This is a genomic window from Candidatus Enterococcus murrayae, from assembly GCF_017315985.1.
Taxonomy (GTDB): domain Bacteria; phylum Bacillota; class Bacilli; order Lactobacillales; family Enterococcaceae; genus Enterococcus_A; species Enterococcus_A murrayae.
The window spans coordinates 1-47203 of sequence record NZ_JAFLVR010000042.1; the positions used below are offsets into that span (position 1 = coordinate 1).

Here is a 47203-nt window from a genome sequence, read left to right on the forward strand (position 1 = left end):
TGCCAGATCATATCCACATGTTAGTAAGAGTTCCACCGAAAATAAGCATTTCTCAGTTCATGGGATTTTTAAAAGGCAGAAGTGCGACTCTGATCCATGAGCAGCATGGAAACTTAGTCTATAAATATGGGAATAAAAGTTTCTGGTCCAAAGGATATTACGTAAGTACAGTGGGGTTGAATCAAAAGACAATCGCAAAATATATAAGAGAGCAGGAATCAGATGATCGTATTCGAGATAGTATAAGTAAACGAGAATACGTTGATCCATTCAAGAGTAAGAAAAAGAAATAAAGTAGCGAGCGCCGAGCGGTTGGCGGTCTTTTGGGAAGCTCCATTTATGGAGTACGTGAGTGGGGACCTCTTCTAGAGGTGTTAAAAAGCCACCCGTTTTCACGGGTGGATGGGTTACTTATAGTTGAGCTATACAATGCTTTTTTTCATCAAAATTACAACTAATCTGCTTGTGATATGTAGGGAAATTAAAAAAACACGTTGAAGGAGTGGTTTATCGAAAAATTAGAATAAAAATCTCTCAGCAATGTTTAATAATTCACATTTTTAAGGTATGATAATACAAAGGTGACAAATACCTAAAGCGATGTGCCAGAAGGGATTTAGTGAGAATTAATCTCAATTAGCAGGTCGGAATTTATGAGAGCCATTTAGTCATTAATTGTTCAAAATTTTATTCCAAAACGATAATAGTCAGCTTGTTCTGGCTTTATATATGCACCACAAATGTATAAACCTATAAAAGAAAGGATGAAAGAAATGACATTAGCAAAAATCGTTTATGCAACTAACACAGGAAACACAGAAGGAATCTCTGAAATTCTGGAGGATGCTTTTGAAGAAATCGGCGTTGACGTAGAACGCGTTGAAGCAGATGATGCAGAGGCAGATTTTTATGAAGATGCAGATATCTGTGTTCTAGCTACTTATACTGATGGAGATGGTGAACTACCGTTTGATTTGGAAGATTTGCACGAAGAGCTGCCAGATGTAGATTTATCAGGAAAAATTTATGGTGTAGTTGGAAGCGGAGATAGCGAATTATATCCTGATTATTTCTGTCAAGCTGCGATTGCTTTTGATGAAGCCTTTGCAAAAACAGGTGCAAAAAAAGCAGCGGAAACAGTGAAAATTGAAAATGAAGCTGATGATGAGGATGAAGAAGTATTGAAAGCATTTGTGAAAGCTTTAGTAGAAGCAGCGGAATAAGAGTCACATTGGAAGAATGGAGTGAGATTTTGTTTAAAGTATTAGAACGTAAGGAACTGGCGCCAACGGAATATGAGATTTTGGTTGAGGCGCCACGAATTGCCAAAAAAGCACAACCAGGGCAGTTTGTGATCTTGCGAATCGACGAACAGGGTGAGCGGATTCCGCTGACAGTCGTGGATACAGACAAAGAAGCGGGTTGGGTACGCTTAATCTTTCAAGTGATCGGCAAATCGACTGCCCAGCTCGCTACTGTTATGGCCGGCGAAGCCCTGATGGATATTGTTGGTCCTCTTGGTAAAGCAACTGACATTGAAAATTATGGTACCGTTCTCTTGGTAGGTGGCGGCGTGGGTATCGCCGCGCTGTTCCCGATCGTCAAAGGACTGAAAGAAGCGGGCAATCATGTAATCACTATTCTTGGAGCAAAAAATAAAGATTTATTGATTCTTCAGGAAGAATGTGCCAAATATTCTGACGAACTGATTTTAATGACTGATGACGGTTCGGTTGGACAAAAAGGGCTGGTTACTCAAGCAATGGAGGATGTTTTTAAACGCGAGGAAATCTCGATGGCTTGGGCAATTGGACCGAGCATTATGATGAAGTTTTGTACAATCACTGCGCAAAAATATGATGTGTCGATTTATGTTTCCTTAAATCCAATTATGATTGATGGAACAGGAATGTGCGGTGGCTGTCGTGTGACGGTGGCTGATTCTATTAAATTTGCCTGTGTTGACGGCCCAGAATTTTTAGGTGAGGAAGTCGACTGGGATGAGTTTGTTAATCGAATGCAGCAGTATCGTCCAGAAGAATTGACGGCTAATGAAAGATATGAAAAGCAGGTGAGTTCAAATGGCTAAACGCAGTTATACAAAAACACCCATGAGAGAACAATCGCCTGAGATTCGAAATCAAAACTTTGATGAAGTTGCTTTAGGTTATAGCTTGGAAGAGGGACAGTTAGAAGCAAGCCGCTGTTTACAGTGTAAAAATGCTCCTTGTATTACAAATTGTCCTGTAATGATCGATATTCCGGGGTTCATCAAGGCAATTGAGGAGGGGGATATGCCCCTAGCCTATGAAATTTTAAGCCGATATACTAATTTACCGGCAATTTGTGGTCGAGTATGCCCTCAGGAAAAACAATGTGAGATGGTTTGCCGTTTAGGCCGCTCGAAAAAATTTGAACCTGTGGCAATCGGAAAACTAGAACGACTTGTTGCGGACTGGGCTCTAGAACAGCCGATTGATTACAAAGAGGTAACTGGTGACAAAGGTCGAGTAGCGGTAATTGGTTCAGGACCTTCTGGCTTAACGGCAGCTGGTGACCTTGTGAAGTTAGGTTATGATGTGACAGTCTATGAAGCGCTGCATGCGCCAGGCGGAGTATTAACTTACGGTATTCCTGAATTCCGCTTACCAAAGCGCATTGTCAAAAAAGAGATTGACCGCATCGTCGCTCAAGGTGTGAAAATCGAAACGAATGTAGTTGTCGGAAAGACAATCACAATGGATGAAATTATCACTGATTTTGATGCTTGCTACTTGTCAGTTGGAGCAGGAGCGCCAAGATTTCAAGGAATCAAAGGAACGTCATTAAATGGTGTTTATTCATCTAGTGAGTATTTAACTCGGGTCAACCTAATGCACGGTTATCAATTTCCGGAATATGATACACCAGTTCAAAAATCTAAAAATGTAGTTGTTATCGGAGGCGGAAACGTCGCGATGGATGCGGCACGTTCGGCTAAACGTTTAGGAGCGGACAAGGTGTCGATTGTCTATCGTCGCTCGTTAGAGGAGTTGCCAGCTCGTGAGGAAGAGTATCACCATTCTGTAGAAGAGGGGATCGAATACCATTGGTTGAGCAATCCGATTGAATACATAGATGATGGCGAGGGACGTTTGAAAGCTGTTAAATGTGTTCAGATGGAGTTAGGCGAACCAGATGAGTCAGGGCGTCGTCGACCGATCGTGATTCCCGGCAGTGAATTCATCATCGAAGCTGACACGGCAATCGAGGCAATTGGTCAAGGGGCTAATAAAGTATTATTAGATACGTTCCCAGAGTTAGCACTGAATAAATGGGGCTATATTGATGCAGATGAAGAGACAAGCGCGACTTCGATTCCTGGTGTGTTTGCCGGTGGCGATATCGTAACAGGTGCCGCGACGGTCATTTTGGCAATGGGCGCCGGAAAAATTGCAGCAAATGAAATTGATCAATACATTCAAAAGACAAGGCAGGAGCAATTGGTCTAAGCGAGGTGCAAATGATGAAAACAATGAAAACAATGGATGGAAACACCGCAGCGGCGCATATCTCTTATGCATTTACTGAAGTTGCCGGAATCTATCCGATCACGCCTAGTTCAACAATGGCAGAGGTCGTTGACGAGTGGGCAGAGCAGGGTCGCAAAAACATTTTTAATGAGACAGTTAAAGTAGTCGAAATGCAATCAGAAGCAGGTGCTGCAGGAACGGTTCACGGTTCTTTGAAAACAGGCGTTTTAACTACGACTTATACAGCTTCACAAGGATTATTGTTAATGATTCCTAATATGTTTAAAATTGCTGGTGAACTACTGCCGACTGTGTTTCATGTAGCTGCTCGAGCAGTGTCTACTAATGCCTTGAGTATTTTCGGGGATCATAGTGATGTAATGGCTGCTCGCCAAACAGGTTTTTGTATGTTGGCAGAAGGTGGCGTTCAGGAAGTTATGGATTTGTCAGCTGTTGCTCATTTAGCGAGTATCGAAGGCAAATTGCCATTCATGAATTTCTTTGATGGATTTAGAACAAGTCATGAACTGCAAAAAATTGAAGTCATTGATTATGAAGACTTGAAAGCAATGATGAACTGGGAGGCATTAGCTGAATTTAGAAGATTGGGTATGAATCCGAATCGACCTAACGTATCGGGTACAGCGCAAAACCCAGACATTCATTTTCAACAAAGAGAAACAGTCAACCGCTATTATGACGAAATGCCTGCAATCGTTCAGAAGTACATGGGGAAAATCAATGAGCTGCGTGGTACAGATTATGATTTGACCAATTATTACGGTGATCCAGAGGCGACAGAAGTGATAATTGCGATGGGCTCTGCTTCACCAACAATTCAGCAAACAGTGGACTATCTAAATGCCAATGGCCGTAAAGTCGGTTTTATCGACATTCATTTATACCGTCCATTCCCAGCTGAAAATCTATTGGCGAAATTACCGACAACAGTGGAAAAAGTAGCAGTACTTGACCGAACAAAAGAACCTGGATCAGATGGTGAGCCTCTATTATTAGATGTTCAAAGTGTTCTTTATCGACATACAAACCGTCCAATCGTTATTGGCGGCCGTTATGGAATTGCATCAAAAGACGTGACACCAGATCAGATCGTTGCTGTTTTCGATCAGATGCTCTTACCCGCAACTGAAATGAAGCAACGTTTCACTGTCGGAATCAAAGATGATGTAACGAACCTATCTTTACCTATGAACGATGTTTTGGACCTAACACCAAAATCCACCTTCCAAGCAAAATTCTGGGGGTTGGGTTCAGATGGTACTGTAGGAGCAAACAAACAGGCGATTAAGATTATTGGGAATAATACAGATTATTATGCTCAAGCTTATTTCTCCTATGATTCCAAGAAATCGGGCGGCTTGACGAATTCTCACTTACGTTTTGGTAAAGAGCCGATACTTTCTACCTATAATGTTGAAGCTGCAGATTTTGTCGGCTGTCATAATAGTGCATACATTCATCAATATGATTTGGTGAAGGGCTTGAAAGACGGCGGAACCTTCCTGCTGAATACTGTTTGGGATGAAGAGAGAGTCAAAACATTACTGCCGAATCGGATTAAGCGTTATTTAGCTGAACATAATATCAATTTCTATATTATCAATGCGATGGAGATTGCACAAAAAACAGGTCTAGGTGGTCGGATTAACCAAGTGATGTCAACAGCTTTCTTTGAGCTAACGGATATTATGGATCACGAAACCTATTTGCCATTGTTAAAAGCAGAGGTCGATGCGGCCTATGGTAAGAAATCTAGAACAATAGTTGAACGCAACTGGCAAGCGATCGATGCGACTGTAGCTGAGTTGAAGAAAATTGAGATACCAGCTGAGTGGGCAGAGATAGAAGTGAAGCCGCTTGTAAATGCGGATGATTCAAATAAACCAGCGTACATTCGCAATATTCTTGACCCAATCAATCGTCAAGAAGGAAATCAGCTTTCAGTCAATGATTTGATTGAAAACGGCATGTTAGGTGGAGTAATGCCTTCTGGCACTGCAGCCTATGAGAAGCGTGGAATTGCTTTGGAGGTTCCTGAATGGATTCCTGAAGCATGTACGATGTGTAATGAGTGTGCCTTTGTTTGTCCTCATGCGGCAATTCGACCATTTCTGGCGGATGAAGAAGAGATGGAGGCAGCACCTGAAGGCTTTATCACTCGTGATATGCGCGGAAAAGATGGCTTTAACTATCGCATTCAAGTTTCATTGGAAGATTGCACGGGTTGCGGACTCTGTGTAGAAGCATGTCCGGCGAAAGAAAAGGCGCTAGTTATGAAGTCTTACGAAGATCAAAAAGAACAAGCTGTAAACTGGGCGTTTGCAATGACTCTGCGTCAAAAAGAGAATCCAGCGAAGAAATTCTCGGTGAAGGGTTCACAATTTGAGCAACCATTGCTTGAGTTCTCTGGCGCTTGTGCAGGTTGTGGAGAAACTCCTTATGTGAAGCTATTAACTCAGCTGTTTGGTGATCGAATGATGATTGCCAACACTACCGGTTGTTCTTCTATCTGGGGCGGATCAGCACCAGCAACGCCATATACTGTCAACAAAGATGGCAGAGGACCTGCCTGGAGTAATTCTCTGTTTGAAGATAATGCAGAATATGGTTTAGGAATGCATATGGCAAATCTGACAAAACGAAACCGTCTGGCCAATAAAGTACTGACGGCTCTGGAAAAGGGAATTGGTTCTGAAGATACAAAAGCTCAATTGCAGGATTGGTTGGACCATATGTCTGAAGGCGAAGGCAGCCAGCAACGTGCGGCTAAATTGCGCGCTACTTTAACTGAAGAAGCTAATGAAGAATTGCAGGCAATCTTAGCCGACAATGAAATGTTTGCGAAACCAAGCCAATGGATCATCGGCGGGGACGGCTGGGCCTACGATATCGGCTTTAGTGGTATCGATCATGTGCTGGCTTCTGGTGAAGATGTGAATATCCTCGTTATGGATAACGAAGTGTATGCCAATACGGGTGGTCAAATGTCGAAAGCAACACCATCAGCTGCTATTGCGAAATTTGCAGCCGGCGGTAAGAAGACGAAGAAAAAAGATCTTGGCATGATCGCGATGACTTATCGTGATGTTTATGTAGCACAAGTGGCGATTGAAGCCAATCCTACTCAAGCGTTGAAAGCTATCCAAGAGGCAGAAGCTTACCCAGGGCCTTCATTGATTATCGGTTATACTCCTTGTATCAACCACGGGATTCGTGGCGGTATGAGCCAATCAATTGAAGAGTCGAAGAAAGCGGTAGAATCTGGTTACTGGCCGCTTTATCGCTATGATCCTGTTCGTGCACAAAAAGGAAAAGATCCAATGCGTATCGACTTTAAGAAAACTGATTTCAGCAAGATGAATGCCTTCCTTGAAGGACAGACTCGTTTCTCTGCTTTGCATAATATTAAAAAAGATGATGAGTTAGTAGAAGAAATGCTGAATCAAACAGTTGAAGATATGGAAGAGCGTGTGAAAAGTTATACAGAACTAACAAATAAGTAAGAACGACAAATAGCGTTGATACAAAATTGTATCGACGCTATTTTTATTGTCTTAACTCCTTGCTCGAAAAGGCAGCTATCAATTTGAGCAAATAAAAAAACCGATCAAAAGATCGGTTTTTATTATTTAGCTAATTTTTTTGCAAGACGCGCTTTATCACGGTTTGCTTTGTTTTTGTGAATCAAACCTTTTGATTCAGCCATATCGATTGCTTTAGCAGCTTCTTTGTAAAGGTCGTTCATATTTTCAGCGCCAGCAGCAGCAGCCTCTTCAAATTTTTTAACAGTAGTACGCATTGCGCTCATTTGTGATGAGTTTTTAGCGTTAGCAGCTTCGCTAGTGCGAACACGTTTGATTGCAGATTCAATGTTTGGCATGGATTTCACCTCCGAATTCAGTCTTATACGGTTTTTGCCGTACAATTCAACATTACTCATTATACATAAAGCCGCTTTTCAATGCAATAAAATCGTGACAAGTTTTTTTCCTTAACAGAAAATAAGTTGAAAAACAAGTGATTAAAGAGTAAATCGAATCAAAAGAAATCACCACAATAATTATTCAGACTTTGTGGTGACCAGAGTTTTTACTGGGCTGCTTTATAGAGCGGGCAGGTCGTGCATTTTGTTTCATCAAGCTTTATGAGCTCTTTTAACGGAAACAGCATTCGCAAGCCATTCAAAATTACGAGAATAGTGCTGCCTTCATGGCCGACTACACCCAGAGGAAGTGTCAGAAACTGCAAGAAGTTGCTTGCAATCAGCAAAACGATCACACTTAAAGAAAATACAATGTTTTGCCGAACGATCCGTTTCATTTTCTTTGCTAAGCGATGACTGTACATCAACTTAGTTAGATCGTTTTTCATTAAAACCATATCAGAGACTTCCATCGCGACATCCGTTCCTTCACCCATGGCGATCCCTATGCTGGCAGTTGCTAAAGCGGGAGCATCGTTGATACCATCTCCAACCATCGCATTGATACTGTAGCCTTTTTGCTGTTGCTTCACTAAGTCTGTTTTATCCGCAGGAAGACAGCCTCCGTGAAAGTCATTCAGTCCTAATTGCTGAGCGACATATTTGGCAGCACCAGGATTATCACCCGTAAGCATGACTGTTTCCACATTTTGAGCTTGGAAATAACCGATAACTTCTTTGGTATGAGGTTTTGGCAGGTCCATCAAAGCTAGTAATGCAATAATTTGTTCATTTTTACTAAGGACAACAACCGTTTTTCCCTCCTCATGCCATTGTTCGATTAAGGGATGACATTGCGCTTTCGTCGGTTTACCAAGCTGCCAAACCTGGTGCTGATAAGTTGTTTCTAAACCAAATCCGGCACGTTCCTCTACTTGAAGCTCTAAGGCTTCTTCGTCTTTGAAAAAGTTAGTAATTGCTACAGCCAATGGATGTGTGGACTGACGTTCCATCGAGTAGAACAATTGCGGGATCAATGGATCATTAGAAAAAGTTTTATATTCAGTTACTCGTGGTTTTCCTTGGGTCAACGTTCCAGTCTTATCAAAAGAGATTGCCCGCAGATCAGCAAGTTTTTCTAACGTTTTCCCGGATTTGAATAAAATACCTTTCTTGGCACCATTGGAGATCGCCGCTAAAGTAGCAGGTGTAGCAGAAGCTACTAAGGCACAAGGGGAGGCAACGACTAGCAAGACCATTCCGCGGTAAAAACTCTCAGTAAAGCTCCAGCCTAATAAAAAGTGTGTTAATAAAATCATCAAAGGGACTGCTAGTAAAACAATTTTGACATAGACATTCTCAATTTTTTCAATGAACGTTGCAGTGGCACTTTGTTCATTTTGCGCGTTCTCAACTAGTCGTAAAATTTGCGCGAATAAAGTATCGCTGCTGTTTTTAGTTACTTCCAGAGTAAAAGCTTGTCCTAAGTTGATTGTTCCTCCGAAAGCTTCGTCATTGACTGCTTTTTCCACTGGTACAGATTCACCGGAGATTGCCGACTCATCAATCGAGGAAGCACTAAGCATCCGACCATCAATCGGGACCGCTTTTCCTTTGGGTACAAAAACAAAATCTCCCAATTTCAACTCTTCAACAGGAACAGTGACATGTTCACCATCAATAATTTTTAAGGCTTCATTTGGCGCCACATTCATCAAAGCAGTAATTTCTTTGGTACTTTTATTAGTAGCGTATTCCTCTAAAGCACCGCTTAAACAAAAGATAAATGTCAGCATTGCACCTTCAAACCAATTTCCAATTAAACATGCGCCAATCGCCGCTAAAGCCATCAGCAAGTCGACATTCAACGTATGGTCATGGACTAATTCATTGATACCTTCATAAGTCTGTTTCCAACCGCCGCTAATGATCGCTAAAACGAAAAATACGGGATAGATGGGCTGGGAAAGCCCGATTAGAATTTTACCAATAACTAAAAACAATAAACAGAAAAGGGTAGAGAGAAAAGCATTACGTTCTTTCTTACTCATCACTTTTCCTCCTTTCTTCATTATAAGGGCTCTTTTTCTCATTGCTCATGAGTAATTAGGACTCGCAAAATGAAAGTGTCGTCCTTTCACTATCATAGTATCACATTTATGCATGTAATTGATAATCAATTCGTCTAATTGAGAACGAAAGTGATTATCAATTAGTGTTGAGAATGACTATCATTAGTATTTACAAGAGAGAAAGGCAATAAATTAAGGAGAATCACGAATGCTTATCAGTATTTCAATTTATAATTAGTATTGTTAAATTTAAGCAATAAAAAAGATCTGCAAAAGATGCAGACCTTACATAGCAATCAGCCAATAGCCGATCAAGATGATTCCCAAAACGATTCGGTACCAGCCAAAAGCGGTAAAATCATTTCGTTTGATGTAATCCAATAAGAATTTAATTGCGATGATCGAAACCACAAAGGCTGTGACCATCCCAACGAGCAGAACAACGATTTCGGCGCCTCCAAAGGAATTGCCCTTCAGTAAAAATTTAACGATTTTCAGGCCACTGGCACCAAACATTACTGGTATCCCAAGGAAAAACGAGAATTCTGTCGCTACATAGCGTGAACAGCCGATAATGATCGCACCTAGAATCGTAGCTCCTGAACGTGATGTCCCAGGAATTAACGAGAGCAGCTGGAACGCTCCAACGATCAAGGCAGCTTTATAAGTAAAATCGTTTAGGCTTGTACATTTTGGCGCCTTCGTTTTATTGTGCCGTTCAACAACGATAAACGCAACCCCATAAACGATCAACATGATCGCTACTGGCAAGAACTTGTGAAAATGAGCTTCTAAAAAATCATCTAATGGAAGTCCGATCACAGCTGCTGGCAGACAAGCAATGATTACCTTGAACCATAATGTCCAAGTATCCTGCTTTTCTTCGTGAGTTTTACTGGGAGCGAAGGGATTCAATTTAGTAAAATATAAAACCACGACTGCTAAAATCGCACCTAACTGAATCACGACATTAAACATTTCAATAAAGGCAGGGGACATGTTTAGTTTGATGAATTCATCAGCTAAGATCAAATGACCAGTAGAAGAAATCGGAAGCCACTCGGTTATTCCTTCAACAATCCCAAGAATAATTGCTTTAAAAATATTGGCAATAAGCATTAAGTATACGTCCTTTCAAGTTAATAACAATAATCAGTATACCGTTTCACCTTTGAAAAGACCATCGAAAAAAAGCTAAGCTTTTTTTAAGAAAAAAAACTGCCAGCAAAAGCTGACAGTTGAAGTTCTATGCATCTGTGTGATCTGAGATTGTTTTCCCACGTTCCATATAACTGATATCATTGATTGCACGAATAGAAAATTCGCCATTTTCATAGCGGAGACGGTTGATACTACCGTTTAATAAATTTGCACGAACCGGTTGTTTTGAATCGATCAAACTCAGTAAGAATGCGATGGTCAGACCGTGAGAAACAATCAGTACATTTCCTCCACCTTGCTTTTCGCGATTTTGTGCGATATCTTCAAAGCCGCTCCAAACACGGTCACGCAATTGTGAATAAGATTCAGCCCAGTTTGCTGTGTCTGCACCTTCAACAGCATTGGCAATCTCCTCGAAACTGACATCAGTTGCAAATAAATCATCTTCTGTTTTGAAATTCAATACGCGTGGTAAAACCCCCCACATTTCCGCATCATACGCACCTTCTAATGAACCAAAACACCATTCACGAATGCGCGGATCCACGTGATAAGGAATATCTTTTCCTTCAGGATGCTCACTTAAAAGGATGCGCATTGTTTCAATAGCTCTGCCAGAATCACTTGAATAGGCTTCTTCAAATTTTGTATCTTGCAAACCTAAACCTACATAATGGATACCTTCACGACCACTCTTGGTCAGTGGTGTATCACACCAGCCTTGTACCCGTGCCAACGTATTGAACATCGTTTTACCATGTCGAACAATATAAAGATTTGTTTCTGCCATATTTAAAACCTCCAAAAAGTTGATTAATTAAAGAATGGATTTGTATCGATCTCGCGACCGATCGTTGTTGCTTCACCGTGACCTGGATAAGCCGCAAGCTCATGAGGAAGGGTGAACAAATAAGTTTTGATGCTGTAAAGCAATTGCTGCATGTCCCCAGTATATAAATCAGTGCGCCCAATACTGCCTCTAAACAATGCGTCACCTACAACGACAAAATCATCAAAGATGAAGCTGACACTGCCAATCGAATGGCCTGGCGTTGGAACGACTTGGAAAGTCATGCCCCCAATCGTGTATTCTTTCATTTCAAATTCATACTCTGCCGGCTGCACGATTAAGTCGGGCATATTATCATGGCGACCTAAACCAGAAAGATTTAAGATTGGATCACCTAACCATTTCTGTTCCAGCGGATTCACATAAACAGGAATACCATATTTATTTCGGATCTGTTCCACTGCACCAATGTGGTCATAGTGAGTATGGGTCAAGAGAATCGCCTGTGGTGTTTTTCCAATCCGCTCAATCTCTTGTATCAAGCGATCGCCTTCTGAACCTGGATCAACGACCAATAAATTTTTCTCATTATGAATCAAATAGCAATTTTCTTGCGCGATTCCGGTAACAAAACCCTCGATTTGAATCATTATTTTCCTCCCTGAAACGTAAAGTAATTTTCTTTGGTTTGATTCATTCTACTGGCCGGATAAAATTTTTTTGCCAGTAACAAAACTCAATATCACAAATACCTTCTTCATTATACCTTAAAAGTAAAAAAATTGTGGCTTCCCTGTACGATTTTGATAAATCAAATGAATGATGACAATGATAAGCCATAAAGAAAGGAAGGAAGATATTTTTAGTAGAAACTGTCTAAAAGAATAAGACTTGACGAGTACATAAAAATCTTCTATGGTGAAACAGCAAAAAGATTTTAACGAACCATTTAAGATGGGACAAAGAATGAGGTGACAATGTGGCAGTCAAAAAAATTGCGATTCGTGAGCTCGTTGAGTTCATCCTGCGCAGCGGAAGCATTGACGAAGGGAAAAGCAGCAATCATACACCTCAAGAAGGCGCACGGATTCATCGCCAATTGCAAAAAGAGGGCGGCTCAGGATACCAAAAAGAGGTTTGGTTAAAGAAACTCGTTGAGATCGCTGAAACTGCTGTTCAAATCGAAGGTCGAGCAGACGGCATTTATATAGAAGAAGATCGTGTATTTATCGATGAAATAAAAACATCAGAAACACCAATTGAAGAGCTAGAGACTGGCATCATTGATTTGTATTTTTATCAAGCGATGGTTTATGCCTATATCTATAGTGAGCAGGAGGGGTTAGCAGAAATCAGTACACGTTTAACATATTTTCAAACGACAGAAGAAAAGATTACACGCCAGATTCGAACGTTTACTTTTGAAGAACTGACTGATTTTTTCAATGACCTGATCAAGCGTTATGAAAGCTGGTTGGTGTTTCAAATGGAGTGGCGAGAAACTCGCAACAGTTCTTTGAAATCTCTGACCTTTCCGTTTGATACTTATCGTGAAGGTCAAAGAGAACTGGCCGCCGCAGTCTATAAAACGATTCACGCTCAGCAAAAGCTTTTTGTTGAAGCACCTACTGGAACGGGCAAAACAATGTCGACGCTTTTTCCAGCGTTTAAAGCGATGGGTGAAGAGCTGGGAGAACGGATATTTTATCTGACGGCGAAGACAATTACACGACAAGTAGCTGAAGAGACAGTTACTAAAATTACAAAAAAGGATGCACGCGTAAAAAGTGTTACGTTGACCGCCAAAGATAAGATCTGCTTTTTGACTGAGAGAAATTGCACGCCCGAGCATTGCCCTTTTGCCAAGGGCTACTACGATCGCGTGAATGACGGCTTGTGGGATATGCTGAATAACGAGGATCAATACACTCGTCCGGTTATTGAAGACTATGCTAGAAAACATGAGCTTTGTCCTTTTGAGCTCTCATTGGATGTCAGCCGTTTTTGTGATTTAGTGGTAGGAGATTACAATTATCTGTTTGATCCAACAGTTTATTTGCGCCGTTTTTTCGAAGAAGAAAATAAAACGAATTTAGTGTTAGTCGATGAAGCCCACAATTTGGTCAATCGCTCAAAAGAAATGTATTCAGCAAGTATTTCTAGAGAAAGCATAGCTCAAATACAAAAGGATTTGGATAAATCCTTTAAAAAACTAAACAAAGCCTTTATAAGAGTTGATAATGAGTTCGAATTAATTCATCAATCTTTGAATGGAGAAGCCTATCATCATCAACAAGCCGCGCCGGAAAACTTGATTAACAGCCTATTCAAACTTCAGGAACAAATCAAGGAATGGTTAGCAGAAAATCCTGACCATCCAGTCCAGCAAAAAATGCTGCCGGTTTATTTTGAAATCCTTCGTTTTACCCGCATGAGCGAGTTTTATGACGACCATTATCAGACTACTGTCGAACACAAGAGTTATGATTTGATTGTTAAAGAGTATTGTATTGATCCTTCATGGTTTTTAGAACAAACAATGGAAAAAGTCGGCAGCAGTATTCTATTCTCTGCCAGCTTTTCACCTTTGGATTATTATCAAGAGGTTTTAGGTGGGGGTGAGAACGGATTGACTTATCGCTTACCTAGCCCATTTCCAAGAGAGAATCGTCTAGTTATGGTAGATGCAAGTGTTCAGACTACGTATCAAAAAAGGACTCAAAGTATTCCGCAAATTGCGGCAGCAATCGAGCGTTTAGTTAAAACTAAAACTGGAAATTACTTGGTTTTCTTTCCGTCATTTCAATATTTGGATCAAGTCGCGGATTATTTTCATGATGTTTACCCAGAATACATGATCCAAATCCAGGGCTCAAAATTGAACGAAGCCGAGCGGGAGGAATTTTTAGCTGCTTTTGTTGATCGTCCTGAAGAAACATTGATTGGATTTTGTGTGTTAGGAGGAATATTCTCAGAAGGAATTGATTTGGCGGGTGAACGTTTGATTGGAACAGTTGTAGTAGGCGTTGGCTTGCCGCAGGTCAATCATGAACAAGAATTGATCAAGGAATATTATGATGAAAAAAGGAATCAGGGCTTTAGCTATGCTTACCAATTACCTGGAATGAATAAAGTCATCCAAGCAGCTGGTCGAGTCATTCGAACAATGGAAGATCAAGGAATCATCTTGCTATTAGATCAACGCTATACTAATCCCCACTATCAAAATTTATTACCAACCAGTTGGTCAGATCGCAGAGTTGTTTATGGGCCTGCAGAAGTTGAGCGTGCAGCGACTGACTTTTGGCAAAAAATAAAGTAATTAAGTGCCGCTTGAAAGCAACAATAGCCAATAACAGCTCTATTAAAAGAAAGGGGGAGAAGGTGTTGACGACTTATGTTGGGTTTCTTCGAGGATTGAATGTTGGTGGTAAAAATAAAGTAAATATGCTTGATTTACGGACAGCGATCGAGACCTTTGGTTATCAAAAAATCACAACAGTGGGTAATACTGGAATTATTATTTTCAATACTGAGCAGCTCATCAAGGATGAGGAATTAGCCAATCAGTTGACAGAAGTAATCGGGATAAGAATTCAGCTTGTCTTGATGCAGCTTAATGAACTAGAAAAGTTAGTTGCTCGATTACCTGATTGGTGGAACCAGAGAGACGATTGGCGGCACAATGCGATTTTCTTTTTAGAAGAATACAATGCTAGCCGATTGCAGCCAATCGTTGATCATTTAGATAGAACTATCGAACAAGCGATACTTATTGAAAACACCTTATTCTGGTCTTCAGCTTTTAAGGAACGAAAACTATATTATCGCAGTCAATATGCCAAACTCCTTAAAAATGATGCCTACCCATATATGACAATTAGAAATGCGAATACTTTAAATAAGGTTATAAAAAAGGCGAAAGAAATTAATAACTGAAAGAAAAAAAGCCGACAATTGTCGGCTTTTAACGATAATTGATGAATTGGACATCAATCGGTAATTCGATTTCTTTTACTAATGCAATGACTTGTTGCAAATCATCACGATTTTTCCCTGTTACGCGTAAACGGTCATCTTGAATTTGAGCCTTTACTTTCATTTTACTGTTTTTTATTGCTGTCGTGATTTTCTTTGCACTTTCCTTATCGATTCCATTAACGAGCTCAGCCGCTTGTCGTGCATTTCCGCCCAGAGCATGCTCCGAAGCAGAGAATTGGATATTCTTTAGAGGAACACCGCGTTTGATCAGCTTACTGAACAATACGTCTTTGACCTGTTCCACCTTATATTCATCCTCAGCCTTGATAACCAGCTGATTGCCTTCTAGTTTGATGTCGAACAAACTCCCCTTGAAGTCAAACCGATTCTTTAACTCTTTCAAGGCAATTTGGACGCCATTTTTTACCTCCTCTTTGTTCAATTCTGAAACGATATCAAAACTTGCATCTTTAGCCATAGACAGCCTCCTTATTTGGTTAGAGCATCACTAATCACTCAACAAAATTCTCGTGTTGAAAAGTCCTTCAAACTTGTTGTATGAGTGATTTTTTCAATAAATTTTGAAGAGTGAAAGTGATATCCTAATTCTTTTCTTTTAGTTTATCAAAAATTGCTAAGAAAGCCATGATTATTCTCCAATAAGTCATTGAAAACGATTGATTAATAATGAGAGAACCTGTTACTCTATTATAGGTTTGAATTGAAGGGGGAATATCGGATGCAGAAGGTTATTAATTATACATCCAAGGATTTAGCAAAAAAAATCCTTGTCATTCTATTTACTGGTTTGACCGGGGCGGTCGGCTTGAATTATTTCTTGATTCCAGCAAATGTTTTTTCAGCTGGTATGACTGGGATTGCTCAAATTGCAGAGCACTTGCTTTCAAATGCAGGTCTATCGATTGACACCGGAATTTTGATTTTTCTTTTGAATGTTCCGGTATTCATTTTAGGTTTTATTAAATTAGGAAAGTCTGCGATGATCTTGAGTTTTGCCAACGTGATCTCGATGTCCATCTTCACAACATTCGTACCTGTTGGGCAAGTCACTGATAATGTATTAATGAATGCGATTACTGGTGGTGTATTGCTGGGGATCGGTGCAGGGCTTTCATTGAAATTTGGTTTTACGACTGGCGGTCTAGATATTATTTCGCTTTTGTTATCAAAAACAACTGGACGGACAGTCGGAAACTACATGATGCTATTAAATGGTGTCATCGTCGTTGTTGCAGGTTTTTTCTTTACTTGGGAAAGCGCGCTGTATACGATCATCACAATTTTTACTATGAGTACAGTTGTTGACTATGTCCACACGAGTCACCAGAAGATGACTGCTTTTGTCAACACTAGCAAAAGTTCGGAAATGTGCGCGGCTTTGAGTCGTGAGCTGCTTCGTGGTTTGACCGTTATACCAGCTCGCGGCGGTTTTAGCTCCAGCGAACGAGAAGTAATCATGATTGTTTTTACTCGTTATGAATTATACACACTAAAACAAGTGGTAGCAGATGTTGATCCAAACTCATTTACTAACATCGTCGCAACGGATTCTGTTGTAGGAACATTTTTGACACAAGATGAACAAAATCTGTTAAAAAAATCCCAAGTGAGCAAATAATGATTGTCAATTGAGAATGAACAGGTTTCAATTCTCATTTACAAAAGTCGCTGGATAGAGTAAAATACTCTTGAAACTCGAAAGGGAGTGGAGCAGGTGGAAGAAAACACACAAAAATGGACCGATACAGAAGTTGCTGAAATTAAAGAGACTATTTTGACCGCTTTAGAATCAGTCATTGACCCAGAGTTAGGGATTGATATTGTCAATCTTGGTTTGATTTATGAAGTTGATTTTGAACAAACTGGGAATACTGTGATCAAAATGACTTTGACCACTATGGGATGTCCGTTGGCAGATGTGCTGACCGATAGTATCCAATCAGCTTTAGCTGAAATTCCAGAAGTAACGAATGTAGAAGTGAAGCTTGTTTGGTATCCAGCATGGACCACCGATAAGATGAGCCGTTATGCGCGGATTGCTTTGGGTATTCGCTAATTTATCAAGAAAGTTTGTCTCCTCTTTATTTAAGGGGAGGCTTTTTTTGTTATAATTACTTAAAGAGGTGACGTATTTTGAATGACTATGAGCTATCAGATTATTTAGCTGCAAAAAAATCATTAACTTCAACGCTGCATAAAATTGAGCAAGCAATTCTATCACTAGAAGAAAAACAGGCAGTTGGCCGAAATATGAAGGCTCAGATTACATTATCAAGGGAACGCGTCAAAGCATTGAAGCTTTCCCTCGCATTAATCGATCGAGAAATTAATGAACTGTCGTAAGAAAAACAAAGATAGAACATGGTAAAAAATGTTTTATCTTTTTTTCTTTTTCTAATATGACAGCTTGTTGTCGCATTATTGTTGGTATAGTTTTACTGAAAGGACGGAGTTTTATGCAGATCGAACGGTTGGTGAGAATGATTTTTTATATTGTCAGCCATAAACAAGTTACTGCAAAAGAGTTGGGAGAGTACTTCAATGTTTCAACACGAACGATTTATCGCGATATTACAACGTTGACGTTGTCTGGTATTCCAATTTTGTCAAAAAAAGGAGCTGGCGGGGGAATCTCATTGATGGATGGGTATGCCTTGAACAAATCCTTTTTGACGACGGAAGAACAAATCCAGGTGTATCAGGGATTGCAAATCCTACAAGCAGCAAATTATCCAGATGCTGAGCAAGCGCTGAATAAAATCGGTGCGCTGTTTGATCAGCCACTATCAGACGAATGGCTTGAAATTGACTTTAGTTATTGGGGAAGCAGCGATGAAGAGAAAATTACAATCGCAGAACTGCGGAGAGCCATCACCAAAAAGTACGTGTTGACCTTCGAGTATTTTAATTCCGAACTACAGCGCTCTGAAAGAAAAGTTGATCCCCTGCGTTTGATTTTCAAATCGCACGCTTGGTATATCGTCGGCTACTGCCATGATAATCAAGCCTTTCGAGTATTCCGTTTATCGCGTATGAAAAGAATCCATGTTACAGTTGAGACTTTTGAACGCATGTTGCCTGAGGGTTTCTCATTAACTAATTCTGCGTATGGCGCGGATTATACATTATTCAAATTACACTTTTCACCTGAAATGGCTTATCGTTTGTTCGATGAGTTTCATGAGGATCAGGTTAAGCGATGCTCAGACGGCAGTTTTTTAGTAACTGTCCAATATCCATTAAATGAGTGGACATACCATCGACTGCTTTCATTTGGTCATTATATGGAAATTATCGAACCGGTAGAGGCGCAAAAAGAAGTGAAAAAGCGTGCGATGAAAATCGCAGAAAAATATAACTAGGAGGAAAAAGCATGGAAGAATGGTTGTATGTCATGATGATCAAAAAAACGAAAGAGTATCGTAAATTAAACAAAGCTGGAGTGACCGCTCATGTAGAAAATTTACGCAATTTAGATATTGAAGGGAATATTGAATTGGCGGGGGCCTTCAAAGGGTATCCTGGAATGGCAGGGATGTTCATCCTCAAAGCCAAAAGCTACGAGGAGGCAGAGACCATTTGTCAGCAAGAGCCATTAGTCGCTGCTGGATATGCTACTTACGACCTTCATCGCTTACAAGTTGCAAATAAAGAAAACAATTATTTGTTATAGGAAAGGAGAAAAAAATGAAAAAGGAAAGTACGCTATTTGTTAGGACGGATTATAAAATTGGAGAGGACGAGGTTACGGACCAAGTAGCAATGGATTCTGCCCAATATTTGAAACAGCTATCGGAGGAGCGATATCTGACAGCAGGAGTATTTGGTGATATGTCCACTGAGATAATCGACGGTGCGATGGTGATTTTTGAAGCGGAGAATCTGACAGAAGCGGCTGCAATTTCTGAGGCAGATCCTGTGATTAAAAGTGGACTTTACCGTTACGAGCTAAAACAGTGGCATGTACTAGTAGCAGCGGATGAGTAGTAAAAAAGGAACGACTCACAAAAAAAGTCGTTCCTTTTTTAGTTAGATCGATCGAAAAAGTTCCAACATTTCTTCGGTCCGTATTCTAGTAGGTTCGTTTAGTGTACTCAACTCTTCGGAAATCTGATTTGCAGAGGCTTCTCTCAACAGGAGCAGTCGATAAATTAAACGTAGGTCTTGGCGGCGTACTTTTGGCAAATGCTGCATCAAGACTCGATTGAAATCAGCGTTCATTTGATTGATTCCAATTAATGGTTCTTTTTGTATTGTGTAATTTGTTAAGTAATGATCGAAATCCTGCATTGCTCTTATTGAGTTTTCGGGAACGAAACCAGAGGCCCACGCGGCAGTTGCTAAAATGAAGCTGTCTGCATCAGATAATGCTTTCTGAAAACCAATAACCGTCGCATTCAAGACATTCTCTTGCAATGCATCAAAAATGGCGGGCTCATTTTGTTTGATTCGTAAAAAATAGTTAGTGAAGCCATCACTGTTCAATAAATTTAAATCAATAGCTTTGAACCAATTATAATGATGAGAATTCAAATATGAATAGGACTTATCCTGTTTAATTAGTTTGATTTTCTTTAATTCTTCGATTGTTTTCATTTTTTTCCTGCTTTCTTTACTTGGTGTTCATCGCTATTATACTACTTTTCACTCGAGCCAATCTTTTTGCCTCCCTTTTTGATTAAGTTATACTGAAAATAGGTCATAATTTTGAAAGGATATTTTATGAATGAATTAATGAATACTTTTAGTGAAAGAAAGGACGAGCTTTTATCGGCGATCTTTCAACATTTAGCGATTTCTTTGAGTGCCTTATTGATCGCAGTCGTCATTGCAATACCGTTGGCAATCTTACTAAGTCAGCGGAAAAAAATGGCGGAGGTTGTCTTGCAAATAACCAGTATTTTGCAGACGATTCCTTCTTTGGCATTGTTAGGATTACTGATTCCATTTGTTGGTATCGGCACTGTTCCTGCGTTGATTGCGTTAGTTGTCTATGCGTTGTTGCCGATTTTCCAAAACACTTATATTGGCTTAGCTGAGATTGATCCGTCAATTGAAGAAGCAGCTGACGCATTTGGGATGTCTCGGATGCGAAAATTGATGCGTGTTGAACTGCCTATGGCGATGCCGGTAATTATTTCCGGCGTTCGTACAGCATTGGTTCTAATTATTGGAACTGCCACATTGGCCGCGTTGATCGGAGCTGGCGGATTAGGGACATTTATTTTACTTGGTATCGACCGAAACGATCCCAACTTAACGTTAATAGGGGCTATCAGTTCAGCTTTACTCGCAATCATTTTTAGTACATTGATTCGCTTTTTACAGAATCGCAGCGGTAAAGCGACTCTCATTGCACTAGGGGTAATCTGTTTAAGTATTGGCGGAATCTTCTTTGCACAAAATAATCCGATTGGAACAGAGACGGTGACGATTGCCGGAAAACTGGGCTCAGAACCAGATATTTTAATCAATATGTACAAAGAAGTAATCAAGGATGAAGATGCTTCAATCAATGTAGAATTGAAGCCGAATTTTGGAAAAACGAGTTTCTTATTCAGCGCGGTAAAAAGTGATCAAATTGATATTTATCCTGAGTTTACTGGAACGGTTCTAGAAAGTTTAGTAAAAGTTCCGAAAAATACACCTGATAATTTATCACCAGAAAAAACGTATCAAGAGGCGAATAAATTATTAGATTCGCAGTTTGACATGCGTTTATTGAAACCGATGGATTACGAAAATACGTACGCCTTGGCCATGAAGAAAGACGAAGCAGAGAAGCGCAGTATCACCAAGATTTCTCAGCTCCAAGCGCAACAGAATCAATTAAAAGCAGGCTTCACATTAGAGTTCATTGATCGCCAAGACGGCTATCGTGGAATCCAAGACAAATATGGTGTGAAATTGAGCTCTGTCCAAAGTATGGAGCCTGCACTACGCTATCAAGCGATCAATACTGGTGACGTCGATGTTATCGATGCTTACTCTACTGATAGCGAGATTAAGCAATATGCGTTAGTAACTCTCGAAGACGATCAACATCTTTTCCCGCCATATCAAGGCGCCCCTTTAATGAAGAAAGAATTTGCGGATAAGCATCCAAAAGTTGTTAAAGCCTTGAACCGATTAGCTGGTAAGATCACAGAAGATCAAATGATCGAAATGAACTACCGGGTCAACGTGAAGAAAGAGCAGCCAGCGAAAGTTGCCCATGACTTCTTAGTGAAAGAAAACATCATTGGGGAGGAGAAATAGATGGAATCGATAATTGAATTTAAAGACGTTAGTAAAGAATTTGAAGGGAATGTCGTTTTAAAGGATTTGAATTTCTCAGTTAAAAAAGGAGAAATATTCGTCTTGGTTGGTCCTTCAGGAAGCGGGAAAACAACTTCTTTAAAAATGATCAACGGATTGATCGAACCGACTGACGGCAATCTCTATTTTAAAAATAAACGAATTAAGGATTACAATATTCAGAAGCTTCGTTGGCAGATTGGCTATGTTCTCCAGCAAATCGCTTTATTCCCTACGATGAGTGTGAAAGAAAACATCGAAGTTATTCCAGACATGCTTGGATGGGACAAGGAACGCCGTAATAAGCGGGTAGATGAGTTGCTGAAGGAAGTCGATATGGAGCCTGAACAGTTTCGAGATCGGATGCCTAGTGAACTATCTGGCGGACAGCAGCAGCGAATTGGTATTATCCGTGCACTTGCCTCAGAACCAGATATTGTTTTAATGGACGAGCCCTTTAGTGCGCTTGATCCGATTTCGCGAGCGAGTTTACAGGACCTTGTATTAGAGCTGCATCAAAAATTAGGCAATACGATTATTTTTGTGACACATAACATGAAGGAAGCAATGAAAATCGGCAGTCGTATTGCTGTAATGCATGAAGGCAAGTTGATTCAATGTGACACACCTGAAGAAATCCAAAAGAATCCTGCAAATCGGTTTGTTGAAGAATTTTTTGATGAAACGACTGACGAAGTCTACACGCAAACATTGGAAGTCTTGTATAATGGCGGTTTTTACCAAAGGACAATAACAGATTTTAATTTGCAAAGTTTAACTATGGATACCAGTCTAAGTGAAGTCTTTGATTTATTAGCCGAAAAAGAAGCGTTTATTATTGAACGTGATGGAAAACCAATCGGCTTGATTAATCGTAGCGATGTCTTTCGTTTTTTGAGCCAGGAGGGTTAAGAATGGAAAAATATGATGCAATAGTAATCGGCAGCGGACCGGCTGGAAATTCTGCCGCTTATACCTTAAAGGAACAAGGAAAATCTGTCGCGATCATTGAGTCAGATTTATGGGGCGGGACTTGCCCAAATCGTGGATGTGACCCAAAAAAAATGCTGATGAGTGGCGTCGAAGCACAAAAGCGGATTGAAACAATGATCGGAAAAGGATTTGAACAGACGCCCAAAATTGTTTGGGAAGACTTGATGGCTTTCAAAAGAAGCTACACAGACGATGTTCCAAAAAATACGACAGCTGGTTTGGATGCTGCGGAGATTGATCGGTATAAAGGACAGGCAAGTTTTATTAATGCTAACCAAATTATCGTTGATGATCAAACACTTGCTGCGGAGCAATTTTTGATCGCAACCGGACAACGGCCAGCGGTATTGCCAATTGAAGGACAAGATTTGCTGCAAAGCAGTACGGATTTCTTAGCTTTGGAGCATTTACCAAATAAAATCGCTTTTATTGGTGCAGGCTATATCGCATTTGAGTTAGCAGTAATCGCTAATGCCGCAGGTGCTGAAGTTCATATTATCCACCACAATGATCGGCCCTTGAAGGAATTCGATCAGGAGATGGTGCTGGGACTAGTAGATCACATGAAGGCAGCGGGTATTCAGTTTCACTTTAACGTAGACACAAAAGCTGTAGAGTTAATGTATCCAGCTTATCAAATTACTGGCGAAAACTTTGAGTTGGCAGCTGATATGGTTATTGGAGCTACCGGCCGAATTCCAAATGTTGAAGGCTTGAATTTAGAAAAAGCTGGGGTCGAATATGATAAAAAGGGGATCAAGGTCGATGATCATTTGCGTACATCTCAACAGAATATTTTTGCCTGTGGAGACGTTGTAGCAAAAAATGCGCCAAAACTTACCCCCGTCGCTGGTTTCGAAGCAAGCTATGTTGTGAATGCCATGAGTAAGGATGTCGAAGCGATTGAGTACCCATTGATTCCGACAATTGTCTTTGGGGATCAACGCTTGGCTAGAATCGGTTTAAGTGAAAAAGAGCTTGCTGCTCATTCAGAGAAATATCATTCTGAGACAACAGATTTATCTAGTTGGTACACCTATCAACGAATCAATGATCAAGGGGCTAAAATAAAATTTGTCTATGATGAAGAAAATAGAGTGGTCGCGATTACTTGCTTAAGTCAATTGGCGGATGAAATAATTAATTATTTTCTACTGGTTTTGACGAAGAAAATGACTCATGAGGAAATTGAGAAATTAATTTTCGCTTATCCTAGTCCTGCTAGTGATCTTTCATATTTTATTTAAAACAGAGGATATCCTCTGTTTTTTTTAATGCAAATATGCTAAAGTTTACGAAAATACGTTCCCATGGTGAGATTATGAAAACGACATTAACACAAGAAATCGAAAAGGCTTTATATTATTATTGCATTGAATTGGGAGGGATCGTTGTCGAGGAGGTAACGATGCCTGACGAGAACGGGATCGTTGATACACTAGCCTGCTTCTTTAAGCCAAATATGACTGAATGGCGTTGCTATGAATTAAAAGTCACCAAGGCTGATTTTTATTCAAAGGCGAAGCTTTCTTTTATTGGACACTACAATTATTTTGTTTTGACAGAGGAACTTTTTAAAAAGGTGCAAGAAGACATTCCAAATGAGATTGGTGTTTTAGTGTATCGTCCATATACAAAGTCAGAGGATTTGCCGGCAAACGGAACCTTTTTCATAGCTAAAAAGCCTTTGAGAAGAGACTTACTGGTGGATGATCTTGCATTGACGCAACGATTTACAGCGTCGCTATTTCGTGAAGTACAAAAAGCTAAACGAATGTCCTACGGCACGAGCTTTTTCTCGACGGAGCAGCTATACAATGAGTTGCGCCGGCGTCTAGATGAAAAAGACAGTTTACAGGAAAATAATTATTATCAGCGGTTTATTGAAGACGTCCAATCTGCTCGCATCGAAAGTTTAGAAGAGGAGCTTCGAGCATTAGAGCAGGATTACGAATTTTTACGTCAACAAAGACAGGTACGACGACGGCCGACTGAACCCTTGGAGTGATTTTTAATGTACTATCCATATTTACGAGGAAAACAGTTCGATCTTTTAGCAGTCACCACCTTAATCAAAGAACAACGCTGGTCAGGATCTATTCGTCCTATTATTGAACCCGTTCGTGATTCGGCGACCTTAAAGAAAACGATCGAATTATTTGACGAAAACGATATTGTTTGTTATTTAATAATGAATCCGCAAGTCGGAACCGCCAAGCTTTTTGAAGAAAAGCGGTTTGACTGGAATTTAAGTGATTCTACTAGTGTAAAAAAAGCAGAGATCGTAACTAAAGAGAATCCTTTTGACGCGGAGCTGTATTTATTCAATGCTCATTCTCCCCGTAAAACAGGAATGTTTGCTATTGAGAGTGATGATCTTACGGTTATTCCAGATCAAGGAAGATTTAGAATTTTAGATATTCCAAATAAAATTTTACTCAGAGAAGCCTTCCATTCGAGAAAAAATATTGCTGATTACGCTGAAAAAGCAGATGATTTTTTTGGTGATGAGCATCTGTACTTTGCATCTGATTCAATCGGGTTCAGTGATTACACGATTGAAGGTAGTCGTTATTTTGACAAAGGTGGTCCAAGTCGCGCACTTGCGATTCATATTAGCTATTTTGATGCGTATTTTAATATAAGAATCAAGCACTTTGTGTCTGATAGTAATGAGAATGCGCAGAATCAAGTAGGGAAGTTTTTCGAAGCATTAGACAAGTTAACAGAATGGTACTCACGTAATCAAGATCAATTATTATTGACACTTGGACTAGAGGAACTGTTAAAATATCAAGAAACGAAAAAATTTCCAGGATTAGGGACGATCAAGAAGTGGTCCTTGGCACACCACTTAGAACTGATTGGAGCTTTTCTCGAGCAAGGCGATCATTGGCAGAGAGGATGGAAGTAAAGTGGGATATGAAGATGAAGATTTTATTGTCAGACAGGCAAAACAAATGGGTGAGCTTTTAGGTGGCATACTCGGCAAAAAAGAGGCAGAGGCAATCCTTTCATTTGGCGATGAAGCAGCAATAAGCGAATCCAATGAACAAGTAGTTGATTTTCGACCAAGTACTCTGTCGGATTTGCCGGCAATCGGACTTATTATCGATGAGGCCAAGCAATATCTAAAGGAACAAGGCTCTCCTCAGTGGCAAGATGGACATGAACCTCATGAGGCAGTAATTCGGGAGGACATACGTAAAAAAGCGAGTTATGTATTGACTTTAGGGGGCGAGATTGTTGGTACAGCGGCTCTGATCGCTGGAAAAGATCCAGTCTATGAAGCGATTGAGGGTGAGTGGCGAGGCGAAGGGCCTTATGTTTCATTGCATCATGTGGCAGTCAGTCAAAAGCATCGGGGAATTGGTTTGGGGAAGAACTTATTAACCTCAGCAATCAAAAAAGCACAAGCTTTGGGATATGAAGATATCCGAATTGATACGTATCCTGCCAACCAGCCGATGCTGGCTCTAATAGAAAAATGCGGCTTCACCTATTGCGGCATGATTCATTTTCCGTTTGAGCATGGGGAACGCAAGGCTTTCCAATTATTTCAGAGCCTTGCGTAATTGAAGAAGCATTTCATCTAAAGAAGCTTCACCATCGATCTCGATTAGATTTGAATATTTTTTTAAACGAACGAAGCTTTCTTGGTCTTCTTGAAAAATAGCCAAACGCCGTTTTAGATCTTCTGCAGATGCGCGTTTTTCAAGTCTACCAATCATTGTTTCTTTGGAGATGCTGATCCAAATGGGGACCATTTGATCGCCAAAGAGACGCTGCAGGTTAATAAAGCCGGTCGTAGTGATTGGATCATAGCAATCGCCGGCAGCCAATGCTTCGCGCAGAGTTTCTTTAGCAATACCATAAAAGTGTTCATCATAAACATCGTATTCGGCAAATTGATCGTGATTCACCATTTGCTTAAACTCTTTTTTAGAAACAAAATAATAATCACGCCCGTGTATTTCATCTTTACGCGGAGCACGCGTCGTATAGGATACAATCTTTTGTTCAGGAGCGAAGGCTTTTTCAGCCAAGCTGGTTTTTCCTGAGCCGCTTGGTCCAATAAATAGGTAACAGTGATTCATAATTAACACGTCCTTTTTTTACAGTATAAAGAAAGAGGATGAAAGATGCTAGGGAGGGAATCTTATTATGGATAGAACTACACGTAATAAAAAAGAAATGAATAAAGGGCCGATTATTCTTATCGGTATCATTGTAGTGCTCATCGCCGGCTTTTTCGGTGTGCGAGCTTACCAAACAAGTCAAGTTAAAAAGCAAGGGGAAGAGACGATCCAAGCCTTTGTGAAGCATTTACAAAAGGGCAACTATCAAGAGCTTCCTAAAAGCTTAAACGCTGACTCCATGAAGAATAGTGGGTATTCAAAAAAACAAGTTGTGGAGAAATACCAATCAATCTTTTCCGGTATCAGCGCTTCAAACATCAAGCTGAAAAATTTGACGGTGGATAAACAGGGAGATGATTTTCATTTTTCTTATGCTCTATCAATAAATACCGGATTTGGACAATTAAAGAACCAAAAATATTCTGGTACGTTGACCGACGGAGGCAAAGAGATTAATTGGAAGCCGAATTTGATTTTTCCAGGTATGTCTGGGAAGGACAAGATTAATTATTCTGTTGATCCAGCGATACGTGGCGAGATAGTAGATCGCAGTGGTCAGGGACTTGCAACAAACGGAACTGTCTATCAATCAGGTATTGTTCCGAAAAATCTTGGCAGCGGGGATGAACGAACGACAAGGATCGAAGCCATTGCAAAAAGCGTAGGCATGACTGTTAAAGACGTTGAAGCCGCATTATCACAGGCTTGGGTACAGGATGATTTTTTTGTTCCTTTAAAAACAACTGCAGAGGCTCCAAAAGAAACACCTGAAGGATTAGAAGTTAAGGAAACAACAGGTCGAACCTATCCGTTAAAAGAAGCTGCTGCGCAACTAATTGGATATGTCGGCAAAGTAACGGCTGAAGATATGAAAAAAAATAATGATCTTGCTAGTGATAGCTTAATCGGACGCAGCGGACTGGAAAGGGCTTTAGACAAGCAGCTCCGTGGAAAAGATGGCGGCTCATTAGCCATTTTGGATAGTAAAGGCAATGAGAAAAAGGTTTTACAAACAGTTGAAAAAAAGGATGGCGAAAATGTTAAGTTAACAATTGATAGCCGCGCTCAGCAAATCGCTTATAATGGATTAAATGGTCAAGCAGGTTCAAGTGTTGTAATGGCTCCAAAAACCGGAGATTTATTAGTTGCGGCTAGTTCACCAAGTTTTGATCCGAATAAAATGACGAACGGTATTAGTCAAACTGATTATGATGCGTACAGCAACGACAAGAATCAACCATTTATGAGCCGTTTTGCCACTGGCTATGCACCAGGTTCTACCTTTAAGACTATTACCGCAGCCATTGGTTTAGATGCGGGAACTCTGAATCCAAATGAAGAACTAGCGATCAACGGCCTGAAGTGGCAGAAAGATAGTTCATGGGGGTCTTATCAGGTAACTCGTGTTTCCGATGTAAGTCCGGTTAATTTAAGAACGGCTCTAGTCTATTCAGACAATATTTATATGGCACAAGAGACACTGAAAATGGGAGAAAAAACTTTCCGAACAGGATTAAATAAATTTGTCTTTGGAAAGGACTTGGATTTACCGATTGCAATGGATAAAGCCCAAATATCCAGCAAAGACAGCTTTGATTCTGAGATATTATTAGCAGATACAGGCTATGGACAAGGACAATTATTGATGAATCCAATTCAACAAATAACTGCTTATTCTGTCTTTCCTAACAAAGGAACAATGGTCTACCCTAAACTGATCGCTGATAAGGACACGATAGACAAGAAAGATGTTATCAAAGCTAGCTCCGCAGACATTATTAATGGTGATATGCAAGCAGTTGTTAGTGATGAAAACGGTACGGCTCATAGTTTAGCAGCATTGAATATTCCGCTGGCTGCTAAAACTGGAACAGCTGAAATCAAGCAGAAGCAGGACGAAAAAGGGCAAGAAAACAGCTTTCTATATGCTTTTGACTCAGAAAAACAAAATTACTCAGTCGTAGAATTTTTAGAGGATAAGGCGGAAGGTACTTCTGCAACAGAGCTTTCAAAAGAGTTGCTGACTTACTTAAACCAGACGTATCAATAAAACACTTGTCTGAAAAGCTGATGCTTGGTAAGATATCCAAGAAGGACGGTGTCTTATGAACAAGCGACAACGAAAAAAGCAGGCTTATAAGCAATATATTCGAGCAATTTTTGAAGGCTACGAAAAAATGCTGGAGGATTCCAGTATCAAGGAATTACATTTTAATTATTTAAAGGAAACGACTTACTTGGAACGTGATGACCAAGATAAGATTCATTTTACAACAAAGGAAAAGTAATTCTTAATAGGCTTCTCAGCGAAATATGCTGGGAGGTCTTTTTTTGTAAAAGGCATAGCATATCAAACTTTGCCACCTACTTAAGACTGAGAAAAAGGTTAAGAGATTCTTAGCTTAGTAAATAATTGTTTAAAGAAGAGGGATCTTAGTAAGCAAAAAAAGATAAATCAGCTAAAATGTATATATCAATGTACAGGAGGCAATAAGATGAAACTTCATAAATATATATTATTAGCAGGTTTAGGCCTTTCTATAGGTACTGGACTGATTAATCAAACGAAGGTCCATGCAGATTCTGATGATGGAGCAATCAATGAACGTTGGGGGAAGCCTACATTTGTCGCTGGAGCTGGATTGAATCAGCAGCAATTAAATGAAACGATGGATAAATTGGGAATCAACCAGGATAGCGTGAAAATGGAGCAAGCGACTGGGGCTGATCTTGTAAAGTATTTAGGGTATGGCAGTGGAGATGACAGTGTTATGTTGAGCTCGGTCGTCGTAAATCGGGAAGATCAAGGAAAGGGAATCAATGTAAAAATATTGACTCCTCAAAACATCACCCAGATTACCGCAGATCAATACAAGAATCCTTTAGTTACAGCTGGTATCACTGATGCAACGGTTAAGGTTGCTAGTGTGGTGAAAGTAACAGGCGAGAGCGCTTTGACTGGTGTATACAAGGCTTTTGAATCTAATGGTGAAACTGTTGATCCTCAACGGGCGCAATTGGCACAAACAGAACTAGACACTACCTCAGATGTGTCTCAATCGGTCGTAAATAAAGCTAATGAGCAAAGTCAAAACCAAAATCTATCTGACAGTGAAAAAGAAAAGGCAGATGAGGCTTATAAAGCGCAATTGAATCAAACATTGGTTGATATTAAGAAAGACTTGGCTGAGCTGAAGGAAAAGCAAGGAGAGTTGGCTACTAAAGAAGATGTGGAAAAAATCGTTAATGATGCACTAGAAAAGAATAATTTATCACAATATGTTACGAAAGACGATATCAATAAATTAGTGGCTTTGGGGCAAAAGTATCAAACAACAGATGGTGTGTTAGATAAAGAATCCATTGAGCAGTTAGACAAGATCAGCAACGATTTCAAAGGAACAGTTAATAAAGTTTCTGATCAGCTCGGTAAATTCGGCGATTCTCTCAAAGGAACGTTGGAAGACAATCAAGGTTTCTTCGCAAATCTATGGCAGCAAATCAAAGATTTCTTTGGCGGAGCAGCAAAATAATTAAAAAGATTGTGTCATTTTTTAAGTTTGACACAATCTTTTTTTAGTATCCTTAACAGTTTATGCTTATCATTACGAGCCTGCTAGGGTAAAATAGAGAAGTGGGTTCCAATTCTAAAGGATAAAATTAGATTATTTTCTTGTTTGAATTGGTTCAAGAATAATTATGGTAATATTTATTATATAATTAATCAAAAAAATAAAGGAGGGTCTTAGATGGAGACTCCAGAAAAACAGGAAGAACTTCAAACTGAAACATCATTTGATTCAGTGAAAGAATCTGCTTCCGATGTGTTAGGTGGGTTGATGGGGCAGATCAGACGGTTAGAAGAGGCAATGAAAGCAGAGCGAATGGGCGATGTTTACCAAATCTACTGGAATGAATTGCCGGCCTCGATCCAACAATCCAGCAATGCGAATCATGAGATCGATAATTTCTTGACAAGTAAGTTGGATCAAGAAATACAGAGGACGTTCCCATTTATGATCATGCGTGATGTCGTTTCACCAATTTTGATAAATTATCAGATCGGCAGTTATTATAGGGACCGCGCGGTCTTACAGGTTGATGCAACACAACCGACGATAAAAATATTACCTGAAATTCGTGAGCAATGGGAAAAGGCTCTGAAGGATGGGTATAAGGAACAGTTAGCAGAGCTTCAAAATCAACAGGATGACTTTGATGCGAAGACAATTGCTGCTCAGTCCGAATTACGGGAGCTCAATGGAAAAATTGCTCATCAAGAAAAACTTAAAGCTGAGTTGGAAGAAACGAAAAGCTTTATGAACCGTAAAAAAGTCGAAGAAGAGATCGAAGTGATCGATAGTAAGCTAAAAGAGTTGAAGCAGCAGCGGAGTCAGTGGACACCTTTTGTTGGCGATCAATTATCTGGCGAATCGCAAAAAATTGAATTAGCAAATCGAATTGCCAGTCTCTCGTTAGAGCAAGCGATTGCCACAAAAGAGCTTCGATTAATCAACAAGCGTTTTGGCGGTTTGGAAGAAATGGATACCGCGCTTGAGATTTTTATCAAGGATTTTCTAACTAGGGGGGCGGAATAATGACTGAAGAAAAGAATAAGATCAATCAAATTTATGATACTTTGGTCGATTCAGAAGAACCAGGCTTGAATATTCGTGAAAAAGAGATTCTTCACCCCGATGAATCAACAGAAGAGTCAAATGAAGCCTTTAAGTCTGTGCCTCAAACGAAGCCTGTCAGCGACTCCTCTTTAAATTACTATGATAACCGTGAAGAGAACTATCAAGATTTATTGAGTTTAATTGATGATGCGGAAAAAGAAATCGCTGATCTGAAATTTAGAAAAGTCTTGATGGAATCTGATTTTCCAACATTGTTGGATTACTTCAAGAAGATTTTTATTAAAGAGGAAATGTCGGCCTCAGCGATTGCCAAGGGTGCGCTATTAGAATATTTTACTTTTGAGTTGATCAAACCATTACAAAATCATGATCTGCACCTTTCAACCAATGAATTTTCGACTTGGGAAAGTAAACACTTTAATCTTTCCTATCGATTGACTAGTACAAATGAAATCAATTTCAGCTTTATGATGCCGACCTCTGATGGTAAATTTCGCAGTGAGAAAATCAAACTGATGGAAGTTTATCCTGAAACAATGAAGGTGACGGTTTTAAACGATGCAGTCTTAACCTTATTGAAGGATTGCTACAACAAACACATTTATACGAGTGGACAAAATTCAATGTTCAGCCGTGAAATGAATGACGTCATGGCTCATATGAAGGATTTGGGCTTTGATTTTGATGAAAATCTTTTGGATAATAGTCAACCGCTTGATCTAGCGATAGACCTTCATCACAAAACACCGGTAGAAGTATTAGATAAGATTTTCATCACTGCGATGGATAATGATAATTATGATTTTAAAAAGGTTGATGAAAATAGCTATCTGGTAGCATTAGATGGCAATCAAACGGTAACGATCAATCAAAATCTTAAGGATCAAACGAGCAGCTTGAAATTGAATACAGATCGCAAAAACAAATCATTAATCGAGTTCTTCGGCAGCTATCCTTTCTTAGTTCCGTTGACAATTACTGATGAGTAAGAATGAAACAACAAGCGTTGCATCAATTAAGATGCAACGCTTGTTGTTGTAAATGTTTTTTTTTCTCCAATTATTTTGCCGATTATTACGAATATCCCTTTGAAAAAAATTAAATTTTTAGGCTTTTTTCATAGGAAATCACGTTCACTCGTGAAAGTCCGCAAATCCTATGATATACTTTGAAAGTTGATATGAAAGAGTATCATTTACCATGTTTGAAAGAGGGTAGATAGTGTGTGTGGAATTGTAGGATTTATTGATCGTTCAAATACAACGCAAAAAGAACAAATTGTTAAAAATATGATGGATACGATTGTTCATCGCGGACCAAACAGTGCAGGACAATTTATTGATGAAGGTGCTGCATTAGGATTTCGCCGATTAAGTATCATTGACCTTGAAGGCGGTACGCAGCCTATCAAAAACGAAGATGGAACAAAAATCATTACCTTTAATGGAGAAATTTATAATTATCAAAGTATTCGTGAAGATTTGATTGCAAAAGGACATATTTTTACGACTCATGCCGATACCGAAGTTTTATTGCATGGCTATGAAGAGTATGGCATTGAGCTATTGCAAAAAATTCGCGGGATGTTTGCCTTTGTGATTTGGGATACGGAAAAACAAGAATTATTCGGTGCACGTGATCATTTTGGGATCAAACCGCTATATTATACGATAATGAATGGTACTTTTATGTACGGTTCAGAGATTAAAAGCTTCCTGCAACATCCTAATTTTGTGAAAGAATTGAACAAGGAAGCCTTGAAGCCTTATATGACTTTCCAATATTCAGCGTTAGATGAAACCTTCTTTAAAAATGTTTACCGAATCAAAGAAGGGCATTATTTCATTTACAAAGATGGGAATTTAGATATCCAGCAATACTGGGATGTCAAAGAACAAGAAACAACGATGACTTTAGAAGAAACGGTTGATTTGATTGATGACACGGTTTTGAAATCTGTAGAAGCTCACCGAATCGCCGATGTTGAAGTTGGTTCATTCTTGTCTTCTGGTGTGGATTCAAGTTATGTAACAGCTGTTTTACGTCCGGAGCATTCTTATTCGATTGGGTTTGGTGACAAGACTTACAATGAATCAATCGAAGCAAAGAAATTAGCCGATTTAATCGATCTTAATAATACCTCTCGTGTGGTTACAGGTGATGAAGCATTCGAATATTTTCCGCTGATTCAATATCATTTAGATGAACCTGATTCTAACCCTTCTTGTGTGCCATTATATTTCTTAACAGAACTTGCTAGCCGTGATGTAAGGGTCGCATTGAGTGGAGAAGGTGCTGACGAATTATTTGCTGGTTACCAAGCATATGGTATGAATACGAAATCAAAAGCCGTCAAAGTTGTAGCGGAAGGCTTGAAGAAATTGCCTAAAAATATGCGTTACTCAATCGCAAAAGGATTGAAGGGAAAATCATTCAAGGGTGCTTTGCATTTGTATACGTCATTAGCTCCAGCTGAAGAATTCTTTATTGGCCAAGCAAAAGTCTTTGAAGAGGATGAAGCTGTCGATTATTTACAACCTGAATACCAACAAAGTCCAACAATCAAAGATATTGTTGATGTTCATTATGAAAAAGTTCAGGATATGTCTGAAATCAAAAAAATGCAATATTTAGATATGCATCAATGGATGCCTAAAGATATCTTATTGAAAGCCGATAAATTGGCTATGGCTAATTCTTTAGAAGTTCGTGTACCATTACTAGACAAAGAGATGATGAAGGTCTCTGAAATCGTACCAACAAAATATTTGATCAACGCAGAAAATACAAAATTCGCGTTCCGCCAAGCTGCGGCCCGTCATTTACCAGAGGAATGGTATAATCGAGAAAAACTTGGTTTCCCAGTGCCGATCAAGGATTGGTTGCGTGAAGAAAAGTACTACCACATCGTTCGCGAAGTGTTCACACAAGAATTTGTTAAGGAATTCTTCGATCAAGAGAAGATCGTGAAGCTACTGGATGATAACTTTGCCGGAACAGCAGATGGTCGTCGGAAAATCTGGACGATTTATACTTTCTTAACTTGGTATCAAGTGTATTTCATCAATGATGGAATCAAACCGGTACCTGCTGCGATTGCATAAGTTGTTTGACAGATTTGACAAACGTTAAATGTCACGTTAGACTATTAACAAGGAAACTTAACAAAATTTATGAGGTGTCTTGGTGAGTGTAGTTATTTAATTTGGAGTAACTTGATAGCGAAAAAATGACTGTTTGTACAGGTTTATTTCGCATGCCAAATTAGATGCCTATCAAAGCTGATGAAATGATCATTCAAGCTGTGAAGAAGGAATCTTCACAGCTTTTTTTGTCGGTTAAATTTTTCGTAGTCTTAGTATATCTGAAGCAACTGCGATCACGATATTTTTGTTAAGTTCCCCCGGCCTCGATAGGTATCTTTTCATAACGAAAGGAAGAGACCATGAATAACGAAACATTTACAAAAACACAATTTAATGAAATTAAACAACAACTTAGCAGCTATGCAATCAGCAGTTTTGGTAAAAAGCTTATCGCCAATACTCAGCCGCATTCAAAATTATCAGTAGTAGAAAAAAGACTGACTGAGACGACTGAGGCGAAGCATCTGCTTGATAGCAATCTTCACGTTCCGTTTATGGGGCTGCAAAGTATCGAACATATAACCAATCAATTGGAAAAAGGATTTGTATTGACTCCACAGGAGCTTTTAGAATATGCGGACTTTTTACGCAGCCTACGTCTGATTAGACAATTTTTTGAGAAGAACCAAAGTATTGCTCCTTTATTGAATCGTTATGGACAAGGATTAAACGACTTCAATGAAATTGAAGAGGAAATTTATCAGGTTGTTCGCAATGGAAGAATTATTGATGATGCCAGTCGAGAACTACGACGAGCGCGGCGGGATATCGCAGAAACACAAGACAAGATCCAAGAATTACTGAAAAAATTTATTAGACAAAATAAAGAAAAATTGCAAGAGGCGATCATAACAAAACGTAATGATATTTTTACTGTACCGATTAAATCAGCTTATAAGAAGCAGATCAAAGGGACGATCGTTGAGCTTTCCAGTAAAGGAACGACCGCTTACATTGAACCTAGTAGCGTGAGTCGTTGGAATGAGCAATTGACTTACCACAAAATGGTTGAGGAATCAGAAGTTTATCAAATTTTAGCGACGTTGACAGGACTATTAGCAGAAGCCTTGCCGTTGATCCAACAAAATATTGAGATCATTGCCGAATTTGATCATATCTTTGCACGTGGAAAATTCAGCCGCGAGCTAAAGGGAGTCACGCCGAAAATAAATGCAGATGGCTATATCCATCTGGTATCAGCGACTCATCCACTGATCAACAATGCAGTGCCATTGGATTTAACTGTTGGTGAAGACTATCGTGGATTAACTATCACTGGACCAAACGCTGGCGGAAAGACCGTTGTATTAAAAACTGTTGCACTTATGAGTTTAATGACAATGATCGGTTTACAGATTCCTGCTAAGGAGGGAACTGAAATTGCGATCTTTGACCAGATCTTTGTGGATATCGGAGATGCTCAAAGTATCGAAAATGCTCTAAGTACTTTTTCTGGTCATATGCAAAATATCTCTGAGATTCTTCGACAAACGCATAAGAACAGTTTGATTTTATTAGATGAATTAGGCAGCGGGACTGAACCAAATGAAGGAGCAGCCTTAGCGATTGCGATTATGGAAGAGTTTTATCAAAAAGGCAGTATTTTGATTACTACGACGCATTATGGTGAAATCAAACGATTTGCAGAACAGCATCCGGATTTCATTACTGCAGCAATGGACTTTGATGCAGAACATCTAACGCCAAAATATCGGTTAATGATCGGGCAAACTGGTGAAAGCAATGCGCTGTGGATTGCGAAGAAAATGGCGATTTCGGATCAAATTATTGCCAAAGCGCAGAATTATTTCACGGATCGCAACTATAGCGTTGAGAAAAAAATTTTTAAGAAGAGAGTACCAAAGCCTACCACAGCAGCTGTTGAAATGACCTATTATAAAGGGGACAAAGTCTTTTTGCTTGAGCAGCAAAAGTCTGCGCTGATCTATCAAGAAATTCCCTTCAGCGACAAGGTGACTGTTTTCCTTGAGGATGCCTTTCTTGAGGTTCCTAAACGTCGAATCAAGCTTGAATATCGAGCAACTGAGCTTTATCCAGCCGATTATGACTTGGACAATCTATTTGAAGACTTCCACACACGTAAAGAACGTAGAGACATTGATCGCGGTTCAAAAAAGGCACAACGTAAGCTAAGAAAAGAAGCAATGCAAAGAAGACAAGATTAAAAAAACTCCTCCAGTCAGAAAAACTGGGGGAGGTTTCGTTTTATTCATATTGCTGATAGGTCTTCGTCTTATATAATCCAACGGTTGATTTTTGATTATTCTCGCTATATAAACTTGAAGACTGTGACCCTTTTTGTCGTTCAATTTCTTCTAGTCGAGCCTTTTGATCACGATAGTCAAAGGAGCTTGGGTTGATCGTGTCTAATCCACTATCCTGATAGTATCTGAGGAGGTCCCCATTTGTAATTTTGTCAGAAGTGATCAATTGCTGGTCGACCTCTTGATTTAATTCAATGAAGAATTGCTCCTGTTCAGGTGTTGGTTCGCTGATAACTTGGGCTGTCAGATTATCATACATTTTACCGCCATAGAAAGTATATTGCGGAGTAACAAAATCGCCATCTCGAAAAGCAACAACCTGTTTATGTTCCGATGAGAACAAATCTTGTCCAAGCTGCAAATATTTCTTTGAATCGATACCTAACAAATGTAATAGAGTAGGAAGGGCGTCGACTTGTCCGCCGTAGGTATGGTTGATTCCGCCGTTTGTTGCACCAGGGACATGAATCATGAAAGGAACCCGCTGTAATTGAGCATTGTCATAATCAGTCCAAGAGTCGGAATCCTTACCCAGCAATGGGGCTAACTCCTTATTACGTGTGTTAGAGATGCCGTAGTGATCGCCGTATAGTACAAAGACGGAGTTGTCATAAAGACCGCTAGCTTTCATATAATCAAAAAATTCTTTTAATGCAGTATCTAAATAATTGGCTGTCGCAAAGTAACCGTTAATTGTTTCATCCTTTGTATTTGCCACGGGGAATCCATCCTCTTCATTTTTAAAACGAGAATAAGGATAATGGTTCGATACAGTAATGAACTTCGCATAAAAAGGCTGCTGCAGATGTTCCAAGTATTGGACAGATTGATTTAGGAATGGTTTGTCATGCATCCCATATTGAAACGAGTTATCATCATTGATGTCATAATAAGACGAATCAAAGAAATATTCAAAACCTAGATGTTTATATGTTTTATCCCGATTCCAGAACGAAGCTGAATGACCATGGAACACGGCTGATGTATAGCCAGCTTTTTGCTTCAAAATATTTGGTGCGGCTTCAAAGGTATTTTTATCGCCCATCTGAGTAAACAGCGCCCCTTGGTTCAAGCCAAACAGGGAATTTTCCATCAATGTTTCAGCATCAGAAGTTTTACCAGCTTTTACCTGATGGAAAAAGTTATCAAAGCTATAGGTACTTTCTCCGTGATACAAGTCATTTAGAAACGGAGTTACGGTATGGTTCACACCATTCTCATCAGTTAATTGGTAATCGATCAAAAATTGCTGGAAGCTTTCTAAATGAATATAGACAACATTTTTTCCTTTGGCAATGCCAAACATGGAATCGTTTGGCTGCGCATAATGATCTTTAACGTAACTTTCCACTTCTTTTAGATCATTCGGACTTGCTTCCGCTCGAATTTGGTTATTTTGATAGGTTTGGTAACTATCATATAACGTAAAGGCATTTACCCCTAAATATTTCACTAGATACTCACGGGAAAATTGCCGGCTCAATAAGCCGGAACGATCAATCTCCGCCAAAAAAATATTTCCGCTGCCGATCAAAAGTGATAGAGCAGACAAGGCGGCAGCTTGACGAAAGCGGGGATACTTATTATCAACAGCAATTTTCTTTTTGAATAATAAAGCAGGCAAAAGAAACAGGTCGACAATATAAAAAACATCATACCAGCGAAATAATCTTACAGCGCTTTCGCCTAATCCAGTTGAAACTTGACCAGCTCCAAGCATTGTGTTGATCGTAATAAAATCAGTAAACTCGCGATAATAGACGGCATTTGAAAAGAGCCAAATCGTCAATAAGGCATAAATAATAAATAATGTTCCATAAGCAGCTTTGGAGCGTTTGATGAATAGACCAATGCTAAGCAGCAGCATTGAAACGCTTAAAGGATTAATGATTAAAATAAATAATTGCATAGGACTTTGGATGCCTAAATGAAAGTCAACAATATATGCAAACATATTTTTCAGCCAAAGCAAAGCAATCAGCAGACTGAAAAAACCAATTCGTGTTTTGATAAAACTACTATATTTTTTTAAATGAGACATTTTCATGCTCCTTAGATTTATTTTCCATATCCTTCAATAGTTTATCGGTTTTTTAGATGAAGGTCAAACTGACATAAAGTAAAAATGCTGATATACCAATATCTAGATAAGATTTTAATCCGAATATTAATAATTCTTAATAAACAGACAGCTACACGTATTTAAATCAGAAGCACTTAAGACAATGAAATCTGTCCTTGATGGTATAATGTGCAGAAATAATACTTAGTACAAGAGATGGTTCTAGTGGAAATCGAGCTATAAATATAGAGGAGGGTAAACATGAAAAAATAATTGCTGTATTATTTTTCTTATTTATTTTGGGCGGTTGTCAATCAAAGCCGGTGACTAATGAAGCTGTCACTCCGTCAAAAAACTCTGAAAAAAGAACGCTTACTGAAGTTTCAACTGGAGCCAGCGCCAGCACAGAAGCGTCTAGCACAAAACAAACACAGGAGAATAAAAATAGAACTATTGCTCCAGGCGCTTTAATCCAAGCAGTTTCATCAAATGATTCAGCAAAAGTAACCGAAATTCTGAAAGCAAAAACATATTCGATCGATGAAGTGAACGAAAAGGGCGAAACACCACTATTGATTGCGGTTCACAACAACCAAATTGAAATAGCTAAGAAATTGATCAACGCTGGAGCAAATGTCAATCAACAAGACAATATCGAGGATAGTCCATATTTATACGCGGGTGCAGAAGGCAGGACAGAAATCTTAACATACATGTTGGCTCATAGCACGCCAGATCAGTCGATAACTAATCGCTTTGGCGGAAATGCATTGATACCAGCAGCTGAAAAAGGCCATCTGGATAATGTAAAGCTGCTATTAAATGATGGACATACAAATATTAATCACCAGAATGATTATGGTTATACAGCGTTGATCGAAGCAGTTGCGTTAAGAGATGGTTCACAAGTTTATCAAAATATTGTCGCAGAACTATTGAAGCATGGCGCTGATCCTAATATTATAGATAATTATGGTAAAACAGCGAAAGATTACGCAGATGAACTTGGATATACAAATATTTCTAAGATGCTGCAAGAAAACCAATCGTAAACGACAAACACTGTAAGTTAAAAAATAAACAACGGAGACTGAAAATCGTCTCCGTTAAAACGCTTGGAAGTCATTAATTTTGAGAAAGATGCTCTGAAAAAGCAACATTGTTGATATTTAAGAGCGTGAAGATTACCAGAACAGGAGATTAATAAGATGTTATTAAGTGAAGTTAAATTTTTTATTTTAGTTTACATAATATACATGCAATCAATGGTTTAGACCTGTCAAGCAACACAAAAAAGGTATTCGAAAATTCTTACGAATCCGAATACCTAGGGAAAATATCCTACAAAGAATATAACCTATCTAGACAATAGGATTATATAAAAATGTTTGGTGTTTGTAAAGTCGACTCGCCCACGACTTTTTAGCCTGTGTTATAATATGTCTTAATCAAAAACGTATTTTATTTTTAAGGGGGCATGTTATTTATGGGTAGAAAAAAACTGGAGATAAAACGTATGAATACAAACGTTACTATTAGACAAGATTTAAAAGAAGAAGCAAAACGGTTCAATATAAACTTAAGTCAACTATTAGAAAAGGCAATCATTCAAAAATTGTCTGAAATCGAAAAAAAAGATTCTTAAATTTAATTATGCGCGTTTTTATAAGCTTGCTACGGCAGGCTTTTTTTGTTATCCTGATTACGAAATAACCATGCGCGTGTTTATTTTCAGATGATCAAAAGGAGATAATCTATGTTTATTTCTGTTTCTGAATTTAAGTTCTTGAGTTTGATTGAAAGAAATATGCATGATCGTATATATCGAATGATTACGGTTCAAGATTGTGAGACAAAGAGGGAACTAACCTTTGTTATTAATCGTTTTATTGAAATTCCTAAATTTAGAAAATATGAAAAAATTATTTTGGAGATTCACCTTACAATGCGTGGCAGAAAAGCAGTTCCGATCATTAAACAAATCAAGAGAAAAGAGGATGAATGAGAATGTTTACAAATGACACAGATTTAATCTATTTAGGAGTTCGTCAAGGAATGAGTAAAGCAGGACACCCCTACCAAGTATTAATTGTTGCTGATCCTGCAAAATATGAGAATTTTGAGTATTTTATTGGTGACGGTATCCAATTACCACCGCTAGAGGTAAATGAAAAAGTAGTAATTACCTTACAAATGACAAAACGTGGTTTTAACAATGTTCCACAGCTCATGGGGGTACACAAATGGACGGAAGCGAAACATCAGCAACCTCAGAAAGCCTAGACAACGAGATTCTAAATGAGCTAAAAACCTTGAACAAAAATGCATATGAATTATTTTCCTTAATTAAAGCTCGTGAAGATGATCGTTTAAAGGATAAAGAAGCACAAGCCACAAAAGATTCCGAGCAAGTCACCTTAGATTCCGAGCAGGCTGTTAAAACGGCTGAGTCCCTAGAAGAAAATCGAGCTCAACAGGAAGCGGATAAGCTTCTTGAGAAGCAAAGACATGAAGAATTGGTCAAAGAGTTGAAAAAGACCAATGAAGCAGTAACGAAGTTAGAAACGTCGGAATCAGAGGAAGATGTTTTAACAGAGATTAAATCTGTAAATGAAAACCTTCAGACTATGATTGGATATCAAGACGATACTGTATTGTTTCAAGAAAACTCTTTTTCGCTTGGAACGCTAGCGTTCGCTGGATTTATCTTGTGCATTGGCGCCTATGCATTGTTAATATTTGGCCGCTTTATAAGTTCCAAGATAACAAATAAAATATTCAGATAAAAAATAGAGGAGGATTTTCAATGAATTATCTCGTTGTTGGTTCTACAATGCCAGCATTTCCAACGATTGATTTGAGTGATCAAATTAATTGGTTTGTTAATGGAGTAACAGGAATTATGTCTAGTAATGCTGGAGCGATTATTGTGGCGGGTGTAGTTATTGCCGCGTTTGGTGGGGCAATTTTCTTCGTTCGAAGATTTGCGAAAAAAGCTGTAAAAGGTTAAATGTTAAAGGCTAGGCTTATCATAGCCTAGTCTTTTTTTATGAAAGGAAGGAAAGATATGACAATAAAAAAAGTCATTAAAGTAATCGGTACAGTTTTTTTATTCTTTATCTTAGCAGTTCTAGTCTACGTGTTTACGCCGATTCTAGCTCTGCTGATGGTATCACTACAATCAATGACAGCGGTTCTGATAGATTTAGCGATTCTATTAGCGTTTCTAGCGATAATCAAGTTGCTAATTCAAGTGATAACAGGGAAAAAGATCAAGATACCAACGATTCAGTTCCTGAAAAACAAGATACCACAAATGAAGAAAAAGACTCAATCGGAATAGTAGCATTTGCTGATACTGTAAACGATCGTTTAACCAATCTGGAATCAAAATTAAATCTATTGAAGTCTGATTTTAATTTACTGATTTTAAAGGTTGATGCTAACAAGAGATCAGCGACAGATGGGATTAACCATGCGAATGATCGAATTGATCGGATTAATTCACGTTTAAGTACCACTGAAATAATTCAGAATTTAGTATTAGAACGGACAAATGAATTATATCGATTGCATAATACACAACAGACTTCTCTTGATAGTCACAGTGCAAATATAAAACAGATATACGGTTTAATAAATGATCAGGGCGCTGTGCTTGGCAGACATACTAATTCAATCAATCAACTGTATCAATTAAGAAATGAACACCAAGCAATTCTGGAACGTCATTCGGAATCATTAAATTCTGCTGGTCTAAAAATTAGTGAATTGTACCGTTTGAATGATGATCAGGGCGTTGTACTTGGCAAACATACTAATTCGATTAATCAACTGTATCAATTAAGAAATGAACACCAAGCAATTCTGGAACGTCATTCGGAATCATTAAATTCTGCTGGTTCAAAAATAAGTGAATTGTATCAACTCCATAATTTGCAACAGGGATCACTTGATTCGCATTCTAAACTTATAAATAGTCACACTGAAAAATTGAATACAAATCAGGCTCAAATTTCCCAGTTATATCAGCTTCACAATACCCAACAGGATTCGCTTGATTCTCATTCTGCATTATTAACAGGTCATTCAGCTAGTATTTTACAGCTATATCAGCTTCATAATGCCCAACAGGAATCTATTGATAAGTTAAAAGCAGAACTTTTAGGAGTGGTCGCTGCGATAGTGAAAGCTAGTAGCGATAATGTCGGCTTATGGGACGCTGAACACTATGACGGTGGTTCAATTAGCGAGAAAGACGGAAAAGCAGTAAGACTGTTTAAAAATCAATTTCAAGAGTCAAGATCGCATTTTGCTTTAATCATGAAACATTATTTTGATATGAACGATAAAGAGAGTGCTATTTATCGTCTCAGATATTCAATTGTGGCTGGTTTTGAAGAAACTAAGGAGTTAATGACTGAATGGTTTGTAATCTTCTTAGAAAGCCAAAATACGACAAATAAGCTATTGAAAGTAGTTTCCGATTGGTTGCAAATGCAACATGGACAATTAGATACTATTCACAATGATCTAGTTTATCTCTTGTCGTCACAAAATGTGATTAATACAAATTTGAGCACAATTATTAGATATCTAGCTTTGCAGGAAGAACATTTTAAAACAGTTGAACTGTATGCCCAATTTATTATCTCATGGTTAGCTGATATCTATGAAAAGATTGGAACTGAAGATAGCAGTGGTTGGATTAGGGAATTAATTCAAACTATTGGCAGCATTCTTGAAACGGCAATTAAAACTTTAGGAAGTGTTTTGGAAACTGCAATCAATGAAGTTACTAGGGCTTTGAAGGAAGTCTTATCTTTCCTTGAAAATTTATTAGACAAAATAATTCATTTGATAGTTCCTGAAAATTTAGATTTCATGCAAAAAAAGTTTGATTCAACAGGAGAAACTATAAAATCAAAATTTCCATTTATTTTTGGTTGGATTGATAGTTTTAAGAGTTTGTTTGGTGGTCAAGCAAAAGTTGAAGACCAAAACTTTGATTTAAACGGCATGTTTGAAGGAGAAGTAAAATTGCCTTTTTCAAAGTTAAACGATTTTGCACCTTATATCAGAGGTTTTGTCACTGGATTTGTCTTACTAGGCTTCTTAATTGACATGTATCATTGGTTTCATTCTAGGGGCGAGGTGATCGAATGATAATAGAGTTATTGTTTGATCTACTTTTCGGTGTCATTGATTTCATTATAGGATTGATACCGTCATTCGATTTCGATTTTAATCTTGGTTACATTGGCGAGTTAGGGAAATTTTTCAGATATATAGATATTTTGATCGACGTAAAAGTGATTTTAATGATAATTTCAGTAGTTGTCATTCGAGATAATTTCGTATTCTTAAAAAATATTTTTATGGCGATAGTTAAAAAAATTCCCTTTATAAATTAAGCAGGAGCTGAGGCTCGCGGACGCGCGAGTGTCAGCTCGCTTATTTAAAAGTATATTTAAACTCTGCCAAAAAAAGTTTTTTAAGGGAGGTATTATTCGATGAAATTACTAAAATTCATTAAATGGAAGTTCATTGATCTATATAGATATTATCAATTACTAAAAGAAGGAAAAAAGCCTTTCAACGAGTATGGATTAAGGCTGTATTCTGGCGTACAAGGGTCTGGGAAAACTATGTCAATGGTTAAAGATTTGATTAATTATAGAGAACAATATTCGAAGCTATTGATTGCTACAAATTTTGGATATAAAGACGAAGATTTTGCATTAACTAGCTTAGCTGAATTGCCTACGATCGCCAAAATAGCTCGTGAAAATGGGTATTGTGGTGTAGTGATCGGATGGGATGAAATTCAAAACGATTTTGATAATCAAACGAGATCATTCCCGATCACAATTTTACGAACGATTACGCAACAGCGTAAACAAGGAATAAAAATACTAGCAACTAGCCAAGTTTTCACGAGGGTTGCAAAAGCTATTAGGGAGCAAACGTTTGAAGTTGTATCCTGTAAAACAGTTTGGGGACGTTGGACTTTTGAAAGATACTATGACCCAATTGAGTATGAGTATTTTATTGCTAATCCTGATAAGAAAAATAAAATGATTTGCTGGAGAAAAAAGAATTTTATTCAAACCGATGAAATTCGAGAATCATATGATAGTTATGCTGTGATCGATTCTTTAGATACCCGTGTAGAAGAAGATGAAAAGGTAATACAAGCCTTTTTCAATCGTTCGGAAATTTCACAGTAAACCTTGTGAGATCTTCTTTCTTTCAACTGGTTAAATTATTAATAATACGAACAAAATTTAATCCAGGTAATAGAATTCGTTCGCTTTTAGGAGGGTTAAGTAATGCAATTTTATGAATTTTGTTGCTATTGGACGGTTGTAATGATTATGGTGATCGCAGGCGTAGCAATCTATGAAAAACGATAAATTCATGATTTGTCAAAATAAGGAGGGGCTTATCCTTATTTTTATGAATCATCTACCGGAGACGCCGAGGTGGGGCGTTCAAACCTCGGTTTGAAAATAACCTATATAATCTATAATTAATAAAAATAGTCATTAATGTCTTGTGTTTGATTTTTCTAGGTGCTACACTCTTACCTATAGTGGTGTTGTACTAGGAGGTGAGAAGTTGACTATTGCAAAAGATAAAGTAAGAAAAACTGTAACATTTGATCCTGAAGTCTATGAATATCTTGGAAAGCGTGCAAAAGAACAAGAAAAACAGGTTAACGGTAAAGTATATATTGCCACCATTATTGATGAATTAGTTAGAAATGATATGAAAATTCGGAAAATTTTTGGAGGTCAATAATGACGATTGTGGAAAGTGATTTACTTAAGGTTGGTTTTGCGTTAGAAGCTATTTTATTAATTACACTGATTTTAATTTTACAGTTTATCGTTACAAGTGGCAGGATAAGGAAAGATCCTTTTTCAAAAAAGGGCAAAAGTAAGTTTAGTTTATACCTAGCAGCAATTCTTATTATAGTTGCTATGCTACTTGTTTTCTTAGGTGTTATTAAGGGTGCTACTTGGAGTTTTTAGGACTTTTCTTCTAACTTGATTGTAGCACGGAGTTAGAGTAAAAAAGTGGAATTAGACGCTTGGGAATGGGGTTTTATATGTATTATAAAATTATCCGTTCTGGTGACGTTTTAGAAGTCTATGAAATGGACAACACACCTATTAATCCTTATGAACGTTTGACTGAAAAAAGGCGAGAACTTTTTGATTCGGTCTGCAATTTCATGGCAAATGGACAAAATGAGCTTGCTCAGATGTTTATTGAAGAATTGCTAGACCTTGACCCAGCTCTTAACAAGGAAAAAAGAGAAATTGAAAGATTACAGCAAGGTATATCAGAATACGACAGAAAAGAAGCGCGGTTGGCTCAGACATTAAGAGACGCTAGAAACACGCTCAGAAGGCTTGCAATCAATAACTTCCCGAATAACAAAAGCACGTTTGTTACGTTAACCGTTGCAAAGAATTCGGACGATATTGATTACTATGATGAAAAAGTAAAGCAGTTCATTCGAAAACTTCGAAAGGACTACGGTAAATTGCATTACGTTGGAGTTAGAGAATTTCAAAAACGTGGTGCAATTCATTATCACTTGTTAATAAATTATCCATTTATCAAAGGCTTTTCTGAAACTGAAATCAGAAAAAGTGAAGTATATTTTAAAAATCACTATTGGAAACAAGGTTTTGTTGATCTTAAATCGATTGAGCATGTTGATAATGTCGGTGCGTATATATCTAAGTACATGACTAAAGATATGCAAGATAAACGTTTAATCGGTCGTAAAAGCTATTTATGTTCAAGAGGTTTAAAACGCTCGGAAGTCATTACTTTTGAGAAAGATGCTTTAATAAAGCAACATTACTGTTATTTAAAGGAACAAGGAATGTCTGAACCTGAGATAGATAAATTGTTATTAAATGAAGATGAATTTTTTTATTCTAGTTTACATAATATACATTATACCAAGTTACATTGGAATAATGTCAGTCTAAAACATTCAGTTTTAAACTGACAATCGTTCGTAACTTAATCCATAGTATTATGTTCTGATTTATCCATATAATAAGACTATTGTTTATTTTATTCTTTTTATCAATATAAGAATCGTTTTAAAAATTTCCAAAAGCTTCTTAGATGAAAT

At 38.5% G+C, this 47203-nt stretch carries 47 protein-coding genes; 38 read left to right on the forward strand and 9 right to left on the reverse strand.

Annotated features, from left to right (window positions below):
* The 5 genes from tnpA to nifJ form a co-directional block, all read left to right on the forward strand.
* Positions 1-293 (forward strand): IS200/IS605 family transposase (tnpA, locus tag JZO85_RS16440; protein WP_207109605.1); only part of this gene is annotated, 293 nt, incomplete at its 5' end.
* A gap of 480 nt (positions 294-773) precedes the next feature.
* Positions 774-1223, forward strand: coding sequence for a flavodoxin (locus JZO85_RS16445; RefSeq protein ID WP_207109606.1), 450 nt, complete (start codon positions 774-776; stop codon positions 1221-1223).
* Between the two features lie 29 nt (positions 1224-1252).
* Positions 1253-2089 carry a sulfide/dihydroorotate dehydrogenase-like FAD/NAD-binding protein gene (locus JZO85_RS16450; RefSeq protein WP_242550400.1) on the forward strand — a complete coding sequence of 279 codons (837 nt, stop codon included), beginning with the start codon at positions 1253-1255 and terminating at the stop codon, positions 2087-2089.
* Positions 2082-3491, forward strand: a complete 1410-nt coding sequence (gene gltA / locus JZO85_RS16455) for an NADPH-dependent glutamate synthase (RefSeq protein WP_207109608.1) — start codon at positions 2082-2084, stop codon at positions 3489-3491. Before JZO85_RS16450 ends, gltA begins: the two co-directional genes overlap by 8 nt.
* Before the next feature lie 11 nt (positions 3492-3502).
* Positions 3503-7036 (forward strand): pyruvate:ferredoxin (flavodoxin) oxidoreductase, encoded by a 3534-nt coding sequence (gene nifJ / locus JZO85_RS16460; protein ID WP_207109609.1) that lies wholly within the window; start codon positions 3503-3505, stop codon positions 7034-7036.
* A gap of 122 nt (positions 7037-7158) precedes the next feature.
* Here the strand turns inward: nifJ and rpsT are convergent, their stop codons facing one another.
* The 5 genes from rpsT to JZO85_RS16485 form a co-directional block, all read right to left on the reverse strand.
* On the reverse strand, positions 7159-7413 hold the full coding sequence (gene rpsT, locus JZO85_RS16465; RefSeq protein ID WP_010744899.1) for a 30S ribosomal protein S20: 255 nt from the start codon (positions 7411-7413) through the stop codon (positions 7159-7161).
* 209 nt (positions 7414-7622) lie between these two features.
* On the reverse strand, positions 7623-9506 hold the full coding sequence (locus JZO85_RS16470; RefSeq protein ID WP_207109610.1) for a heavy metal translocating P-type ATPase: 1884 nt from the start codon (positions 9504-9506) through the stop codon (positions 7623-7625).
* Between the two features lie 306 nt (positions 9507-9812).
* Complete coding sequence (locus JZO85_RS16475; RefSeq protein WP_207109611.1) at positions 9813-10646, reverse strand: undecaprenyl-diphosphate phosphatase; 834 nt, start codon at positions 10644-10646, stop codon at positions 9813-9815.
* A gap of 127 nt (positions 10647-10773) precedes the next feature.
* Positions 10774-11478, reverse strand: coding sequence for a histidine phosphatase family protein (locus JZO85_RS16480; protein ID WP_207109612.1), 705 nt, complete (start codon positions 11476-11478; stop codon positions 10774-10776).
* Between the two features lie 23 nt (positions 11479-11501).
* Positions 11502-12128 (reverse strand): MBL fold metallo-hydrolase, encoded by a 627-nt coding sequence (locus tag JZO85_RS16485; RefSeq protein WP_207109613.1) that lies wholly within the window; start codon positions 12126-12128, stop codon positions 11502-11504.
* A 329-nt stretch (positions 12129-12457) separates the two neighbouring features.
* Here JZO85_RS16485 and JZO85_RS16490 point away from each other — a divergent pair, with 329 nt between their 5' ends.
* Both JZO85_RS16490 and JZO85_RS16495 read left to right on the forward strand, forming a co-directional pair.
* Positions 12458-14800 (forward strand): helicase C-terminal domain-containing protein, encoded by a 2343-nt coding sequence (locus JZO85_RS16490; protein WP_207109614.1) that lies wholly within the window; start codon positions 12458-12460, stop codon positions 14798-14800.
* Positions 14801-14865: 65 nt separating this feature from the next.
* On the forward strand, positions 14866-15417 hold the full coding sequence (locus JZO85_RS16495) for a DUF1697 domain-containing protein (protein WP_207109615.1): 552 nt from the start codon (positions 14866-14868) through the stop codon (positions 15415-15417).
* A 28-nt stretch (positions 15418-15445) separates the two neighbouring features.
* Here the strand turns inward: JZO85_RS16495 and JZO85_RS16500 are convergent, their stop codons facing one another.
* On the reverse strand, positions 15446-15937 hold the full coding sequence (locus JZO85_RS16500; RefSeq protein WP_207109616.1) for a YajQ family cyclic di-GMP-binding protein: 492 nt from the start codon (positions 15935-15937) through the stop codon (positions 15446-15448).
* Positions 15938-16198: 261 nt separating this feature from the next.
* Here JZO85_RS16500 and JZO85_RS16505 point away from each other — a divergent pair, with 261 nt between their 5' ends.
* The 6 genes from JZO85_RS16505 (at position 16199) to JZO85_RS16530 (ending at position 19467) form a co-directional block, all read left to right on the forward strand.
* Positions 16199-17098, forward strand: a complete 900-nt coding sequence (locus tag JZO85_RS16505; RefSeq protein ID WP_207109617.1) for a YitT family protein — start codon at positions 16199-16201, stop codon at positions 17096-17098.
* A 96-nt stretch (positions 17099-17194) separates the two neighbouring features.
* The gene (locus tag JZO85_RS16510) at positions 17195-17536 is read left to right on the forward strand and encodes an iron-sulfur cluster assembly protein (protein WP_207109618.1); all 342 of its coding nucleotides are present in this window, start codon (positions 17195-17197) and stop codon (positions 17534-17536) included.
* A 77-nt stretch (positions 17537-17613) separates the two neighbouring features.
* Positions 17614-17823, forward strand: coding sequence for a hypothetical protein (locus JZO85_RS16515; RefSeq protein ID WP_207109619.1), 210 nt, complete (start codon positions 17614-17616; stop codon positions 17821-17823).
* A 113-nt stretch (positions 17824-17936) separates the two neighbouring features.
* Complete coding sequence (locus JZO85_RS16520) at positions 17937-18842, forward strand: helix-turn-helix transcriptional regulator (RefSeq protein WP_207109620.1); 906 nt, start codon at positions 17937-17939, stop codon at positions 18840-18842.
* An 11-nt stretch (positions 18843-18853) separates the two neighbouring features.
* The gene (locus JZO85_RS16525; protein ID WP_207109621.1) at positions 18854-19153 is read left to right on the forward strand and encodes a YciI family protein; all 300 of its coding nucleotides are present in this window, start codon (positions 18854-18856) and stop codon (positions 19151-19153) included.
* A 14-nt stretch (positions 19154-19167) separates the two neighbouring features.
* Positions 19168-19467 (forward strand): YciI family protein, encoded by a 300-nt coding sequence (locus JZO85_RS16530; protein WP_207109622.1) that lies wholly within the window; start codon positions 19168-19170, stop codon positions 19465-19467.
* Positions 19468-19509: 42 nt separating this feature from the next.
* Here JZO85_RS16530 and JZO85_RS16535 read toward each other — a convergent pair whose 3' ends face one another.
* Positions 19510-20076, reverse strand: a complete 567-nt coding sequence (locus tag JZO85_RS16535) for a hypothetical protein (protein WP_207109623.1) — start codon at positions 20074-20076, stop codon at positions 19510-19512.
* Positions 20077-20202: 126 nt separating this feature from the next.
* Here JZO85_RS16535 and JZO85_RS16540 point away from each other — a divergent pair, with 126 nt between their 5' ends.
* From JZO85_RS16540 to JZO85_RS16565, 6 genes are all read left to right on the forward strand, one after another.
* Positions 20203-21738: an ABC transporter permease/substrate-binding protein gene (locus tag JZO85_RS16540; protein WP_207109624.1), complete on the forward strand. Its 1536-nt coding sequence runs from the start codon at positions 20203-20205 to the stop codon at positions 21736-21738.
* Positions 21739-22689: an ABC transporter ATP-binding protein gene (locus JZO85_RS16545; RefSeq protein ID WP_207109625.1), complete on the forward strand. Its 951-nt coding sequence runs from the start codon at positions 21739-21741 to the stop codon at positions 22687-22689.
* Between the two features lie 2 nt (positions 22690-22691).
* A complete protein-coding gene (locus JZO85_RS16550; RefSeq protein ID WP_207109626.1) occupies positions 22692-24017 on the forward strand; it encodes a dihydrolipoyl dehydrogenase family protein in 1326 nt (441 codons plus the stop codon).
* Positions 24018-24091: 74 nt separating this feature from the next.
* Positions 24092-24778, forward strand: a complete 687-nt coding sequence (locus JZO85_RS16555) for a hypothetical protein (protein ID WP_207109627.1) — start codon at positions 24092-24094, stop codon at positions 24776-24778.
* Between the two features lie 6 nt (positions 24779-24784).
* Complete coding sequence (locus JZO85_RS16560) at positions 24785-25684, forward strand: sce7725 family protein (RefSeq protein WP_207109628.1); 900 nt, start codon at positions 24785-24787, stop codon at positions 25682-25684.
* A gap of 1 nt (position 25685) precedes the next feature.
* Complete coding sequence (locus JZO85_RS16565) at positions 25686-26345, forward strand: GNAT family N-acetyltransferase (protein ID WP_207109629.1); 660 nt, start codon at positions 25686-25688, stop codon at positions 26343-26345.
* On the opposite strand, the gene JZO85_RS16570 is transcribed toward JZO85_RS16565, so the two are convergent.
* Positions 26325-26867 carry a guanylate kinase gene (locus JZO85_RS16570; protein WP_207109630.1) on the reverse strand — a complete coding sequence of 181 codons (543 nt, stop codon included), beginning with the start codon at positions 26865-26867 and terminating at the stop codon, positions 26325-26327. The two genes, JZO85_RS16565 and JZO85_RS16570, sit on opposite strands and share 21 nt — an antisense overlap.
* Before the next feature lie 67 nt (positions 26868-26934).
* On the opposite strand from JZO85_RS16570, the gene pbp4 reads away from it, so the two are divergent.
* The 7 genes from pbp4 to JZO85_RS16605 all read left to right on the forward strand — a co-directional run bounded on the left by pbp4 (position 26935) and on the right by JZO85_RS16605 (position 36881).
* Entirely contained in the window at positions 26935-28959 is a 2025-nt protein-coding gene (pbp4, locus tag JZO85_RS16575; protein ID WP_207109631.1) for a penicillin-binding protein PBP4(5), read from the forward strand.
* Between the two features lie 55 nt (positions 28960-29014).
* Positions 29015-29197: a hypothetical protein gene (locus JZO85_RS16580; protein WP_010744869.1), complete on the forward strand. Its 183-nt coding sequence runs from the start codon at positions 29015-29017 to the stop codon at positions 29195-29197.
* A 207-nt stretch (positions 29198-29404) separates the two neighbouring features.
* Positions 29405-30442 (forward strand): DUF1002 domain-containing protein, encoded by a 1038-nt coding sequence (locus tag JZO85_RS16585; RefSeq protein WP_207109632.1) that lies wholly within the window; start codon positions 29405-29407, stop codon positions 30440-30442.
* A gap of 216 nt (positions 30443-30658) precedes the next feature.
* Positions 30659-31507: a hypothetical protein gene (locus tag JZO85_RS16590; RefSeq protein WP_207109633.1), complete on the forward strand. Its 849-nt coding sequence runs from the start codon at positions 30659-30661 to the stop codon at positions 31505-31507.
* Complete coding sequence (locus JZO85_RS16595) at positions 31507-32538, forward strand: hypothetical protein (RefSeq protein WP_207109634.1); 1032 nt, start codon at positions 31507-31509, stop codon at positions 32536-32538. The genes JZO85_RS16590 and JZO85_RS16595 overlap by 1 nt, the downstream gene beginning before the upstream one ends.
* A 234-nt stretch (positions 32539-32772) precedes the next feature.
* Positions 32773-34653 carry an asparagine synthase (glutamine-hydrolyzing) gene (gene asnB / locus JZO85_RS16600; RefSeq protein WP_207109635.1) on the forward strand — a complete coding sequence of 627 codons (1881 nt, stop codon included), beginning with the start codon at positions 32773-32775 and terminating at the stop codon, positions 34651-34653.
* A 341-nt stretch (positions 34654-34994) separates the two neighbouring features.
* A complete protein-coding gene (locus JZO85_RS16605; protein WP_207109636.1) occupies positions 34995-36881 on the forward strand; it encodes an endonuclease MutS2 in 1887 nt (628 codons plus the stop codon).
* Between the two features lie 40 nt (positions 36882-36921).
* Here JZO85_RS16605 and JZO85_RS16610 read toward each other — a convergent pair whose 3' ends face one another.
* On the reverse strand, positions 36922-39021 hold the full coding sequence (locus JZO85_RS16610) for an LTA synthase family protein (protein WP_207109637.1): 2100 nt from the start codon (positions 39019-39021) through the stop codon (positions 36922-36924).
* 344 nt (positions 39022-39365) lie between these two features.
* Between JZO85_RS16610 and JZO85_RS16615 the strand changes: the two genes are divergently transcribed.
* The 12 genes from JZO85_RS16615 to JZO85_RS16670 all read left to right on the forward strand — a co-directional run bounded on the left by JZO85_RS16615 (position 39366) and on the right by JZO85_RS16670 (position 47074).
* Complete coding sequence (locus tag JZO85_RS16615) at positions 39366-40094, forward strand: ankyrin repeat domain-containing protein (RefSeq protein WP_347401804.1); 729 nt, start codon at positions 39366-39368, stop codon at positions 40092-40094.
* Between the two features lie 434 nt (positions 40095-40528).
* Positions 40529-40687, forward strand: coding sequence for a type II toxin-antitoxin system CcdA family antitoxin (locus tag JZO85_RS16620; protein WP_207109638.1), 159 nt, complete (start codon positions 40529-40531; stop codon positions 40685-40687).
* Positions 40688-40798: 111 nt separating this feature from the next.
* A complete protein-coding gene (locus JZO85_RS16625; RefSeq protein ID WP_207109639.1) occupies positions 40799-41047 on the forward strand; it encodes a hypothetical protein in 249 nt (82 codons plus the stop codon).
* A gap of 2 nt (positions 41048-41049) precedes the next feature.
* Positions 41050-41325 carry a hypothetical protein gene (locus JZO85_RS16630; protein WP_207109640.1) on the forward strand — a complete coding sequence of 92 codons (276 nt, stop codon included), beginning with the start codon at positions 41050-41052 and terminating at the stop codon, positions 41323-41325.
* Positions 41286-41828 (forward strand): hypothetical protein, encoded by a 543-nt coding sequence (locus JZO85_RS16635; RefSeq protein WP_207109641.1) that lies wholly within the window; start codon positions 41286-41288, stop codon positions 41826-41828. Before JZO85_RS16630 ends, JZO85_RS16635 begins: the two co-directional genes overlap by 40 nt.
* 20 nt (positions 41829-41848) lie before the next feature.
* Positions 41849-42052, forward strand: coding sequence for a hypothetical protein (locus JZO85_RS16640; RefSeq protein WP_207109642.1), 204 nt, complete (start codon positions 41849-41851; stop codon positions 42050-42052).
* Between the two features lie 57 nt (positions 42053-42109).
* Complete coding sequence (locus JZO85_RS16645) at positions 42110-42385, forward strand: hypothetical protein (RefSeq protein ID WP_207109643.1); 276 nt, start codon at positions 42110-42112, stop codon at positions 42383-42385.
* Between the two features lie 59 nt (positions 42386-42444).
* Positions 42445-44208: a coiled-coil domain-containing protein gene (locus tag JZO85_RS16650; RefSeq protein ID WP_207109644.1), complete on the forward strand. Its 1764-nt coding sequence runs from the start codon at positions 42445-42447 to the stop codon at positions 44206-44208.
* 347 nt (positions 44209-44555) lie between these two features.
* Positions 44556-45272: an ATPase gene (locus JZO85_RS16655; protein WP_207109645.1), complete on the forward strand. Its 717-nt coding sequence runs from the start codon at positions 44556-44558 to the stop codon at positions 45270-45272.
* A gap of 391 nt (positions 45273-45663) precedes the next feature.
* On the forward strand, positions 45664-45846 hold the full coding sequence (locus JZO85_RS16660) for a hypothetical protein (protein WP_207109646.1): 183 nt from the start codon (positions 45664-45666) through the stop codon (positions 45844-45846).
* Positions 45846-46079 carry a hypothetical protein gene (locus JZO85_RS16665; protein ID WP_207109647.1) on the forward strand — a complete coding sequence of 78 codons (234 nt, stop codon included), beginning with the start codon at positions 45846-45848 and terminating at the stop codon, positions 46077-46079. Before JZO85_RS16660 ends, JZO85_RS16665 begins: the two co-directional genes overlap by 1 nt.
* Before the next feature lie 77 nt (positions 46080-46156).
* The gene (locus JZO85_RS16670) at positions 46157-47074 is read left to right on the forward strand and encodes a rolling circle replication-associated protein (protein WP_207109648.1); all 918 of its coding nucleotides are present in this window, start codon (positions 46157-46159) and stop codon (positions 47072-47074) included.
* Positions 47075-47203: the final 129 nt, after the last annotated feature.

Coding starts and splice junctions, on each gene's coding strand:
- JZO85_RS16445 (WP_207109606.1), top strand. CDS start 774: ATGACATTAGCAAAAATCGTTTATGCAACTAACACAGGAAACACAGAA.
- gltA (WP_207109608.1), top strand. CDS start 2,082: ATGGCTAAACGCAGTTATACAAAAACACCCATGAGAGAACAATCGCCT.
- nifJ (WP_207109609.1), top strand. CDS start 3,503: ATGATGAAAACAATGAAAACAATGGATGGAAACACCGCAGCGGCGCAT.
- rpsT (WP_010744899.1), bottom strand. CDS start 7,413: ATGCCAAACATTGAATCTGCAATCAAACGTGTTCGCACTAGCGAAGCT.
- JZO85_RS16470 (WP_207109610.1), bottom strand. CDS start 9,506: ATGAGTAAGAAAGAACGTAATGCTTTTCTCTCTACCCTTTTCTGTTTA.
- JZO85_RS16475 (WP_207109611.1), bottom strand. CDS start 10,646: ATGCTTATTGCCAATATTTTTAAAGCAATTATTCTTGGGATTGTTGAA.
- JZO85_RS16480 (WP_207109612.1), bottom strand. CDS start 11,478: ATGGCAGAAACAAATCTTTATATTGTTCGACATGGTAAAACGATGTTC.
- JZO85_RS16485 (WP_207109613.1), bottom strand. CDS start 12,128: ATGATTCAAATCGAGGGTTTTGTTACCGGAATCGCGCAAGAAAATTGC.
- JZO85_RS16500 (WP_207109616.1), bottom strand. CDS start 15,937: ATGGCTAAAGATGCAAGTTTTGATATCGTTTCAGAATTGAACAAAGAG.
- JZO85_RS16505 (WP_207109617.1), top strand. CDS start 16,199: ATGCAGAAGGTTATTAATTATACATCCAAGGATTTAGCAAAAAAAATC.
- JZO85_RS16520 (WP_207109620.1), top strand. CDS start 17,937: ATGCAGATCGAACGGTTGGTGAGAATGATTTTTTATATTGTCAGCCAT.
- JZO85_RS16525 (WP_207109621.1), top strand. CDS start 18,854: ATGGAAGAATGGTTGTATGTCATGATGATCAAAAAAACGAAAGAGTAT.
- JZO85_RS16530 (WP_207109622.1), top strand. CDS start 19,168: ATGAAAAAGGAAAGTACGCTATTTGTTAGGACGGATTATAAAATTGGA.
- JZO85_RS16535 (WP_207109623.1), bottom strand. CDS start 20,076: ATGAAAACAATCGAAGAATTAAAGAAAATCAAACTAATTAAACAGGAT.
- JZO85_RS16540 (WP_207109624.1), top strand. CDS start 20,203: ATGAATGAATTAATGAATACTTTTAGTGAAAGAAAGGACGAGCTTTTA.
- JZO85_RS16545 (WP_207109625.1), top strand. CDS start 21,739: ATGGAATCGATAATTGAATTTAAAGACGTTAGTAAAGAATTTGAAGGG.
- JZO85_RS16550 (WP_207109626.1), top strand. CDS start 22,692: ATGGAAAAATATGATGCAATAGTAATCGGCAGCGGACCGGCTGGAAAT.
- JZO85_RS16555 (WP_207109627.1), top strand. CDS start 24,092: ATGAAAACGACATTAACACAAGAAATCGAAAAGGCTTTATATTATTAT.
- JZO85_RS16560 (WP_207109628.1), top strand. CDS start 24,785: ATGTACTATCCATATTTACGAGGAAAACAGTTCGATCTTTTAGCAGTC.
- JZO85_RS16570 (WP_207109630.1), bottom strand. CDS start 26,867: ATGAATCACTGTTACCTATTTATTGGACCAAGCGGCTCAGGAAAAACC.
- pbp4 (WP_207109631.1), top strand. CDS start 26,935: ATGGATAGAACTACACGTAATAAAAAAGAAATGAATAAAGGGCCGATT.
- JZO85_RS16580 (WP_010744869.1), top strand. CDS start 29,015: ATGAACAAGCGACAACGAAAAAAGCAGGCTTATAAGCAATATATTCGA.
- JZO85_RS16585 (WP_207109632.1), top strand. CDS start 29,405: ATGAAACTTCATAAATATATATTATTAGCAGGTTTAGGCCTTTCTATA.
- JZO85_RS16590 (WP_207109633.1), top strand. CDS start 30,659: ATGGAGACTCCAGAAAAACAGGAAGAACTTCAAACTGAAACATCATTT.
- JZO85_RS16595 (WP_207109634.1), top strand. CDS start 31,507: ATGACTGAAGAAAAGAATAAGATCAATCAAATTTATGATACTTTGGTC.
- JZO85_RS16605 (WP_207109636.1), top strand. CDS start 34,995: ATGAATAACGAAACATTTACAAAAACACAATTTAATGAAATTAAACAA.
- JZO85_RS16610 (WP_207109637.1), bottom strand. CDS start 39,021: ATGTCTCATTTAAAAAAATATAGTAGTTTTATCAAAACACGAATTGGT.
- JZO85_RS16620 (WP_207109638.1), top strand. CDS start 40,529: ATGGGTAGAAAAAAACTGGAGATAAAACGTATGAATACAAACGTTACT.
- JZO85_RS16625 (WP_207109639.1), top strand. CDS start 40,799: ATGTTTATTTCTGTTTCTGAATTTAAGTTCTTGAGTTTGATTGAAAGA.
- JZO85_RS16630 (WP_207109640.1), top strand. CDS start 41,050: ATGTTTACAAATGACACAGATTTAATCTATTTAGGAGTTCGTCAAGGA.
- JZO85_RS16635 (WP_207109641.1), top strand. CDS start 41,286: ATGGACGGAAGCGAAACATCAGCAACCTCAGAAAGCCTAGACAACGAG.
- JZO85_RS16640 (WP_207109642.1), top strand. CDS start 41,849: ATGAATTATCTCGTTGTTGGTTCTACAATGCCAGCATTTCCAACGATT.
- JZO85_RS16645 (WP_207109643.1), top strand. CDS start 42,110: ATGACAATAAAAAAAGTCATTAAAGTAATCGGTACAGTTTTTTTATTC.
- JZO85_RS16655 (WP_207109645.1), top strand. CDS start 44,556: ATGAAATTACTAAAATTCATTAAATGGAAGTTCATTGATCTATATAGA.
- JZO85_RS16665 (WP_207109647.1), top strand. CDS start 45,846: ATGACGATTGTGGAAAGTGATTTACTTAAGGTTGGTTTTGCGTTAGAA.
- JZO85_RS16670 (WP_207109648.1), top strand. CDS start 46,157: ATGTATTATAAAATTATCCGTTCTGGTGACGTTTTAGAAGTCTATGAA.